General features: G+C 70.9%; 51 protein-coding genes (2 of these 51 running past the window's edge). 21 read left to right on the forward strand and 30 right to left on the reverse strand.

All coding sequences use genetic code 11. From position 1 onward, the window contains the following. The 3 genes in view from O7629_RS14820 to O7629_RS14830 are tightly spaced (each overlapping or abutting the next) and all read right to left on the reverse strand, a layout consistent with a single transcriptional unit that may run on beyond the window. Positions 1 to 608, reverse strand: the 5' portion of a protein-coding gene (locus O7629_RS14820) for a VWA domain-containing protein (RefSeq protein ID WP_278169849.1). Its footprint begins 343 nt before the window's first position; only the first 608 of its 951 coding nucleotides appear in the window; it begins with the start codon at positions 606 to 608; the stop codon falls past the left edge of the window. After that, positions 605 to 1,588 (reverse strand): DUF58 domain-containing protein, encoded by a 984-nt coding sequence (locus tag O7629_RS14825; RefSeq protein ID WP_278174533.1) that lies wholly within the window; start codon positions 1,586 to 1,588, stop codon positions 605 to 607. Before O7629_RS14825 ends, O7629_RS14820 begins: the two co-directional genes overlap by 4 nt. After that, the gene (locus O7629_RS14830) at positions 1,567 to 2,706 is read right to left on the reverse strand and encodes a MoxR family ATPase (protein ID WP_278169850.1); all 1,140 of its coding nucleotides are present in this window, start codon (positions 2,704 to 2,706) and stop codon (positions 1,567 to 1,569) included. The genes O7629_RS14825 and O7629_RS14830 overlap by 22 nt, the downstream gene beginning before the upstream one ends. A 256-nt stretch (positions 2,707 to 2,962) precedes the next feature. Between O7629_RS14830 and O7629_RS14835 the strand changes: the two genes are divergently transcribed. The 3 genes from O7629_RS14835 (at position 2,963) to O7629_RS14845 (ending at position 5,268) form a co-directional block, all read left to right on the forward strand. After that, entirely contained in the window at positions 2,963 to 3,187 is a 225-nt protein-coding gene (locus tag O7629_RS14835) for a hypothetical protein (protein ID WP_278169851.1), read from the forward strand. A gap of 18 nt (positions 3,188 to 3,205) precedes the next feature. After that, positions 3,206 to 3,727 (forward strand): PH domain-containing protein, encoded by a 522-nt coding sequence (locus tag O7629_RS14840; RefSeq protein ID WP_278169852.1) that lies wholly within the window; start codon positions 3,206 to 3,208, stop codon positions 3,725 to 3,727. An 86-nt stretch (positions 3,728 to 3,813) separates the two neighbouring features. Continuing rightward, positions 3,814 to 5,268 (forward strand): PH domain-containing protein, encoded by a 1,455-nt coding sequence (locus O7629_RS14845; protein WP_278174534.1) that lies wholly within the window; start codon positions 3,814 to 3,816, stop codon positions 5,266 to 5,268. A 33-nt stretch (positions 5,269 to 5,301) separates the two neighbouring features. Here the strand turns inward: O7629_RS14845 and O7629_RS14850 are convergent, their stop codons facing one another. Then, the gene (locus tag O7629_RS14850) at positions 5,302 to 6,075 is read right to left on the reverse strand and encodes a Sir2 family NAD-dependent protein deacetylase (protein WP_278169853.1); all 774 of its coding nucleotides are present in this window, start codon (positions 6,073 to 6,075) and stop codon (positions 5,302 to 5,304) included. A 223-nt stretch (positions 6,076 to 6,298) separates the two neighbouring features. Then, on the reverse strand, positions 6,299 to 6,808 hold the full coding sequence (locus O7629_RS14855) for a hypothetical protein (protein ID WP_278169854.1): 510 nt from the start codon (positions 6,806 to 6,808) through the stop codon (positions 6,299 to 6,301). 790 nt (positions 6,809 to 7,598) lie between these two features. Between O7629_RS14855 and O7629_RS14860 the strand changes: the two genes are divergently transcribed. After that, positions 7,599 to 7,787 carry a DUF397 domain-containing protein gene (locus O7629_RS14860; protein ID WP_278169855.1) on the forward strand — a complete coding sequence of 63 codons (189 nt, stop codon included), beginning with the start codon at positions 7,599 to 7,601 and terminating at the stop codon, positions 7,785 to 7,787. Between the two features lie 237 nt (positions 7,788 to 8,024). Then, positions 8,025 to 8,522: an SDR family oxidoreductase gene (locus O7629_RS14865; protein ID WP_278169856.1), complete on the forward strand. Its 498-nt coding sequence runs from the start codon at positions 8,025 to 8,027 to the stop codon at positions 8,520 to 8,522. Here the strand turns inward: O7629_RS14865 and O7629_RS14870 are convergent, their stop codons facing one another. After that, positions 8,523 to 9,146, reverse strand: a complete 624-nt coding sequence (locus O7629_RS14870) for a TetR/AcrR family transcriptional regulator (RefSeq protein ID WP_278169857.1) — start codon at positions 9,144 to 9,146, stop codon at positions 8,523 to 8,525. 149 nt (positions 9,147 to 9,295) lie between these two features. On the opposite strand from O7629_RS14870, the gene O7629_RS14875 reads away from it, so the two are divergent. After that, entirely contained in the window at positions 9,296 to 10,339 is a 1,044-nt protein-coding gene (locus tag O7629_RS14875; RefSeq protein ID WP_278169858.1) for a hypothetical protein, read from the forward strand. Here O7629_RS14875 and O7629_RS14880 read toward each other — a convergent pair. After that, the gene (locus O7629_RS14880; protein ID WP_278169859.1) at positions 10,317 to 12,665 is read right to left on the reverse strand and encodes an AbfB domain-containing protein; all 2,349 of its coding nucleotides are present in this window, start codon (positions 12,663 to 12,665) and stop codon (positions 10,317 to 10,319) included. The two genes, O7629_RS14875 and O7629_RS14880, sit on opposite strands and share 23 nt — an antisense overlap. Before the next feature lie 140 nt (positions 12,666 to 12,805). Here O7629_RS14880 and O7629_RS14885 point away from each other — a divergent pair, with 140 nt between their 5' ends. The 3 genes from O7629_RS14885 to O7629_RS14895 are packed head-to-tail and all read left to right on the forward strand — an operon-like array spanning position 12,806 to position 15,147. Further along, entirely contained in the window at positions 12,806 to 13,858 is a 1,053-nt protein-coding gene (locus O7629_RS14885; RefSeq protein ID WP_278169860.1) for a LacI family DNA-binding transcriptional regulator, read from the forward strand. A 6-nt stretch (positions 13,859 to 13,864) separates the two neighbouring features. Beyond that, complete coding sequence (locus O7629_RS14890; RefSeq protein WP_278169861.1) at positions 13,865 to 14,320, forward strand: hotdog domain-containing protein; 456 nt, start codon at positions 13,865 to 13,867, stop codon at positions 14,318 to 14,320. Then, entirely contained in the window at positions 14,317 to 15,147 is an 831-nt protein-coding gene (locus O7629_RS14895) for an MBL fold metallo-hydrolase (RefSeq protein WP_278169862.1), read from the forward strand. The genes O7629_RS14890 and O7629_RS14895 overlap by 4 nt, the downstream gene beginning before the upstream one ends. Here the strand turns inward: O7629_RS14895 and O7629_RS14900 are convergent. Next, on the reverse strand, positions 15,120 to 15,614 hold the full coding sequence (locus tag O7629_RS14900; protein WP_278169863.1) for an Rrf2 family transcriptional regulator: 495 nt from the start codon (positions 15,612 to 15,614) through the stop codon (positions 15,120 to 15,122). The genes O7629_RS14895 and O7629_RS14900 overlap by 28 nt on opposite strands. A gap of 142 nt (positions 15,615 to 15,756) precedes the next feature. On the opposite strand from O7629_RS14900, the gene O7629_RS14905 reads away from it, so the two are divergent. After that, positions 15,757 to 17,007: a globin domain-containing protein gene (locus O7629_RS14905; protein WP_278169864.1), complete on the forward strand. Its 1,251-nt coding sequence runs from the start codon at positions 15,757 to 15,759 to the stop codon at positions 17,005 to 17,007. A gap of 16 nt (positions 17,008 to 17,023) precedes the next feature. On the opposite strand, the gene O7629_RS14910 is transcribed toward O7629_RS14905, so the two are convergent. From O7629_RS14910 to O7629_RS14930, 5 genes are all read right to left on the reverse strand, one after another. Continuing rightward, entirely contained in the window at positions 17,024 to 17,350 is a 327-nt protein-coding gene (locus O7629_RS14910) for a cupin domain-containing protein (protein ID WP_278169865.1), read from the reverse strand. 237 nt (positions 17,351 to 17,587) lie between these two features. Next, positions 17,588 to 17,737, reverse strand: a complete 150-nt coding sequence (locus O7629_RS14915) for a hypothetical protein (protein WP_278169866.1) — start codon at positions 17,735 to 17,737, stop codon at positions 17,588 to 17,590. A 143-nt stretch (positions 17,738 to 17,880) separates the two neighbouring features. Further along, positions 17,881 to 20,289: a family 43 glycosylhydrolase gene (locus O7629_RS14920; RefSeq protein WP_278169867.1), complete on the reverse strand. Its 2,409-nt coding sequence runs from the start codon at positions 20,287 to 20,289 to the stop codon at positions 17,881 to 17,883. Positions 20,290 to 20,333: 44 nt separating this feature from the next. Continuing rightward, positions 20,334 to 23,252 (reverse strand): family 43 glycosylhydrolase, encoded by a 2,919-nt coding sequence (locus tag O7629_RS14925; RefSeq protein ID WP_278169868.1) that lies wholly within the window; start codon positions 23,250 to 23,252, stop codon positions 20,334 to 20,336. Positions 23,253 to 23,619: 367 nt separating this feature from the next. Next, positions 23,620 to 24,549, reverse strand: a complete 930-nt coding sequence (locus O7629_RS14930) for a carbohydrate kinase (RefSeq protein ID WP_278169869.1) — start codon at positions 24,547 to 24,549, stop codon at positions 23,620 to 23,622. Between the two features lie 422 nt (positions 24,550 to 24,971). Here O7629_RS14930 and O7629_RS14935 point away from each other — a divergent pair, with 422 nt between their 5' ends. After that, positions 24,972 to 26,021 (forward strand): lytic polysaccharide monooxygenase, encoded by a 1,050-nt coding sequence (locus O7629_RS14935; protein WP_278174535.1) that lies wholly within the window; start codon positions 24,972 to 24,974, stop codon positions 26,019 to 26,021. A 138-nt stretch (positions 26,022 to 26,159) separates the two neighbouring features. On the opposite strand, the gene asnB is transcribed toward O7629_RS14935, so the two are convergent. Then, complete coding sequence (gene asnB / locus O7629_RS14940) at positions 26,160 to 28,163, reverse strand: asparagine synthase (glutamine-hydrolyzing) (RefSeq protein WP_123602388.1); 2,004 nt, start codon at positions 28,161 to 28,163, stop codon at positions 26,160 to 26,162. 128 nt (positions 28,164 to 28,291) lie between these two features. Between asnB and O7629_RS14945 the strand changes: the two genes are divergently transcribed. After that, the gene (locus O7629_RS14945; protein ID WP_278174536.1) at positions 28,292 to 29,779 is read left to right on the forward strand and encodes an aminopeptidase P family protein; all 1,488 of its coding nucleotides are present in this window, start codon (positions 28,292 to 28,294) and stop codon (positions 29,777 to 29,779) included. A gap of 53 nt (positions 29,780 to 29,832) precedes the next feature. On the opposite strand, the gene pulA is transcribed toward O7629_RS14945, so the two are convergent. The 3 genes from pulA to O7629_RS14960 form a co-directional block, all read right to left on the reverse strand. Next, positions 29,833 to 35,280, reverse strand: a complete 5,448-nt coding sequence (gene pulA / locus O7629_RS14950) for a pullulanase-type alpha-1,6-glucosidase (protein ID WP_278169870.1) — start codon at positions 35,278 to 35,280, stop codon at positions 29,833 to 29,835. Between the two features lie 72 nt (positions 35,281 to 35,352). Beyond that, a complete protein-coding gene (locus O7629_RS14955; RefSeq protein WP_278169871.1) occupies positions 35,353 to 36,015 on the reverse strand; it encodes a cellulose binding domain-containing protein in 663 nt (220 codons plus the stop codon). 175 nt (positions 36,016 to 36,190) lie between these two features. Next, positions 36,191 to 36,580, reverse strand: a complete 390-nt coding sequence (locus tag O7629_RS14960; RefSeq protein ID WP_278169872.1) for a hypothetical protein — start codon at positions 36,578 to 36,580, stop codon at positions 36,191 to 36,193. Between the two features lie 194 nt (positions 36,581 to 36,774). Between O7629_RS14960 and O7629_RS14965 the strand changes: the two genes are divergently transcribed. Further along, a complete protein-coding gene (locus O7629_RS14965; RefSeq protein WP_278169873.1) occupies positions 36,775 to 39,570 on the forward strand; it encodes an aconitate hydratase in 2,796 nt (931 codons plus the stop codon). 80 nt (positions 39,571 to 39,650) lie between these two features. Then, the gene (locus O7629_RS14970; protein ID WP_278169874.1) at positions 39,651 to 39,896 is read left to right on the forward strand and encodes a DUF2630 family protein; all 246 of its coding nucleotides are present in this window, start codon (positions 39,651 to 39,653) and stop codon (positions 39,894 to 39,896) included. 26 nt (positions 39,897 to 39,922) lie between these two features. On the opposite strand, the gene O7629_RS14975 is transcribed toward O7629_RS14970, so the two are convergent. After that, positions 39,923 to 40,567: an HAD family hydrolase gene (locus O7629_RS14975; protein WP_123602392.1), complete on the reverse strand. Its 645-nt coding sequence runs from the start codon at positions 40,565 to 40,567 to the stop codon at positions 39,923 to 39,925. A gap of 116 nt (positions 40,568 to 40,683) precedes the next feature. On the opposite strand from O7629_RS14975, the gene O7629_RS14980 reads away from it, so the two are divergent. The 6 genes from O7629_RS14980 to mug all read left to right on the forward strand — a co-directional run bounded on the left by O7629_RS14980 (position 40,684) and on the right by mug (position 44,976). Then, on the forward strand, positions 40,684 to 41,265 hold the full coding sequence (locus O7629_RS14980; RefSeq protein WP_278169875.1) for a TetR/AcrR family transcriptional regulator: 582 nt from the start codon (positions 40,684 to 40,686) through the stop codon (positions 41,263 to 41,265). 86 nt (positions 41,266 to 41,351) lie between these two features. Further along, positions 41,352 to 42,230, forward strand: coding sequence for a TIGR04222 domain-containing membrane protein (locus O7629_RS14985; RefSeq protein WP_278169876.1), 879 nt, complete (start codon positions 41,352 to 41,354; stop codon positions 42,228 to 42,230). 5 nt (positions 42,231 to 42,235) lie between these two features. Next, complete coding sequence (locus O7629_RS14990; RefSeq protein ID WP_278169877.1) at positions 42,236 to 43,084, forward strand: DUF692 domain-containing protein; 849 nt, start codon at positions 42,236 to 42,238, stop codon at positions 43,082 to 43,084. 8 nt (positions 43,085 to 43,092) lie between these two features. Then, positions 43,093 to 43,584: a hypothetical protein gene (locus tag O7629_RS14995; RefSeq protein ID WP_278174537.1), complete on the forward strand. Its 492-nt coding sequence runs from the start codon at positions 43,093 to 43,095 to the stop codon at positions 43,582 to 43,584. 50 nt (positions 43,585 to 43,634) lie between these two features. Then, positions 43,635 to 44,396 carry an SDR family oxidoreductase gene (locus O7629_RS15000; protein ID WP_278169878.1) on the forward strand — a complete coding sequence of 254 codons (762 nt, stop codon included), beginning with the start codon at positions 43,635 to 43,637 and terminating at the stop codon, positions 44,394 to 44,396. Between the two features lie 13 nt (positions 44,397 to 44,409). Further along, positions 44,410 to 44,976, forward strand: a complete 567-nt coding sequence (mug, locus tag O7629_RS15005; RefSeq protein ID WP_278169879.1) for a G/U mismatch-specific DNA glycosylase — start codon at positions 44,410 to 44,412, stop codon at positions 44,974 to 44,976. A gap of 4 nt (positions 44,977 to 44,980) precedes the next feature. On the opposite strand, the gene O7629_RS15010 is transcribed toward mug, so the two are convergent. From O7629_RS15010 to O7629_RS15030, 5 genes are all read right to left on the reverse strand, one after another. Continuing rightward, a complete protein-coding gene (locus tag O7629_RS15010) occupies positions 44,981 to 45,298 on the reverse strand; it encodes a hypothetical protein (protein ID WP_278169880.1) in 318 nt (105 codons plus the stop codon). A 27-nt stretch (positions 45,299 to 45,325) separates the two neighbouring features. Next, positions 45,326 to 47,329 (reverse strand): ABC transporter ATP-binding protein, encoded by a 2,004-nt coding sequence (locus O7629_RS15015; protein WP_278169881.1) that lies wholly within the window; start codon positions 47,327 to 47,329, stop codon positions 45,326 to 45,328. A 116-nt stretch (positions 47,330 to 47,445) separates the two neighbouring features. Next, positions 47,446 to 48,300 (reverse strand): enoyl-CoA hydratase/isomerase family protein, encoded by an 855-nt coding sequence (locus O7629_RS15020; protein WP_278169883.1) that lies wholly within the window; start codon positions 48,298 to 48,300, stop codon positions 47,446 to 47,448. Positions 48,301 to 48,346: 46 nt separating this feature from the next. Continuing rightward, positions 48,347 to 48,574, reverse strand: coding sequence for a helix-turn-helix domain-containing protein (locus O7629_RS15025; protein WP_123602399.1), 228 nt, complete (start codon positions 48,572 to 48,574; stop codon positions 48,347 to 48,349). Between the two features lie 275 nt (positions 48,575 to 48,849). Beyond that, positions 48,850 to 50,457 (reverse strand): ABC-F family ATP-binding cassette domain-containing protein, encoded by a 1,608-nt coding sequence (locus tag O7629_RS15030; protein WP_278169885.1) that lies wholly within the window; start codon positions 50,455 to 50,457, stop codon positions 48,850 to 48,852. A 404-nt stretch (positions 50,458 to 50,861) separates the two neighbouring features. On the opposite strand from O7629_RS15030, the gene O7629_RS15035 reads away from it, so the two are divergent. Continuing rightward, positions 50,862 to 51,605: a hypothetical protein gene (locus O7629_RS15035; protein WP_278169886.1), complete on the forward strand. Its 744-nt coding sequence runs from the start codon at positions 50,862 to 50,864 to the stop codon at positions 51,603 to 51,605. A 52-nt stretch (positions 51,606 to 51,657) separates the two neighbouring features. Here the strand turns inward: O7629_RS15035 and O7629_RS15040 are convergent, their stop codons facing one another. The 7 genes in view from O7629_RS15040 to sufB are tightly spaced (at most 46 nt apart) and all read right to left on the reverse strand, a layout consistent with a single transcriptional unit that may run on beyond the window. Further along, positions 51,658 to 52,047 (reverse strand): metal-sulfur cluster assembly factor, encoded by a 390-nt coding sequence (locus O7629_RS15040; RefSeq protein WP_278174538.1) that lies wholly within the window; start codon positions 52,045 to 52,047, stop codon positions 51,658 to 51,660. Positions 52,048 to 52,061: 14 nt separating this feature from the next. Next, positions 52,062 to 52,520 carry a Fe-S cluster assembly sulfur transfer protein SufU gene (gene sufU, locus O7629_RS15045; protein ID WP_278169887.1) on the reverse strand — a complete coding sequence of 153 codons (459 nt, stop codon included), beginning with the start codon at positions 52,518 to 52,520 and terminating at the stop codon, positions 52,062 to 52,064. Further along, on the reverse strand, positions 52,520 to 53,830 hold the full coding sequence (locus tag O7629_RS15050; protein WP_278169888.1) for a cysteine desulfurase: 1,311 nt from the start codon (positions 53,828 to 53,830) through the stop codon (positions 52,520 to 52,522). The genes sufU and O7629_RS15050 overlap by 1 nt, the downstream gene beginning before the upstream one ends. Positions 53,831 to 53,872: 42 nt before the next feature. Continuing rightward, positions 53,873 to 54,646, reverse strand: coding sequence for a Fe-S cluster assembly ATPase SufC (sufC, locus tag O7629_RS15055; protein ID WP_278169889.1), 774 nt, complete (start codon positions 54,644 to 54,646; stop codon positions 53,873 to 53,875). Next, on the reverse strand, positions 54,643 to 54,972 hold the full coding sequence (locus tag O7629_RS15060) for a non-heme iron oxygenase ferredoxin subunit (protein WP_123604783.1): 330 nt from the start codon (positions 54,970 to 54,972) through the stop codon (positions 54,643 to 54,645). The genes sufC and O7629_RS15060 overlap by 4 nt, the downstream gene beginning before the upstream one ends. Before the next feature lie 11 nt (positions 54,973 to 54,983). Then, a complete protein-coding gene (sufD, locus tag O7629_RS15065; protein ID WP_278169890.1) occupies positions 54,984 to 56,219 on the reverse strand; it encodes a Fe-S cluster assembly protein SufD in 1,236 nt (411 codons plus the stop codon). A gap of 46 nt (positions 56,220 to 56,265) precedes the next feature. Beyond that, on the reverse strand, positions 56,266 to 57,671 hold the 3' portion of the coding sequence (gene sufB, locus O7629_RS15070; RefSeq protein ID WP_278169891.1) for a Fe-S cluster assembly protein SufB. The gene runs 25 nt beyond the window's last position; 1,406 of the gene's 1,431 nt are visible here — the last part of the coding sequence; the start codon falls outside the window, past its right edge; its stop codon occupies positions 56,266 to 56,268.

Genomic DNA, 57,671 nt, shown 5'->3' on the forward strand with positions numbered 1-57,671 from the left:
GAGGTGCGGTAGCCGTCCGACAGCAGCACGATCCGGGCCGGCGGCGGGCCCTGCGCGCCGTCGGTCGGCACCAGCCGGATCGCCTCCAACGAGGTGAACACCGCCTCGCCGGTGGCGGTGGCCTCGGCCAGCACCAGACCGTCGATCGCCTGGGACACCGCAGCCCGGTCCTTGGTCGGCGAGACCAGCACGTTCGCCGACTTGGCAAACGCGACCAGCCCGATGTTGTAGCCCTCCGGCAGCTCCGCGACGAACTCCTTCGCCGCCTGCTGGGCCGCCTCGATCCGGCTGGGAGTGACGTCGTCGGCCTCCATCGACAGCGACACGTCGATGGCGAGCATGACGGTGGCCCGCTCCAGCGACTCCTCGGTGTCGATCGACGGCCGGGCCAGCGCCGACGCCAGCACCAGCAGGCTGAGCAGGAACGCCCCGGCGGCCAGGTGACGGCGCCAGCCGAGACCACGCGGAGCCAGCGTACGCAGCAGGTCCACGTTGGTGAACCGGACCGCGTACGCCTTGCGGCGGAACTGACGCCACACGTACATCCCGGCGATCGCCAGAACCGGCAGCAGGGCGAGCAGCCACCAGGGCTGCAGGAAACGGATCATCGAGCTTCGCTTTCCGGGCGCGGGGTGGGGGCCGGGCGGGCGATGCCACGGGTGCGGGCGTGCCGCTGCCCGGCGACGAACCGGACGATGTCCAGCAGCCAGTCCGAGTCGGTCCGCAGCCGCAGGTGGGCCGCGCCGGCACCGCGCAGAGTCTGCGCGATCGCCGTCCGCTGGGCCCCGGCCGCCTCGGCGTACCGCCGGCGCAGCCGTGGATCTGCGGTCTGCACCTCGTGCAGCGTGCCGGTCTCCGGGTCGGCCAGGGTCAGCACGCCGGCGTCGGGCAGCTCCAGCTCACGCGGATCGACCACCTCGACGGCGAGGACGTCGTGCCGGACGGCGAGTTTGCGGACCGGCCGGCCCCACTGCTGCGGCGGGGCCAGGAAATCGGAGATCACCACGGCGACACCACGGCGACGCGGCGGCCGGTTCAGCATGTCGATCAGGGCGCCGAGGTCACTGCGGCCGGGCCGGGACGGGGTGCCGGCGATCGCCCGCAGCAGCCCGTGCGCCTCCTTGCGGCCGGTCCGCGCCGGCAGCCGGGTGAGGACGCCGCCGAGCGCCGGATCACCGGTGCCGATCACCGCGCCGACCCGGTTGCCGCCCCGCGCGGTCAGGTGCACCATCGCCGCCGCCGCCGAGACGGCCAGGTCCCGTTTGAGGCACCGGGCGGTGCCGAAGTCCAGGCTGGCCGACAGGTCCACCGCCACCCAGGCTTCCAGCTCCCGGTCGGCGACCGTACGCCGTACGTGTGGCACGGTGGTCCGGGCCGTCACCGGCCAGTCCATCCGGCGTACGTCGTCACCGGGCCGGTACTCGGTCGACTCACCGGCCTCGCTGCCCGGACCGGGCAGCAGCCCCACGTAGTCGCCCTGCAGGAGGCCGTCGAGCTTGCGGGTGACGGTCAGATAGAGCCGGGACAGCACCGCCTCCGCGCGGCCCGAACTCGGCACCGCAGCGGTCACTGCGACTGCCCGGGCCAGGCAGCGCCACCGGGCGGGCCGGGCACCGCGGCGGCTGGCGCGGCATGTCCCATCGGTCCCACCGGCTGCGGCGTCGCGTTCTGCCGGGGGGCGACCGACGGCAGCGGCACCATCTGCATGATCCGCCCGACGACGTGGTCGGCGGGCACGTCGTCGGCGAGCGCGTCGTAGCTGAGCACCAGCCGGTGGCGCAGGATGTCCGGGGCGATGTCCTGCACGTCCTGCGGCAACGCGTAGTCGCGGCCGCGCAGCAGCGCCAACGCCCGGGTGGCCCGCACGATGCCCAGCGAGGCACGCGGGCTGGCCCCGTACTGGATCAGCTGCGCGACGTCCGGCATGCCGTGCTCGGCCGGCGCCCGGGTGGCCAGCACCAGGCGTACGGTGTAGTCGACCAGCGCGTTGTGCACGAACACCTTGTCCGCCTTGCGCTGCAGGTCGACCAGGTCGGTGGGGTTGAATACGACGCTCGGCTGCGGCGCCTCCACCCCCATCCGGTAGACGATCTCCCGCTCCTCCGCGTCGGTCGGATAGCCCACCACGATCTTCATCAGGAACCGGTCGCGCTGCGCCTCCGGCAGCGGGTAGACGCCCTCCTGCTCGATCGGGTTCTGGGTGGCCATCACCAGGAACGGATCCGGTACGGGGTGCGTCTGCCCGCCCAGCGACACCTGCCGCTCGCTCATCACCTCGAGCAGCGCCGACTGCACCTTGGCCGGCGCGCGGTTGATCTCGTCGGCGAGTAGAAAGTTGACGAACACCGGCCCGAGCTCGATGTCGAACTTCTCGCTGGACTGCCGGTAGATCCGGGTGCCGACCAGGTCGGCGGGGACCAGATCGGGGGTGAACTGGATCCGGGCGAACGAACCACCGACGACGGTGGCCAGGGTCTCCACGGCGAGGGTCTTCGCCACCCCCGGGACGCCTTCGAGTAGGCAGTGTCCTCGGGCGAGCAGCGCGACGAACATCCGCTCGACCATCCGGTCCTGGCCGACGATGACCCGTTTGACCTCGAACATCGCCCGCTCGAGCAGGGTCGCGTCGATGGCCGGTGTCGCCTCGGGGGGCGATGGCGGCGCAGCGGTCGGTGTCGAAGATTCGGGCGTGGTCGGCTGGGCCACCGGTCCTCCACAGCGTGTTCTGGCGTCGTCAGGGTTCTGGCGTCGTCGGTCGAAAAGGTCGTGCCGCACTAAGCGTCGCACGCCGGTCCGAACCGGCGGGCAGGGGCTGAGAAAGCACCGCCCGGTGGGTAGACACGAGGGGGATCGGCGTGTGTACGATTCAGCCGTCGCCGGGCGGCTTCCCCCGTGGCCGCCCGGCGCTCACTCCTTCCAGGCGCGTACCGCCTCTGGCCTGGTCCCGACCTAGACTCGTGCCGTGGCCGCCTCCCCCGATCCTGCCGACCCCGCACCGGGCGAGCAGTTGACTTGCTCCGCCAAGGGCTGCCGTGCCCCGGCGATCTGGGCGCTCAACTGGAACAATCCCCGGCTGCACCAGCCCGAACGCCGCAAAACCTGGCTGGCCTGCGCCGACCACCGGGACCGGCTCGGCGACTTCCTGCACGTACGCGGATTTCTCCGCGACGTGGCACCGCTTGGCTGATCGCCTACGCTCGTAAGGGTGACCGAACAGTCCGCCGCACCGGCAGCCCCGCTCAGCCCGTTGGAGCCCTGGCCGGAGACGGTGCAGTGGCAGCCCGTCTCCCGCGACCTGGTCTGGGTGGAGCTGATCCGGCTCGCCATCGGGATGAGTTTCCTGCTCGTCGGGCTCGGCGTCGGTTGGGCGATCACCGGTTTCTGGTTCGTCGGCGTCGGCTTCGCCGCCGCCGTGCTGCTCACCGTGCTGCGGGTGGTGGCGACGGTGCGGGCCGTCTACGCCTGGGGGTACGCCGAGCGCGACGACGACCTGCTGGTGCGGCATGGGCTGCTGGTACGCCGGCTGTCGATCGTCCCGTACGCCCGGATGCAGTTCGTCGACGTCTCCGCCGGCCCGCTGGAGCGGGCCTTCGACCTGGCGACCGTGCAGTTGCACACGGCTGCGGCGGCCAGCGACGCTCGAGTGCCCGGGCTGCGGCCCGCCGAGGCGTCCCGGCTACGGGACCGGCTCACCGCGCTCGGCGAGATCCGGGCGGAGGGCCTGTGAGCCAGCCGCACGAACCGGTCCCACCGCCGCAGCCGCTGCCCGGTGAGCCGCACCCGCTGCCTGGCCAGCCGCCGCCCGGGGCCCCGGTGCCGTACCCGCCGCCCGGCCAGGCCTACCCACTGCCCGGCCAGCCGTACCCGCCGTACCCGCCGCACGGCCCAGTCGAGGAGCCCCGCCAGCGGCTGCATCCGCTGAGCCCGATCCTCAAGGGCAGCAGGGCCCTCGTGGTGATCATCGCCGGCCTGTCCTGGCAGACGCTCGGCCGGGTCGGTTTCGGCCGCTTCGCGCTGCTGGTCGTGCTGTGCCTGCTCGGCTACCTGGCGGTGGCGGTGATCAGCTGGTACAACACCGGCTACCACGTCGTCGGCCGTGAGCTGCGAATTCACGAAGGTCTGCTGTGGCGGCGGACCCGTGCCATCCCGCTGGAGCGGTTGCAGGCCGTCGAAGTGGTCCGGCCACTGCTCGCCCAACTGACCGGCCTGGCCGAGCTGCGGCTCGAAGTGGTCGGCGGTGGCCAGACCGAGGCACCACTGGCGTTCCTGACCGTCGCCGACGCCGCCACGCTGCGGGCCCGGCTGCTGGCGCTCGCCGGCCGCGCCGGCCGCACCGCGCCGGCACCGGACGCGGCAGCCCTCGACGGGACGGCACCGCCGCCGGACGGTACCCCGGCCGGTCTGCCCGACCCGTCCGCGCCGCCACCCGGCCGGCTGCTGCACACCGTGGTCAACCGGGACCTGCTGATCAGCCAGCTACTCACCCCGCAGACCATGTTCCTGCCGTTCGGTGTCGCGTTCGTGATCGCCCAGTTCGCGATGGACGCCACCTGGTCGTTCGTGGCGGTCGCCAGCACCCTGACCGCCACCGCCGGTGTGATCCTGCAGCCGATCCGGCGGGTGCTCAGCGACTGGAACTTCCGGCTGGCCCGCGACGAGGTGGGTCTGCGGGTCCGGCACGGGCTGACCGAGACCCGGTCGCAGACCGTACCGCTGCACCGGATTCAGGCGATCGGGGCGACCTGGCCGCTGCTGTGGCGGGGGAAGAAGTGGCTGCGGATGCGGTTGCACGTCGCCGGCTACGCCGCACCGGACGGGCAGGGTGGCAGCACCCAGTCCGACCAGTTGCTGCCGGTCGGCGTACTGCCCACCGCCAACCACATCCTCGCCGACGTGCTGCCCGGCATCGCGCTCGACGCGCTGCCGATGACGCCGCCGCCGCGCCGTGCCCGCTGGCTCAACCCGCTGGTGCAGCCGAAGCTCGGTGCCGGGCTCGCCGACGACGTGTTCAGCGTCCGTAGCGGGTTGCTGACCCGGCAGATGCTGGTCGTACCCTACGCGCGGATGCAGAGCGTACGGGTGGTGCGCGGGCCGCTACAGCGGCTGCTCGGGTTGGCTACTGTGTACGCCGACACCGCCGGCGGGCCGAGCGCCGCCGCCAAGGACCGCGACGTCGCCGAGGCGTGGTGGCTGGCGGCGGAGCTCAGCGACCGGGCCCGCGCCGCCCGCAGCACAGCCGATCCGCCCTCGCCGCGACCGTCGATCTAGAAGGATTATGGTCGATATACCGGCCAGATCCTTCTAGATCAACTGATGGACGAGGGCGGGCAGCACCGTACCGATGGGTTCGCGCAGCACCGCGTCGGCGATCGGGTCGTACGGCGTCGCCGCCGCGTTGACGATCACCACCCGGGCACCGGCTTCGGCAGCGACCTCCACCAGGCCGGCGGCGGGCTGCACGGTCAGCGACGTCCCGACGGCGAGCAGCAGGTCGCAGCGTTCGGCGGCACGCACCGCCCGGCGCAGCGTGGGTCCGTGCAACGACTGGCCGAACGAGATCGTCGCCGCCTTCAGGATGCCGCCGCACAGGCGGCAGTCCGGATCGTCCTCACCGGCGGCGACCCGGGCCAGCGCCTCGTCCATGCCGGTCCGGTCGTCGCAGCTCAGGCACTCGACCTCGGACATGGTGCCGTGGATCTCGATCACCTTGTCCGGGCTGTTGCCGGCGCGTTGGTGCAGGCCGTCGATGTTCTGGGTGACGATCGCGGCGAGCCGGCCGGACCGCTCCAACTCCACCAGACTCGCGTGGCCGCCGTTCGGCTGCGCGGACCAGGCCGGATGGTCCCGGCGGCCGATCCAGGACCGACGCCGCACCGCCGGGTCGGCGACGTACGCGTCGAGGGTGAACAGCTTGGCCGCCTCCGGGTCCCGGGTCCAGACGCCGTTGGGGCCCCGGAAGTCGGGAATCCCGGAGTCGGTGGAGATGCCGGCTCCGGTCAACGCCAGGACCCCTCGGGCGGCGGCGACCCAACCGGTGACCTGTCGGATGTCGACGTCGTCGCGTACACCACTCATCACGCGACGGTAGCCCGCGGCACCGCCGGACGACGACTCCCGTCGGGGCGGCCGGACCTTCGACGACCGAGTACGCGCCCGTGCGGGTGTGGGCCCCTGCCCCGGCGTACTCCGGACGGGGCGTGCTCTACAGGTCCTGGCCCAGGATACTAAGGGCTCCCGGTCACCTGATCGGTGACCGGGAGCTCGTCCTGTTTCGCCTGGTCTCATCAGGGGAACAGCGTCACACACCCGGGGGCCGCACCGGTGAGGGATGCCACCCCACCTTCGGAATCAGCAGATACTGTACAGCCACCACACGGTCGCCAGTTTCCCCGAAGGACCCTTTTCCATCCTGCGACGGTCGCACTCGCGCCGCATCATCGGCGTCTGGCCAGCCAATGATCAAATCCCCACCTTGTCCACCGGAAACGTTCCGGCGTGATGGATCAGGTTTACCATGGGCACCGCGCGGCAACTCGGGATCACCATCGTCACCGCGCGACAAGTCATCATTGGAGTATTCGATATAGAGAAGCTTCTTGCGATATTTGATCGACGGCCGGCCGCCTGGCCGGCGACGCTCGATGGCATCCGCCGCGACCGCGAAGGCGCTCACGAGCCAATCGACCGCAGCACCCTCCCTCTCGGCCTCAATGAAGGCCTCAACTTCGATGACACCCTCGATGGCGTCACTGGAGGTTGAAACATCTGCGACACTGGCCGAGTTCTCAACCGCGAGGATCTCTTCCAAGAGGCGTTCCGCATCGGCATGCAACTCGGCTGCGACTGGCCGTGGCCCTGCACCCCATCCTCGGGGCACGGCTCGTAAGACGATCCTCGCCTCCATCCGTTCAGCTCCTTATACGATTCTAGCCTCCGATCCCCCTTCCGCCGGCCCCCGGTTGGACGCCGTCGACACCTGAGCGAGTTTGCCCATGCCCTGAGGCGATCCGCATACCTCATGGCATCTTCCGGACTCCACTTCAAACTCTTTGAGTGATTGCCACAACTGCAGAAGATTCGACCTTCCGGTCGGCTCACCCGACCCGTAAATCCACGGCAGTACAGTTCCTCCAGGACCCTCCGGATCTCCATCTCAGGATGCCACGGAAAGCCGTAAATCGGTCCCAAGTCGTCTCCCATCATCAGGCTACCGACCGTACGTAAACGACGGCGAGCCGGGTGGGTGACGCATAGACACAAGACAGACTTCAAGATGGTGAAGTTTTTCAATGTCAAGCTATTTTGAGACATCAAGTCGATCACCATGTGCACTCATGAGGGATTGTCACCTTCATAGTGTGCCTCAATTTGATGAACTACCCAACCCCACAGCGGCGCACGTCGCACTAACTGTGCGACTTCCCGTGATGTGGACTAGACACCAAAGATCTTCCCTCTCCGGAGTCGGCCCTATCCCGGTGGCAGCCCAGTCGCCCGACCGCACCGGCATCGAGCCTGGAGAGCGGCTGGGAGTCGATCCGGCAGTACGCTCTACCCTGCGCGCACTCGCTCGAACTGATCACGAAGGCGGGAGAGACATGGACCTGACCAAGCCTCGTTGGCGCAAGAGCACCAAGTCCGACACCGGGGCCTGCGTCGAGGTGGCCGACAACATCACCGGGCGCGTCCTCGTCCGGGACACCAAGGACCGTGACGGTGGCACCCTGGCCTTCGGGCCGGCCGCGTGGCAGTCCTTCGTGTCGACCGCCGCCGACCTGAAGCCCTGAGCTGGCCGTAGGTCGGATCACCCTGCCTCGGCTCCACCTGTGCGGTTGGAGCCGAGGCAGCGCCACAACCTCCCCGGAGCCTCATCGACACCTGAGGACCGAGCACACGGAGGAGGCATCCGAGCATGGTGACGCGGCCGTCGTATGTGGTCACTGGAGGTGCCCGGGGCATCGGTCGCGCGATCGCAGAACGCCTCGCCGACGAGGGTCAGCACCGCGGTCTTCGGTGATGCGGGTATGGATGACGTGTCTGCGGCTCAGATCCTGGACCTGATCTCCACCAACCTGGCTTTAGCGGTCACCGGCTGCCATGTCGCGGTCAACCACTTCCTGGCACACCGGCGAGGCGGGGCCATCGTCAACGTCTCGTCCCACCAAGCGCAGCGCCCGGTCCGTGGAGCGCTGCCCTATGCGACCGCGAAGGCTGCTGTCGAGGGTCTGACCCGGGCAATGGCGGTGGATCACGGGCCAGCCGGCATCCGTACCAATGCTGTCGCGCTCGGCTCGATCGCCACCGACCGGTTCGAGCGGTACCGTGCCCGGCACCCCGAAGTGGACACCGAGATGGCCGCACTGCATCCACTCGGCCGGGTCGGTACCGCGCAGGAGGTGGCCGACGCTGTCGCCTTCCTGTTGTCTCCCGCCGCCGGATTCGTCAACGGCGTCGTCCTCGCCGTCGACGGCGGACGGGCAGTCAACGGGCCCGACCCCGAAGCCACCCGACTCGAGCCCTGATCATTGCGACGGCGACGGCGGCGCAACGGCGTCGAAGGCCGGTCGCAGCGGCGTCAACGCGGCCCGGACCAGGTCCGGCAGCGACCCGGACGGCACCACGAATCCGGGCATCGACGGCGGCACCGCGCTTGACTGCAGCCACTGCTGAACCGCGACCTTGGCTGCTGCGCTGGCGCTTGCGGCCAGTACCTGGCCGGTCAGACCGTCCACGTCCGGGCACCGGCTGGTGATGGCCTGGGCGAGCGGGCCTTCGATCGCGGTGACGGCGTCGACGTAGCAGGCACGTAGTGCGGCGCTGCTCGTGATCATCAGAAGGGTGCCCTGGGCGTGGTCGTCGGGGTCGGCGTACTGCCCGACGACAGCCTCGGTGACAGCGTCGGCCAGACCGACGTCCGCAGGGCGGTCGGCGATGGCTGCCGCCAGCCGGGACCCGCGCTCAGCCGTGACCGCCGCCACGATCGCCTGCTCCCGGCTAGAGAAGTAGTTGTTGTAGGTCCTCGGTGACACGCCTGCGGCCTCGGCGATGTCGTCGACGCGCACGTTGTCCGGCCCATGCTCCAGCGCCAGTCGCAGCGCCGCCGCCCGAAGCGCCTCCCGGGTGGCCTGCTTCTTCCGCTCACGCAAGGGTGGCCGACCTGCTGTCACTCCCCCACTATCGCACGACAACTGCGCGCACGCTTAATTGCGCATGCGCAAACTTGCGTGCCCGCACTTTTATGCTAGCGTCGACCCGTCCGACCCCCCGACAGCTGCCCAGGAAGGACCATGAGGACATGCGAGCCAGAGGCATCGCCTACGACACCGGCTTCGTCCGGGACGGCCGGAACTCACTGGAACACTTCGATCCGGAGCGGGTCCGGCGGGAGCTGACCGTCATCCGCGACGACCTGCACTGCAACGCCGTCCACGTCATCGGCGGCGACCCGCAGCGCTTGGAGCTCACCGCCCGCGCCGCCGCCGACTTTGGACTGGAGGTCTGGTTCTCGCCGTACCCGCTGGACCTGGCGACCGACGGGATCCTCGCGCTGCTGCTCGACTGCGCCGAGCGGGCCGAACGCCTGCGCGCCACCGGCGCCGAGGTGGTGTTCGTCGCCGGGGTCGAGCTGAGCGTCATGAACCGAGGGTTCATCGACGGCGACCGCATCGAGCAACGGCTCAACCAGCTGATGGCGGACCCGGCTCGCCGGATGGCCGATGCACGCTCCCGGCTCGGGCGCTTCCTGCCCACCGCCGTGGCGGCGATCCGCGAGCGATTCCACGGGAAGGTCACCTACGCCGCGATACCGTTCGAGGGCGTCGAGTGGGACCTGTTCGACTTCGTCACCCTCGAACTGATCAGATCCGCCGAGGTCGCCGACCAGTTCCGGGACGGCGTACGCGGTCTCGTCGCTGCGTCGAAACCGGTCGCCGTCACCGGCTTCGGCACCGCCACCTGGCGGGGCGCGGGCGACGTCGCGCCCCGCAGCATGGAGATCATCGAGTACGACGAGGCCACCGGGGAGCCGCTGCGGCTCAACGGGCGGTACCAACGCGACGAGGCCGGCCAGGCGGCGTACCTCAGCGACCTGCTCGAAATCTTCGACTCCGCCGGGGTCGACAGCACATTCGTACACCTCTTCGCGCTTGACAACCTGCCGCACCGCCCCGACGGTGACCCCCGCGACGACCTCGATCTCGCCAGCCCCGGGATCGTCAAGGTCCTCGACGGCCGTAGCGGCGGTGCCTACGCCGGCCTTCCGTGGGAGCCCAAAGCAGCCTTCGCGGCGGTCGCCGACCGTTACCGCGTCGGCGCGGTCACGGAACCCAGGCAGGGCTGAGCTCCCAGGTCGCGTCAGCCGCCCAGCTGGTCGGCGAGTTCCAGCTGTGGCCGCCCGCGCCGTCGCTGAGCCAGATCTCGGCGGCGTAGTGCCGCAGGAACGAGCCCGGGTAGTTGTACGACTCCAGCGACACCCCGGCACCGGTCAGCCCGCGCCGGGCGCACCAGGTGGCGTCGGCGCGCAGCAGCGCGGTGCCGTCGTCGGGCGAGTTGCGGACCCGGGAGTTGGCGTGCCGCAGGTACTGGCCGGGGAAGTTCACCGACTCGAACGAGAAGCAGTTTGGGTCGGCCAGACCGGGCCGGATCACGTACGTCGCATCGTCCTTTAGCAGTTGCGGGCTGTCGGCGGTGACCACGTCGGTGTAGGCCAGGCTGTCGCGGTGCCGCAGGTAGCGGTCGGTGAAGCCGGGTGTGGTGACCCGCAGCGACCGGCGGGCGTCCAGCGGCAGGGCGACCGGGGTACGCGACGGCAGCGCCCGGGAGGTGGCGATCAGCGCCAGGTTGGCCGCCCGGACCCGGGCCTCGTCCATCTTGACCACCTGCCGGTCGTAGGTGAGGAAGCCGTTCAGCTCGCCTTCGACGTCGGTGATCTCGGTGTAGACGGCGGCGCTGAGGCCCCGGCCGATCATCAGGTTGGTGGTGCCCTGGATCAGGCCCACGTAGCGGTCGGTCAACGCGGCCGGGGTCGGCTGCCACTCGTACGCCTGGAAGTTGCCGTTCGGACTGTATTCGTGGCCCGGCACCCGCAGGCCGGGGCCGCCGAACTCGCCGAGCACGGAGATCCGCCCGCCGGTCGGCGCGGGCGCGCCGGGTCCGACGTAGACGTGCCAGTCGTCCATGTCGCCGTTGCCGGGGTTGCCCAGCGACTGGCAGCAGTTGTACCCGCTGTGGGTGTTGACCAGCCGGGTCGGGTCGAGGTCCTTGACGGCCTGGCCGACCCGGATCGTGTCGGCCAGGGCCCGCTCGCCCCAGCCTTCGTTGTAGACGACGTAGCTGACCACCGACGGTGAATTGCGGTGTTCGGTGACGATCTGGCGCGCCTCCGCCTCGAACTGGGCCTGCTGGGCGTCGGTCGGGTCGATGTCCTGGGCGGTCATCGACGGGATGTCCTGCCACACCAGCAGACCGAGCCGGTCGGCGTGGTAGAACCAGCGCTGCGGTTCGACCTTGATGTGCTTGCGCACCGTGTTGAACCCGAGGTCCTTGTGTTTGCGCAGGTCGAAGGCGAGCGCCTCGTCGGTCGGCGCGGTGTAGCCGCCGTCGGGCCAGTAGCCCTGGTCGAGGGTGCCGAGCTGGAAGACGAACTCGCCGTTGAGGGTCGGTCGCGGCACCCCGTCGATGATCCGTACGCCGATCTCCCGCATGCCGAAGTAGTGGGTGGTCCGGTCGACGACCCGGCCGTGCCGGTCACGCAGGGTGACACGCAGGTCGTAGAGGTACGGGTCGTCCGGGGACCAGCGGCGGGCGTTGGGCACCGGCACGGCGAACTCGGTGAAGCCGCCGGTGGCGGTGCCGACGACGGTGGCTCCGGCGAGGGCTTCGGCGCGGACGGTGTGGCCGGTGGTGTCGCCTCGGGTGGCCACCCGTACCCGGATGGTGTCGCTGGCCAGGTCGGGGCGCAGGTCGACGTCGCTGATCGAGGTGGTCGGGGTGGGTTCCAGCCAGACGGTCTGCCAGATGCCCGACGCCGGGGTGTAGAAGATGCCGCCGGGGGTGCGGGTCTGTTTGCCGATCGGTGGCAGGCTGCCGTGCTGCCGGCTGTCGGTCGGGTCCCAGACCGTGACGATCAGTTCGTTCGGGCCGCCGCGCAGCGCGCTGGTGATGTCGAAGCTGAAGGCGTCGTAGCCGCCGGTGTGGCCGCCGACCCGCCGGCCGTTGACCCAGACGGTGGTCTGCCAGTCGACGGCACCGAAGTGCAGCTGCACCCGCCGCCCGGTCCAGCTACGCGGAACGGTGAAGGTGCGCCGGTAGGTCAGGTGGTGCCGGTCGTCGTCTGCGGCCCGGCCGATGCCGGACAGCGCCGACTCGACCGGGAACGGCACGTTGACCCGTTCGGGCAGGTCGACGCCGAACTGTGGGGCGTCGTCGGTGGTGGACTGCCGCAGTTGCCATTCGCCGTTGAGGTTGCGCCAGTCGGGTCGGGTCATCTGCGGCCTGGGGTACTCGGGCAGCGGGGTGCCGGTGAGCGCCTGGGCGGTCCACGGGGTGGTCAGCGGTGCAGGGCGGGCGGGCACCGCGACGGCGGCCGGGGGCGCGACGAGCAGGCCGGCGGCCGCGGTCACGGTCGCTGCCGCGACAGCGGTCCAACGGGTACGGGGTGATCGCATGTCGTCTCCATCGGTGGACGGGCCGGGGACGGGATCGGATCAGAAAGTGCATCGAGGTGCGTCGAGGTTGTCTATAACGTTATAGACGCCCAGTCGACCGCCGTCAATCTCCGCCCGTCGATGTATGCCAGGATCGACGGATGGGTGCCAGTCTGCGGAGCATCGCCGAGCGCGCGGGCGTCTCACTGGCCACGGTCTCCAACGTGGTCAACGGCTACCGGCCGGTGGCCGAACCCACCCGACGCCGGGTGCAGCAGGCCATCGACGAACTCGGCTACACCCCGAACCTCAGCGCCCGGCACCTGCGGCGCGGCCGAACCGGACTGATCGCGCTGGCCATCCCCGAGCTGACCAACCCGTACTTCGCCGAGCTGGCCGAGATGGCGATCCGGGAGGCTGCAGGGCTCGGCTACACCTTGGTGATGGAGAGCACCGACGCCGACCCCGACACGGAGCTGGCGCTACTCGGCGGCTCCCGCCGGCACGTCGTCGACGGGCTGATCCTCAGCCCGGTGCGGATCGGCCGCGCCGAGGTGCTCGCCCGCCGCGACGCACTGCCACTGGTCCTCATCGGCGAGGGCGTCTCCGACGTACCGCACGACCACATCGCCATCGACAACGTCGCGGCCAGCCGCGCGGCGGTGGCGCACCTGGTCGCGCTCGGCCGCCGCCGAATCGCCTTCATCGGGGCCCGTGGCCACGACGACCGGCAGTCGGCGCAGCTGCGGCTGCGCGGTTTCCGGGCGGGCATCGCCGCCGCCGGGCTGCCCGACCGACCGGAACTGACCGTGGTCACCGACCGGTTCGGCCGGGCCGACGGCTCGGCCGCGATGCGACGACTGCTCGCCCTCGCCGAGCCACCGGACGCGGTCTTCGCGTACAACGACCTGATCGCGCTCGGCGCGATGCGCGCCGCCGTCGACGCCGGCCGGCGGATCCCGCAGGACGTCGCGGTCGTCGGGATCGACGACATCGAGGAGGGACGGTACGCCAACCCGAGCCTGACCAGCATCTCCCCGGACAAGGCGGCGATCGCCCGGCTGGCGGTCCGACGGCTGGTCGACCGGATCGAAGGACGCCCGCCCCGGCCGCCGTACGACGTGCAGACCCCGTTCACCATGGCGGTCCGGCAGAGCACCGCCGGCGCGCGGTCGGGCTTTCGTGGTCCGACGCAGGTCGAGCACCTAGGCTGAACGGTCATGGGACAGACGCCGGAGAACAGTTTCCGCCCGGGTGCCACCGCCCGGGTCGAGCTGACCGTGACCGATTCCGACACCGCCCAGGCGGTCGGCTCGGGCGATGTACCGGTCCTCGGTACCCCGCGGCTGCTCGCGCTGGCCGAGGCGGCGACGGTCGCCGCCACCGCCACCGGGCTGCCACCCGGCATGACCACCGTCGGCACCCGGGTCGAGCTGGACCACCGGGCTGCGACCCCGGTCGGCCGCACGGTGGCCGCGCTGGCCCGGCTGAGCGAGGTCGACGGGCGGCGGCTGGTCTTCGAGGTGGTGGTGTTCGAGGCGGGCACGACCGTCGCGCAGGGCCGTATCGAGCGGGCCCTGGTCGACCGGCACCGGTTCGTCGAGCGGGCCTTCGACCGCACGCCGGCGCCGCGCGTCGGCGACGACCCCACCGGTGAGCGGACAGTCTCCGGATGAGCGCCCGGTTCGTCGAGGTCGGCGACCGGGTGTACGTACTGCGCCGGCCCCGGCTCGACGTCAACTCGACGCTGGTCGTCGGCGCGGCCGCCGCCGTGCTCGTCGACACCGGCAGTACGCCGGCCGAGGCCGCCGAGCTGGTCGAGGCGGCCCGACGGATCACCCACCTGCCGTGGTCGGTGGTGAACACCCACCACCACTTCGACCACTGCTTCGGCAACCAGGTGGCCGCCGGGGACCCGCCCGCGCCGGTGTGGGCCCATCAGGAGGCGGCCCGCCTGCTGGCCCGCCCGGTCGAGGTGGTCCGCGACGAGGCGTACCGCGAGATGATCGGCCACGATCCGCAGCTGGCCGAGCAGCTCAGCCACGCGGTGGTTCACCCACCGGACCGTACGGTGACCCGCGCCGCGACGCTCGACCTGGGCGGCCGGGCGGTCGAGCTGTGGCATCCCGGGCGCGGGCACACCATCGGCGACCTGGTGGTGCACGTTCCGGACGCGGACCTGCTGGTCGCCGGTGACCTGGTCGAGCAGGGCGCCCCACCGTCGTTCGACGACGCCTACCCGCTGGAGTGGCCGGACACCCTCGCGGCGGTGCTGCGGCGGCTAGGGCCGGCCAGTGTCGTGGTGCCCGGCCACGGCGCGTGCGTCGGCGTCGACTTCGTCCGGGCCCAGCACGCCGACCTGGTGGCGTTGGAGTGGCTGATCCGAGACGGGCACGCCGACGGCGCACCGCCGGAACGGGTAGCCGCGCGGGCGCCGTTCGGGCCGCAGGCGGCGGGCGTCGCGGTCGTCCGAGGCTACGCCGAACTGTCCAACCGGGCCTGACTGACCTCGGCGCGCCTGTCGAGGGCCGGCGACGGTTCTCCGAGGTCAATGGTGAGCAGTGCAGGCAGTGGACCGGTGTCGGCGTCGACGAGGTCCCCAAGACAGACCTTGTCGAGCGCGGTAAGGAAGGCCGCCTGGGCCCGGCGCAGCTCGACCCGCAACCGGCAGCCGGCGCGCAGCGGGCAGGCCGGCTGTTCGCAGGAGACCACCTCACCGTCGCCTTCGAAGGCCCGTACCACCTGGGCCACGGTCATCTCGGCGGCGTCCGGGGCGAACGCGGTGCCGCCTGCCCGGCCCCGGACCGTGACCAGGACGCCGAGCCGCTGCAGCCGTTGCACGACCTTGGCGACGTGGCTGCGTGGCAGGGCGAGCCGGTCGGCCAGGTCGTCCACCGTGGTACGGGTGCGAGACGCGGCGGCGAGCATGGCGATCCGTAACGCCATGTCCGTGGACCGGTTGAGCTTCACGTCCCGACCTTAATCAGCCACGGCAGGCAGGTACGGCTTGGTACGGCCCGGCGCGGCGTGAACGAGCTCGGGACCAATGGCCCTAAAAGAAGATTCATAGATTCCTGTTTAGTGGCGTCGTACCCGTCCGATCCCCAAAGGAGTGACCGTGCTCTCGAAGTCCTCAGCAGCGGTGGTGACCGCGACCCTGCCCGCCGTACAGGCCCACGGCGAGGCCATCACCAGCCGGTTCTACCAGCGCATGTTCGCCGCCCATCCGGAGCTGCTGGAGCTGTTCAACCGGGGTAACCAGGCGACCGGCCGCCAGCAGGCGGCGCTGGCCGCCGCGGTGGTCGCCTACGCCGAGCACCTGACCGGGCGCAGCACAGTGTCCTGGGCGCCGATCCTGGACCGGATCGCGCACAAGCACGCCTCGCTCGGCATCGCCGCCACCCAGTATCCGATCGTCGGACGGCATCTGCTCGCCGCCGTCGGCGAGGTGCTCGGCGACGCGGTGACGCCCGAGGTCGCGGCGGCGTGGGACGAGGTCTACTGGCTGCTGGCCTGCGAGCTGGTCGCCCGGGAGGCCCGGCTGTACACCGTCGCCGGCCTCCCCCTGCAGGCCGATGCCGGTTGGCGGCCGTGGCGGATCGTCGAGAAGATTCCGGAGACCGCCGACGTCGTGTCGCTGATCCTGGCCCCGGCCGACGGCGACCCGGCACCCACCTTCGCCCCCGGCCAGTACGTCTCGGTCGCGGTTGATCTGGGAGGCGGCCAGGGCCGGCAGATCCGCCAGTACAGTCTGTCCGGTCGGCCCGGCGCCGCCACCTGGCGGATCACCGTCAAACGGCTCCGGGGCGGGGCCGGCGCGGCGGGCGGGTCAGCCGGATCGCCGGTGCCGGACGGGGCGGTCTCCAGCCAACTGCACGGCCGGACCGCCGTCGGTGACGTCCTGCGGCTGAGCCCGGCGTTCGGCGAGGTCAGCTCCATCGGCGAGCTCGGCGTGCCGCTGCTGCTGGTCAGTGCCGGGATCGGCGTCACCCCGGCGATGGCCGCCCTCGCCCAGCTGAGCACGGTCGCGCCGGCCCGCGAGGTGGTGCTGGTGCACGCCGACCGGTCGGCGGCCGCGCACCCGTTGCGCCACGAGTTGCCGGAGCTTCAGCAGCGGATGCCCAACCTGTCGGTACACCTGTGGTACGAAGACGCCACCGACGGCGAACTCCCCGATCTGAAGGCGACGATCCACTCCGGATGGATTGATCCGGCACGGATCCCGTTCGCGCCGGACACGTACGCGCACCTGTGCGGGCCGGTGCCGTTCATGGCCCAGGTCCGTGGCGAGCTGCTGCTCCGAGGCCTGCCGGCCGAGCGGATCGTCTACGAGGTGTTCGGGCCAGGGATGCTGGCAGGCTGAGCCGCCGACACCGCCGTCAGCGGGCGACGGTCAACAGCACCGCCGAGTCCTCGTCGGCGTACAGCGCGTGCCGGGCGTCCGGGATGACCAGCAGGTCGCCCGTCTCGCCCGGCCAGGATCGGTCTCCGGCGACGAGCCGGATCCGGCCGCGCAGCACCAGCAGGGTCGCCTCACCCGGGCTGGCGTGTTCGGCGAGCGCGTGTCCGCCGGTCAGCGCGAGCAGCGTGTGTCGCAGGGCCGTGTCAGGCCCACCGTGTACGGTCTTGGCGCTGCGCCCGTTGTCGGCGGCCTGGGCCACGGTGAGTTGCTCGTCGGCCAGCGCACGCAGCGAGGACACCGACATGAGACACCTCCGGGACGGTCGGATGAGGCGGTCGATGCGGATACCTGTCCCGCCTCTCACTCAGCGTCGCCGCTTCGCGACCCGGTCACCAGGGACGTTGGTCCCGACCCGACCGGGTCACGCCGCTCACCCCGAGAGCCATTCACTTCGAGGCGAGTGCCGGCAGGACCGTACCGATCGGTTCACGCACCACCGCGTCGGCGATCGCGTCGTACGGTGTCGGCGCGGCGTTGATGATCACGACGCGGGCGCCGGACTCGGCGGCGACCTCGACGTCCAGGCGGCGTGGTCGCGGCGTCCCTGCCAGGCCCTGCGGCGGATGGCCGGATCGGCGACGTACGCGTCGAGGGTGAACAGTTTGGCTGCCTCGGGGTCGCGGGCGCACACACCAAGCGCCCCACGACCACCGCCGACTGGGTAAGACCGATGGGCGGTACTCCGCAGGGGGAGATGCCAATCAGACATGTCACGGGCGACGGTAAAGGGCGGCCCGGAAGACTGGGCCGCCCCGTACCGCAGAGAAACAGACGTCAGGTCAAACCGCAGGAATGTGCCTCGTACGGCACGTCAAGGGTCACCGACACCAGGGCACCGTCGACCTTCGCCGAGGCGGTCACCGTCGCCACACCAGCCGGTACGGTCGCCGTCCCGGTCGGGAACGTCCGCGCCTTGCTCGTCCCCGGCTGGACGCCGTACTCCTTGGTCCCGTAGTCCGTCGCCACCGACCCGGTGATCCGGGCCGAGGCGTCGTTGGTGACGTCGACGACCAGCTGGGCGTTACGCCCGAAGCACCGGACGCTGCCGGTCGCCGAGACCGCCAGGTCCCGCGCGAACGCCCAGGTGTCCAGCTCGAACAGGTCCTCCCCGGCCGGGCCGGCGTAGGTGAAGTACACGTCGTGCACCCCGGTGACGCCGTCGAGGGACGCGGTCAGCTCGGTCCACTCGCCCAGCGGCGCGTCGACCGGGATCGTCGCCACCACCGGCGCGGTCACGTCGCCGAGCCGCACCTCGATCGTCCCGCCGGCCACCAGCGGACGGACCTTCGCCGTCAGGCTCGCCGCCCCGGCACCGAAGTCCACCGACGACAGCGCCGTCCAGTCGCCGTTGTCGACGTCGCGCACCACCAGGTTGGGTGCCGCGTCGCCGAACTGCGGGGATCCGCCGTCGACCTTCGCGGTCGCGACCCCCTTGCTCCAGCCGAACGTCTCGGCCTCGAAGACGCGGTACGGGTCGAAGTCGCGGACCTGCTCCACGCCGGCGTAGGTGCCGACGACCTGCTGGATGGTGCCGTCGGAGTTGAAGGTGAGTTCCTGGATGTGCGGGCTACGGTAGCCCTGGGTGGTGTTGCCGTTGATCCGCTTGTTCAGCGTCGGGGCGTGGTGGGTGAAGTAGTACTTGCCCTCGTACTCGAACACGGACTGGTGGTTGTTGCCGCCGGTGCCGGCCCCGAAGAACTGCGACTGATTCGGGAACAGCACACCCGCATACGTCTCCTTCGGCCACGACATCGGGTCGTCGGAGATCAGGTAGCCGATCTGGCCGCCGCCGGGGTAACCGGGCAGCGGCGTCTGGTTGCCGCCGAAGTCCGGCCCGCCGAAGTGCGACGAGTACGACAGGTAGTACTTGCCGTCACGCTTGAACACCTGGGCCGCTTCGAAGGCCACCGGCGCGTCCACCACCGCGGCCGTACCCTCGGTCGACACCATGTCCGCGCCGAGTTCGATCGCCCGCAGGTTCTTGGGGTTGTTGAACCGCTCTTCCGGCGGCATGCTGGTCGACGCGGGACCGCCACCGAAGTAGAGGTACTCCTCGCCGTCGTCGTCGACGAACGGCGCCGGGTCGAACTTCCAGGCGACGTCCTCGGCGCCGGGCGTACGGCCGTCGATCAGCGTGCTCGTCCGCTCGCTGACCCACGGCCCGAGCGGCGACGCGCCGGTGATCACGTTGCTCGATCCCCCGCCGTTGGCGTAGTAGAGGAAGAACTTTTCCTCGCCGTCGACCACCTTGCGGGCCATGCCGGGTGCCCACGAGTTGTTGGTGAACGGCGCGACACCGTTCGGACCGGCGACCTGGATCTCGCCGTGGTCGGTCCAGTTGACCATGTCGGTCGTCGAGATCACCGTGATCTGGTTGATGTCGCCGTAGTTGATGCCGGGCGAGACGCCGGTGTTCGGGTCGGGGGCGTACCCCTGAGTGTCGTTGGTCATGTACAGGTAGACCCGGCCGTCGTGGACGAAGCCGTACCCGTCGGCGCCGAACTTGTGCCCGATCAACGGGTTGTGCTCGCCGGGCAGCTTGCCGACGACCTCGATGGTCTTCGACGGTGCCGGCGGCGGCGCAGCGCCGACCACCGACACGTCGTCCAGGGTGAAGTCCATCAGGTGCAGGTCCGGGTCCGCCGACGGGTTCGACGTCCACGGCGTCTCGAAGAACAGCCGTGCCGTCGCGACGTTCTGGCTGGCCGGGATGGTGAACTGCCCGGAGAACTGCGCCCACTGGCCCTTGGTCGCGGTCACGCTGACCAGGTTGGTGTACGTCGCCCCGCCGTAGTGCATCGTGGCGAAGAACTGCTTGGTCGCCGGCGAGGCCGCGTTGTCGTACTTGATCCGGGCGGTCAGGGCGTAGGTCTGCCCGGCCTGTACCTTGCCGGACAGGTTCTGCATCGGACCGGATCCGGTGGTCGTCCGATCGGTGACGAGGACCGCGCTCGCCCCCGAGTAGGCGTCGTCGGTCGGCGTCAGCGTCGCGCTGTCGGTGGCGTTGCCGTTGTTGGCGAACCAGCCGTCGAGTCCAGCTTCGAACCCGCCGTTGACGATGAGGTCGGCGTCGGCGGCGTACACCGGCGACGTCGGGGCGACGAGCCCGGCGGCCACCAGGGCGCCGACCGCCGCGAGCGCGCCGACCCGTCGTCGGGCCGCCGTTGTCACGTGTCGTCTCACGAGCATCCTCTCTGAGTGGTTCCGGTTGGTGGGTGGACGTTCGGTCACTGGCAGACGTGGGCGTCGTACGGGACCGTCACCGTCGTGCTGACCGGGGTGCCGTCGACACGTGCCGTGGCGGTCACCGTCACCTCGCCGGCCGGCATCGACGCCGCGCCGGTCGGGAAGGTGCGCACCTTGCCGGCGTCCGGCTGTATTCCGTACTCCTTGGTCCCGTACGGCGAGGTCACGGTGCCGGTCACCCGCGACGACGCCGCACCGGTCAGGTGCACGACCAGCTGGACCTTCTTGGCCAGGCAGCGGCTCGACGTGTCGACCGACACCAGCGCCGGCGTGTCGAGCTTGAGCACGCCGAGCCGGGCCAACTGGTAGCTGAGCGCCCGTTCCGGGGCGTCGATCTGGTTCTGGGTGCCGAACTGGCCGGCTCGCGCGGCCACCGCGTCGTCGAGGGCGGCCCGCATCGCGGCCCAGGCGTCCGCCGGGTAGTCGGCTTCGCGCAGCGTCGCCGCGTGCGCGATGGCGGCGTCGAGGTCGGCGGTACGCAGCGGCTGGGCCTGCGCGGTCAGGGTGTCGCTGAGCAGGTAGTGGTCGAAGTCGACGTACCCGCCGGTGGTCTCAGTGGCGTAGGTGAACAGGCCGACCCGGTGACCCATGAAGTGGGCCAGGGAACCGTCGAGGGTCTGCGGGCCGACCCGGTCCCCGAGTGGGGTCCAGCTGAGCCCGTCGAGGCTGTAGTGGAAGGTGGTCCAGAGCTGCCCGGTCGGCGAGGCGAAGTCGAGGTCGGCTTTGAGGTGCACCTCGGTGGCGTCGCCGAGGGCCACGGTCGTACCCGGCAGGAAGGTCTCCAGCGTGGTCTGGTCGAGGTCGCCGGCGAACGGTTGTCCCCGGTTGACCACGCCGAGGGTGTTGACCCCGTCGACGCGCTTGACCGCCGCGTACGAGAAGCCCCGGTTGTAGGCGGCGAGACCGGCGACGTCGCCGTCGCGCATCGCCGAGATGTCCATCTTGGTCTCGGCCGACTGTCGCGGGCCGAACGTGCGCTGCGACAGGGTGTTGCGGGCCTCCTCGAACCAGGCGAGCTCGGCCCGGTTGGACAACTTCGTGTAGACGTACCCGCCGGTGACGACCTTGCCGTTGGTCAGGCGCAGCCAGCCGTCGCGGTCGGTGAGCGACCAGTAGCGGTTGTCCGGGGCGTGGTTCCACTCCCAGGCCATGTCGAGCCGGGAGCCGTTGGGGGCGATCTCGGCCTCGGTCGGGTGTTCGATGGTCGACGGCTGCCCGACGATCGACACGTCGTCGAGCAGGTACTCGACGCTCGACGACGGTGGCTGCGGGTTGGCCCAGGGCGTCTCGACGGCGAACTTGAAGTTGCCCAGGTTGGCCGAGGCCGGCACGGTGTAGCGGCCGGTGACGGTGGTCCACTGGCCGGCCGGCACGTCACCGGCGGCCATCACCTGCACACCGCCGCCCCAGTCGGCGACCAGGTGGAACCGCACGCTGGCCGGACCCGACAGGTATTTGACTTTCGCGGACACGGTGTAGGTGACCCCGTGCTGCATCTTGCCGTTGACGAACTGGTGCGGGCCGGAGCCGTTGAGGGTCCGGTTGCTCACCCGCAGCGCCGCCGACCCGCTGGCCGGGTCGGTGGAGTCCAGGCTGAGCGTGGCGCCGTACTGCGCGCCCCACGGGGTGAGCGCGCCGGATTCGAAGCCGGCGTTGTCGAGCAGTTCGATGCCGATCAGCGAGTCGTCGATGGCGGGCGGCGTCGGGATCGTCCACTGTTCGTCCTGGTACGCCTTGTGCGGGGCGTCGTTGGCGAAGTCGTCGGAGACGACGATGCTTTTCTGCCGTTGGAACAGCTCATCGGCCGCGCTGAGCCGGATCGGCTTGTCGAACACGCCACCGACCGGCACGACGCCGTCGGTGCCGAAGACCGGCCAGCCGTCCGACCAGGTGGCCGGGATCAGCGCCGGGATGCGGCCGATCGGGAACGTGTCGCGGAAGAACATGCCGTGCCAGTCGGTGCCGCCGTCAGCGGCGGCGATCGGCACCAGGCTGCCCTGGGCGAAGCCGTTGGAGTTGAGCACTCCACGGGCAACGTAGGTGTTGACGCCGCCGGCCGAGGTGTAGCGGCCGAGCAGTTCGGTCGAGCGGAACATGACGACCTGCCGGCCCTGCCCGGACGGCCAGGTGATGATCACGGCGTAGTAGTAGCCGTCGATGTAGTAGAACTGGGCGCCTTCGAACAGTCCGCCGATGAACGGCTGGCCGGCGTAGTCGGCGGCGGTGAAGATGTTCGGGTAGTCCTGTTCGATCGTGGTCAGGTCGGCGTTGAGCCGTACCGCGCTGGTGCCGCCGGACCCGTAGAAGATGTACGGGGTGCCGTCGACGTCGAAGAACAGCGACGGGTCGTGCAGGCCCCGGCCGAGCGGGGTCCGCTGCCAGGCACCGTTTTCGACGTCATCGGTACGGTAGATGTACGCGCCGCCGAGGTTGTTGGTGTTGAACGCGACGTAGAACATGCCGTCGTGGTAGCGCAGCGACGACGCCCACTGGCCCTGGCCGTACGAGTTCCCTCCGTTGCGCAGCGAGAACGAGTCGCCGATGCTCGCCCGGTCGAACACGTAGTTGACGATCTCCCAGTTGACCAGGTCGTAGGACTTCATGATCGGCGCACCAGGGCTGAGGTGCATCGTGGTGCTGATCATGTAGTAGGTGTCCCGGCCTTCGTCGTTCTCGGCGGCCGGGACCCGCTCGACGCTGATGTCCGGCACGTCGGAGCGCAGCAGCGGTACGGAGTATGTGCCGTCGCCGTTGTCGGTCGACGTGTACGACGAGCGCGGGGACCAGGTCTCGGCGGCGTGCGCCGTCCCGCCGACCGGTGACAGTACGCCACAGAGGAGAACGCCGGCCGAGATGTACGCGAGGCGGCGTCGAAGGCTGGCCCAGTGAGCGCTAACCATCGCAGGGATCCGGGCGATCGCCGCAACGCACCGTCTGACAATTCTGGCGAGGCGGACCGGTACGAGCTCGGTCCGGACAGGATTGGGCCTGCGTGTCGATGAGCTACGGGGAACGTGGCGGCCGATGGACGCTTGCATGGAGCTCCAGACGCGAACGTGACGGGAGCCTCATCCTGTTAGCGCTCACATCCACCGGTCAAGGTTTCCAGCGATACTCGTCTGAAATGTCCGCGAAACCTGGGTCCCACGTGGATTCCCACCTGGATGGAGCCGACCGTCACCGAGGTCGCCGACCGGGTGCACGTGCTGCGCCAACCCGGTCTCGACGCCAACGTCAGCGACGACCAGGTCAGCCGGGCGCAAAAGGTCAGCCGAAACGTTCGGCGACGGCCGCCCGGGTGGGCATCGACACCGCGCCGCCCGGTGACTCGCACACCAGCCCCGCCACCTGTAGGGCGAACCCGACCCGGGCGGCCCAGCCGGCGGCGTCGGCCGGCAGCCCGGTGCCGAGCAGTTCGGCGATCAGTGCGGCCATCACCGAGTCGCCGGCGCCGGTGGCGTCGACCGCAGCCACCGTCGGGGCGGCCACGGTCAGCACCTCGCGGCCGGCGCTGACCAGGGCGCCGTCCGCACCCCGGGTGACCACCACCGCACCGGCGCCGAGATCGTGCAGCAGCGCGGCGGCGGTCACCGGGTCGGCGCCGTCGTAGAGCGCCTCGGCGTCGGCGGCGCTGAGCTTGACCAGGTCGGCGGTTGCCGCGAAGCCGGCGACGACCTGCCGGTACGCGGCCAGCGAAGCGGCGTCGGGCAGCAGCCGGGGCCGGACGTTGGGGTCGAAGACCCGCAGCCCGCCGGTGTCCGCCCAGGCCTGCCGGGCAGCGGTCAGGGTCGGCTCGCACAGCAGCGCGATGGAGCCGCAGTAAAGCACAGCGGCGCCGCCGACGAGTTTCCCGTCGAGGCTGGCCGGTTCGAGCAGTCCATACGAGGGCGGGTCGCCGTAGAAGCGGAAGTCCGGCTCGGCGCCGGTGAAGGTGGCCACCGCCAGGGTGGTGGGCGCGGGCACGGTGGCCAGGGCCCGGTCGCCGACCCCGGCGGTACGCAGGAAGTCGCGGATCCGGTCGGCGAGCGGATCGTCGCCGAGGGTCCCGGCGAACTCGACCGCGCCGCCGAGCCGGGCGACGCCGACCGCGACGTTCAGCGGTGCCCCGCCGATCACCTGGCGGTAGACCGGTTGGCCGGCACATTCGCCGTCGAGCAGGTCGATCAGTGCCTCGCCGAGCACCACCGCGTACCGCATGGATCTCCTCCCACCTGCAGTTTCGCCGCTCCGAAGTCTGCCAGGTCGGCGCCCGGGCACCGGTCGCCACCCCGCACCTCGCGCCGCACATCGAGCAGCGACTATTGCACTTCCGATCGATGTATGGTGGGATATCGATTACCAGGACAGCGTGGGGGCAACTCGCTGTCTTTCGGACTCGCCGGGAGCTGCGCGAGCGCGCTAGACGTCCATCGGACGGCACGTCGGTCAACCGCGTCCGCGGCACGGCCGGCCCTCGCCGTTCCTCCTCATGTTTCCTGACGTTCCGTTATGTCGGAACCCATCGCCCTGTCCGCCGGCCCGGGTCTGTCCCGCGCCGTGGACTGGTTCACGAAGGAGTCTCGGTGAAAGCTCTACGCAGAGTGGCGGTAGTTGCCGCCGCTTCCGCGCTCACCGCCGGCCTGCTCACGGTGGTGACCCCCAACGCGGCTTCCGCGCACGGTGCCGCCATGACGCCGGGCAGCCGCACCTACCTCTGCTGGGTCGACGGTCTGACGCAGACCGGCCAGATCATCCCGCAGAACCCGGCCTGCTCGGCCGCCGTCGCCCAGAGCGGCGCCAACTCGCTGTACAACTGGTTCAGCGTGCTGCGCTCCGACGCGGGTGGCCGCACCACCGGTTTCATCCCCGACGGACAGCTGTGCAGCGGTGGTAACTCCGGCTTCTCCGGCTACAACCTGGCCCGCAACGACTGGCCACTGACCCACCTGACCGCCGGTGCCCGGATGGAGTTCAAGTACAGCAACTGGGCCCACCACCCTGGCACGTTCTACTTCTACGTGACCAAGGACAGCTGGAGCCCGAACCGCGCGCTGGCCTGGAGCGACCTGGAGGCGACGCCGTTCCTGACGGTGACCAACCCGCCGCAGCGCGGCGCGGTCGGCACCAACGACGGCCACTACTACTTCAGCGGCAACCTGCCCAGCAACAAGAGCGGCCGGCACATCATCTACTCGCGGTGGGTCCGCTCGGACAGCCAGGAGAACTTCTTCGGTTGCTCGGACGTCACGTTCGACGGTGGCAACGGTGAGGTCACCGGGATCGGGGGCAACCCGAACCCGACCCCGCCGCCGACCACCGCTCCGCCGCCCACCACGGCCCCGCCGACCACCGCGCCCCCGACCACCGCGCCGCCGACCAGCAACCCGCCCACCGGCGGCTGCTCGGCGACCTACCGGACCACCAGCTCCTGGTCCGGTGGATTCCAGGGTGAGGTGACGGTCACCAACAACAGTTCCGCGAGCATCGGCGGATGGACCACGACCCTGAACTTCGGCAGCGGGGTCACCATCAACAGCCTGTGGAGCGGCACCCACACGGTGAGCGGATCGAGTGTCACCGTCCGCAACGCGGCCTGGAACGGGTCACTGTCGCCGAGCGGGTCGACCACGTTCGGCTTCGTCGCCAACGGCAGCCCCGGCACACCGTCGACGGCCTGCTCCGCGAGCTGATCCACCGCCGCACACGACAGATTCCCACCTGACCGGGCCCGGCAGCGCGAAACGCTGCCGGGCCCGCTCGGCGCGTGGCCTCGCAGACCCAGTCGACGCGTGACCTCGGTAGTCCCGGCGGTGCGTGACCGCGATGGGTCAGGCCACCATCGACCCGACCACCGGCTTGGTGAGCAGCGCCGACTGGTTGCGCCGGATGCCGGGGTCGAGCGAACGCTCCACGAAGATCGCGTGCCAGATGCAGAACACCAGCACCGTCCACACCTTGCGGGAGTGGTCGGCCTCCTCACGCTTGTGCTCGTCGAGCAGCCGCATCGCGTACGACAGGTCGAGCAGGTCACCGGCGCCCGAGGTGGCGAAGATGTGCCGGGCCCACTCGTACATCTCGCCGCGCAACCACACCCGGGTCGGGGTCGGGAAGCCGAGCTTGCGGCGGTTCACGATGGCCGGCGGTACCACGCCCTGCAAGGCCTGACGCATCGCGTACTTGGTGGCGTCGGAGCGGGGCGGCAGCCGTAGCTCCACCGGGATCTTCGCGGCTACGTCGAAGACCTCCTTGTCCAGGAACGGCACCCGCACCTCCAGCGAATGCGCCATCGAGATCCGGTCCGCCTTGACCAGGATGTCGCCGCGCAGCCAGGTGTACAGGTCGACGTACTGCATCTTGGTGACGTCGTCGAGCTCGGCGCACTCGGCGTAAATCGGCGCGGTCACGTCGGTGTAGCGCACCGACGGGTCGTAGCGACGCAGCAGGTGCCGCTTCTCCTCCTCGGTGAACATCCGCGCGTTGCCGTAGTAGCGCTCCTCGATCGGGGTGGTGCCCCGCTCCAGGAAACTCTTGCCCTTGACCCCCTGTGGGATCACCTTCGAGACGGCTCGCAGCCCTTTCTGCATCGGATCCGGCAGTCCGTGCACCGCGCCCAGCGACAGCGGCTCGCGGTAGATGGTGTAGCCGCCGAAGAACTCGTCCGCGCCTTCGCCGGAGAGCACCACAGTCACGTGTTCGGCGGCCTTCTGCGCCACGAAGTACAGCGGCACCAGCGCCGGGTCGGCCACCGGGTCGTCCAGGTGCCAGACGATGCGCGGCAGCGCCTCCATCATGTCCTGCGGCCCGATCTTCGTCGGGATGGTGGTCACGTTCAGGTGCCGGGCCGAGTCCTGGGCGACCTCGATCTCCGAGTAGCCCGACACGTCGTACCCGACGGTGAAGGTCAGGATGTTCGGGTTGAACTCGCGGGCCAGCGCCACCACCGCGGTCGAGTCGATGCCGCTGGACAGGAACGCTCCGACCGGCACGTCGGCCCGCATGTGCATGCGTACGCTCTCCCGCAGCGTCTCGCGGATCTCGTCGTACAGCCGCTGCGGGTCCGGCGTCGGCGTCGGCCGGAAGATCGGCTGGTACCAGCGGCGGACCTGCACCCCGCCGGCCGGGTCCGGCGCCGGCCCACCGGTCGTCGGGTCCAGCGCCGGCGGCGACCAGGTCAGGCACTCCCCGGAGCCGATCCGGCTGATTCCGGAGTGCAGGGTGCGCGGCTCGGGCACGTACTGCAGGGTCAGATAGTGCGACAGATTCGCGGTGTCCACCCCGGCGTCCCCGGCACCCGCGGCGGCGGAGAACGGCAGTAGCGCCTTCTTCTCCGAGGCCAGGTAGATGCCGTCCGGGGTCTGCAGGTAGTGCAGCGGCTTGATGCCGAAGTAGTCCCGGGCGCCGAAGGCGCGACGCCGCTGCCGGTCCCAGATCACGAAGGCGAACATGCCGCGCAGCTTGTGCAGCACCTTCTCGCCCCAGTAGTGGTACCCGGCGACGATCACCTCACCGTCGCCGGCGGTGGCGAACTGCGCGCCGAACTCCCGGACCAGCTGGTCCCGCAGCTCGATGTAGTTGTAGATCTCGCCGTTGAAGGTGAGCAGGTAGCGGCCGTCGGCGTAGGCGAGCGGCTCCTGGCTGGACGCCACGTCGATGATGGCCAGCCGCTTGTGCGCGAACACCGCGTCCGCCCACCGGCCGGTCGGGTCGCCGATCACCTCCACGCCGGTCTCGTCCGGGCCACGGTGGTGCAGGCATTCCAACGCGTGGGCGATCGCGTCGCGGTGTGCGCCGGCGTCGCCGCGGGCGCTGAAAAAGGCCAGGAGTCCGCACATGGCAGACATCTTTTCACGTGCCGGTCACGCGGTACCGTCGAGTACGCCCAACCGTGGGGAGGACGCAAATGACACAAGATCAGACCGAGGGCACGGCACCGGACCGGGCCGGAGCCACCGGCACCGAGATGACCGCCGAAGGCACCGAGACGACCGCCGAGGTCGTCGCCGAGCAGCCGCGCACCGAGTCGCACGACCCGGACTTCCCGGAGAAGCTCCTGGAGTTCATGCGCACCGGCTGGCGCGACGACACGTTGCCGCTCGCCCCGCGCGCCGAGGCGCCGAACCACGCCCGCCGTCGCGCCGCCCTCGCCGACGCCTTCCCCGGCGAGACCCTGGTGGTGCCCACCGGCACCGAGAAGACCCGGGCCAACGACACCGATTACCCGTTCCGGCCGGGCAGCGACTTCGTCTACCTGACCGGTGACCACGATCCGGACAGCGTGCTGGTGCTGTACCCGACCGGGGACGGACACGACGCGGTGCTCTACACCCGGCAGCGGTCGTCGCGGGACAACGACGAGTTCTTCCGCAGCCGCGACGGCGAGCTGTGGGTGGGCCGGCGGCGCACCCTGGCGGAGAAGTCGACCGAGCTGGGTCTGCGTACAGCGCCGCTCAGTGAGCTGCCGCAGGCGCTGGCCGGGTGCGCGCCGGCCCGGACCCGGGTGCTGCGCGGCTTCGACCCGCGGGTGGACGCGGCGGTGCTGCCGTACGACAGCGGCGACGACGCCGGGGCCCGCGACCGCGAGCTGGCCACGGCGATCGCCGAGGCGAAGCTGGTCAAGGACGAGTGGGAGGTCGCCCAGCTGCAGGCGGCGATCGACGCGACGGTCCGCGGCTTCGAGGACGTGGCCCGGGTGCTGCCGGCCGACCGGCCGGTCGCCGAGCGGCTGCTGGAAGGGGTCTTCGCGCTGCGGGCCCGGCACGACGGCAACGACGTCGGTTACGGTTCGATCGTCGGCGCGGGCGCGCACGCGACGATCCTGCACTGGGTACGCAACGACGGCGTCACCCGTCCGGGTGAACTGCTGCTGATGGACATGGGTGTGGAGGGGCACCATCTCTACACCGCCGACGTGACCCGGACCCTGCCGGTGTCCGGCCGGTTCACCGCCCTGCAGCGCCAGGTCTACGACATCGTGTACGCCGCGCAGCAGGCCGGCATGGACTACATCAAGCCGGGGGTGAAGTTCAGCGACGTGCACCAGACCTGCATGCGGGTGCTCGCCGAAGGCCTGGCCGAGCTGGGCGTGCTGCCGGTCAGCGTGGACGAGGCAATGGACAAGGAGTCGACCGTCTACCGCCGGTGGACGCTGCACGGCTTCGGCCACATGCTCGGCATCGACGTGCACGACTGCTCGTACGCCCGTAAGGAACGTTACCGTGACGGCGAGCTCGGCGAGGGGTACGTGCTGACCGTCGAGCCCGGCCTGTACTTTCAGCCGGAGGACGAGCTGGTGCCCGAGGAGCTGCGCGGCGTCGGCATCCGGATCGAGGACGACGTGCTGGTCACCGCCGCCGGTGCGGTGAACCTGTCGGCCGGGCTGCCTCGGCAGGCCGACGAGGTCGAGGCCTGGTTGGCGGCGCAGCGCGACGCCGGCCCCCGACTGCCCTGACCCCGACGGCCCGGCGCGGGTTCACCTGACCCCGGTGCCGATCCGGTGGGCCGTCAGGTCGGCTGGACGAAGACCGCCACGGTACGCGGCGGCACGGTGAACGTGCCGGTGGCGGTGTCGAAGCCAGCCTGCCGGCTCACCGGGTCGGCCGAGTCGCGCAGCACCGGGTGCAGCTCGACGGTGGCCCGGCGCAGCTCGGGCAGCCGCTGCCGGGCGGTCTGCGGAGTCGCGTTGAAGATCACCGTCACCGACCGCCACCGCCGGTCCAGGCCGGCGGAGCGCAGCCGCATGGTGATCACGCCGGGAGTCTCGGCCGGCCCGGCCAGCGGAAAGCTGACCCGCTGCTGCACCTCGCGGGCGGTGGACAGGGCGAACACCGGTGACGAGGCACGGATCCGCAGCAGTTCGGCGTACCGGGCGGCGGTCGCCTCGATCGTGGCGCAGTCCGGCACCAGGGCCGGGTCGGCGAGCAGCGGCCCGGCGTACGGCCACTTGTCGGCGTTGTCGGCGGCCGGCGGCAGCCCGGCACCGAATCCGTTGCCGGCTTCGCAGTCCCAGCGGATCTGGTTGAACCAGTCCCCCGAGTTGTACGAGTTGCGGTCCAACGACTTGGAGCGCAGCCGTTCACTGCCGGCGGTGACGAACCCGGTGCCCTGGGCGAAGATCACCGTCGACAGGGCGAGCAGCTGGGCGCGGGACCGGTCGGCGGCCGACGTGCCGGCCGGCAGCTTGTACGCCAGCGCGTCGTAGAGGATCTCGTTGTCGTGGGCGTCGACGTAGCTGACCGCCTCCCCGGGTGCGGCCGTGTAGCCGGCCGGTGAGCCGTTGTAGTCGATGTCGGCGCCGGTCACCCGGTCGCCGCTGGCGGCGGTGAACGTGTAGCCGGCCAGGTTGCCGGTCAGCCCGACCTTGATCAGGTCCTGCTGGTGGCGCAGCCGGGTCTGCTGCTCGGCGCGGCTGCCGTTGACCGGGTCACCGTTCGGATCGGTGAACAGGCCGGTGGCGAAGCCCTGCACCCGGGGGTTGACGTCGAACGGGCCACCGCCGCGCACCGCGTCACGCAGCCGGTCGGTGAACGTGCCGACGCCGGTGCCGGCCATGTTGGCCTGGGTGGCCTGGACGAACCGGGCGTCGCCGGCGACCTCGCCGAAGTCCCAGCCCTCGCCGTAGAGCAGGATCGACCGGCCGTCCACCCCGTCCCGGGCCACGGTCAGCCGGTCCAGCGCCTGACGTACCGCCAGGATGTTGGCCTTCGGGTGGTGGCCCATCAGGTCGAACCGGAAACCGTCCACCTTGTACGCCTTGGCCCAGGTGACCACCGAGTCGACGACCAGCCGGCCCATCATGGCGTGTTCCGGGGCGGTGTTGGCGCAGCAGGTGGAGGTGGCGACGGTGCCGTCGTCGAGCAGCCGGTGGTAGTAGCCGGGCACGATCTGGTCCAGCACCGAGTGCCGGTCCACGCCGGCCGCCGACGTGTGGTTGTAGACCACGTCGAGCACCACCCGCAGCCCGGCGGCGTTGAGCCCGGCGACCATCTGGCGGAACTCGCCGGTCCGGGCGGCACCGTCCGGGTCGGTGGCGTAGCCGCCCTCCGGCACCGTGTAGTGCAGCGGGTCGTAGCCCCAGTTGTAGCCGTCACGGTCGGCCACAGCGGCGACGCACTCCTGCTGGCGGGGTGAGTCGGCCGGCAGCGCGGCCAGGTCGCAGTCCGGCTCGGCCTGCGCGGCACGGCGTTCCGGGATGGTGGCGAAGTCGAAGGTCGGCAACAGGTGCAGGTGGGTGACGCCGGCGTCGGCCAGCGAGGTCAGATGCCGCATCCCGGTGCTGTCCGGCTCGGTGAACGCCAGGTAGGTGCCGCGCCGCTCGGCGGGGACGCTGTGGTCCGCGATGGAGAAGTCGCGGACCGACACCTCCTGGATCTGGGTCCGCCCGGCCGGCACCGCCGCCGGTTTACGCAGCCGCGTCCAGCCGTCCGGGCTCAGCGCCGGGTCGTCGAGGTCGACGATCAGGCTGTGCGTGGAGTCGGCGGCCAGCGCCACCGCGTACGGGTCGGTGACCGAGGCGGTCACCATCCGCCCGGCGGCCGGCTGCCAGGCGTCGACCCGGTAGCGGTAGTAGCGGCCGGACCAGGACGGTTCACCGCGTACCGACCAGACGCCGGTGCGGTCGTCGCGGCGCATCGCCACGGTCTGCGGCTCGGCGGTCGGCGTGTCGAACAACTCCAGCGCCACGGTGCGGGCGGTCGGCGCCCAGACCGACAGGGTGGGCCGCCGGCCGGTGAAGGTGACCCCGAGCGGGGCTTTCGTCGCGGCGGCGTACAGGTCGTCGAGCACGCCCGGCGTCTGCACGCCGGTGACGGCCAGCAGGTTGCCCTCGTGGTCGCGTTCGGTGACCGCGACCTGGCCGCGCAGCGCGGCGGCGACCGTCGCCCGGTCCCGGACTTCGACGGTGAACGCGTGGTGCGCCCACAGGTGCGGGAACGCGGCCCGCTGGTCCTCGGTGAGCCCGTTGCGCCGCGCGGTCAGCGGGATCGACCGGTGGTCGCCGACGAGGTCGTCGCCGTCGACCCGCAGCCCGCCGTCGGGCGCCCAGACCAGGTCGTAGCGTCTGCCGTCGGTCGGTCCGGTGGCCCAGGCCACGGTGGACCGGTCGATCCAGTGGGCCCGCCGCGCGGTCAGGTCGAGGTCGCGGCCGGCGCCGCCGGGCGCCGGTGGCAGCAGCCGCTGCGGATCACCGGCGAGCAGCCACACCTCGCGGCCGGCGGCGGCGAAGTCGAGCCGCTGGTCGGTCGGCAGATCCTTGTCGTCACCCCGGTGGACGATGTAGCTCAGCCCGGTGGCGCCGTCGGCCAGCGGCACCCGGAAGGTGACGCCGTAGTCGTCGCGGTCGGCGGGCGGCAGCGGGTCGGCCCAGTCGGTGGGGGTGGCGGCGCCGTCCCAGACGTGCAGCCCCCAGCCGGTGTAGTCGCCGTCGGCGCGACGGTAGTGCAGCACCGCCACGCCGTCGTCGACCGGTGGATCGTCCTCGCCGGTGGCGTCGCGGCGGGTCGGGTAGAGCGCCGGGTCGCCCTGCTTGACCCACACCTCGCCGGTGGCGCTCACGTCGACGGTCCGGTCGACGTCGATGTCCTTCGTGCCGTCGGCGTCGACGACGAGGAATCCTACCGACTTCGCGCCGGGGGCGAGCTTCACCCAGGCGAACCGGCCGTAGCTGTCCTCACCGACGAACGGCTGGCCGACCGGCCAGGGGGTCTGCCAGTCGGGGTCGATGTCGCCCCAGGTGTACAGGCCCCAGTCGGCGTAGTCGCCGTCGGGTCGCTGGTAGTGCACGACCAGCCAGTCGCGGGCGTCACCGGACGGCGGGGTGCCGACCACGGCGGTGGTCCTGGTGGTGGCGGTCCGGTGTCTGCTGTCGCGCACCACCGCCTTGTACTCGATCCGGGTGCCGCCGGCCAACCCGGCGAGGTCGTGGTGCACCTGGTACGGCGCGTGCCGGGCCCGGCCGAGCACGGTCCACGTGCCGTCGCCGACCCGGGCGGCGACGGTGACCTCGGCCAGCGGGTCACCGGTCACCTCGGCGGTGACGGCGGCCCGGGTGGCGACGGCGGCACCGTCGGCCGGGGCGGTGATCGAGATCGACGGTACGCCGGTCGGCGTCGGGATCGGGGTGCCGGCCCGGTGCACCAGCGAGGACAGCGCCGGCACGGTGACCGTGATCCGCCCGGCGGCGTCGGCGTGGACCGGCCGGTGCCCGCCGTACACGTTGGTGAATGTGGCACCGGGTGACCAGGTGTCGACGGTGACCTGCTGGGCGGTGGTGGCGTTGTTGACCGCGACGACGTACTCGACGCGCTCGGCCGGGTCGACGCGGGAGAAGGCGAAAACCCCGGGGCCGTCGGCGGCGTACCGGGTGACCTGGATGCCGTCGCGCAACGCCGGGTGGCCGGCGCGCAGCGCGCCGAGCTCGGCGATGCCGCGGTAGAGCGGGTGCTCGCGGTCGAACTGGTCGTCGGCGTGGGTGCGGTCGGTGCCGAGCAGGTCGTCGTCGAGGTAGTCGGCGACCCGGGAGCCGAACATGGTCTGCCGCGCGTCCTTGTCACCGCCGGCGCCGGTGAAGCCCTGTTCGTCGCCGGAGTAGATCACCGGCTGGCCCCGGGTGAGGAACATCAGTTCGTGGGCGAGCAGGTCGCGACGCAGGTGGCTGGCCGGGTCGGTGCCACCGTCGACGACGAAGGTGCCGATCCGGCCCATGTCGTGGTTGCCGAGGAAGGTCGGCAGCCGGCCGGCGTCGGTGTCCCGGGCGGTGTAGAGCGGGTCGGCGGCGTACAGCTCGGCCAGGACGGTCGCGGGCCCGCCGTCCGCGACGTACGACCGGGCGGCCTCCTGGAAGCCGAAGTCGAGGGTGGCCGGTAGTCCACCCCGGCGGACGTAGGTCGAGGTGACCTCGGGGTCGGCGGAGTAGACCTCGCCGAACGTGAAGAAGTCGGGGCGCCCGGCGCGCCGGGCGGCGTCGTCGATGCCCCGGCTGAACTGCGGCCAGAAGTCGAGGTTGACGTGTTTGACGGTGTCCAGCCGGTAGCCGTCCACTCCGGTGTCGCGAATCCAGTCGGCGAAGATCTTCGTCATGCCGCGGACCACCTCCGGACGTTCGGTCCACAGGTCGTCGAGGCCGAAGAAGTCACCGTACTCGCTGTTCTCGCCGACGAAGGTGCTGTCGCCCCGGTTGTGGTACATGGTCGGGTCGTTCAGCCAGGCCGGGACCTTGACCCGCGCGTCGGCCGGGTCGACAACCGGGGTGTACGGGAAGGAGTCGGTGTCGACGTCCGGGAACGCGCGGCTGCCGTCGGCGTGGTTGCGGTCCTCGAACGGGCGGCCGGCGGCGTCGCGGTACGGCTCGGTGGCCTTGTCGACGTAGCTGTAGCTGTCCTCGGCGTAGGAGATGACGTCGGCGGTGTGGTTGACGATGACGTCCAGATAGATCTTGATGCCGCGTCGGTGGGCGAGGTCGACGAGCCGTTTGAGGTCAGCGGTGCTGCCGAAGTGCGGATCGACCTGGGTGAAGTCGGTGATCCAGTATCCATGGTAGCCGGCCGACACGTCGTCGCCGCTGCCCTGCACCGGTCGGTTGACGAAGACCGGGGCGAGCCAGATGGCGGTGGTGCCCAGGCCCTGGATGTAGTCCAGGTTGTCGATCACACCCTGTAGGTCGCCGCCCTGGTAGAAGCCCTTGTCGGTGGGGTCGTGACCGGTGACGAGCCGGTCGCCGGTCAGCCCGCCCCAGTCGTTGCCCGGCTCGCCGTTGGCGAACCGGTCCGGCAGCAGGAAGTAGAACTGTTCGGTGCGGCTGACGGTCCCGGTGGGTACGGTCCCCGTGGGTACGGTCCCGGTGGGCGCGGCACCGGCGACCGGCGCCGGGACGCCGGCCAAGGTGGCGGCGAGGACGGCGGCGAGAGCGTACGGCGCCAGGCGGGACGCACGGGTGCGGACGGGTGCGGCTTCCATCGACAGCCTTCCGTTGACGATGAGCGCACGCTAACCTTTGCTGCAAGATTCTGCAATATCTTGCAGTCGTGGTCAGTCCAGATCGCAGGGCGCGCCGTTGGCCAGGCAGCGCTGCGGGGTGGTGCCGCGACCGTGGCGTTCGAAGTGGAACCGCAACGGCACGGACGAACGGGCCCCGACCGGCACCGAACCGGTGAAGACATACTCCCGGCCGGACCGGCGCACAGTCGCCTGCGGCGCGCCTTCCACCCAGGCCGCGTACAGCCGGCCGACGTTGTCCGGGAACCGCACGGTGACGGTCCAGTCACGATCGCGCCGTGAGGTGTTCACCACCAGCACCTCGGCGATAAACCCGTCGCCGAACTGCTGGAGCACCCGGTAGCGGCCGACCACGTCGGGATCGGCCGGCGGCGCCGGGGTGCGGGGCGGGGCAGGCTTCGTGGCGCGCGGCGGCTCGACCGGCCGGCGGGTCGGACCGGCCGGCGACGGCGGCATGGCAGCCGAAGTGGATGGTGCCGGCGAGGAGGGTGCGGGTCGCAGGACCGCCTCACCGGACGGCGGCGGGGCGGCGGCGACAAGCTGGCCGCCGGTGTTCACCGCCGGCGGGCTCGCGGCGACCCGCGGTTCAGGCTCGGGCTCGGGCTCGGACTCGGGGACCACGGTCGGCGGTGGCTCACCGATCGCCCGGGTCTGCATGGGTACGCAACCGGCAGCCACCAGAAAGATGACCACCATGACAGCAAGTCCACTAAGGACGACTACCCACGGTGCCAGGACGATCACGGTGGAGGGGGTCCAGGCGGTGCGCGCGGCGTGTCTGCCGTCCACGTTGGCCCCCTTTTTCGCACCGGCGTCCCGCGGAAGAGTAGCGATTCCGACCCGCAGTGCAAAAGGCCCAGTTACTGACTAGTTAGTCGAGTGGGGTAACAGTACAGATACGCACCGCGTCGCGACCAAGCCGCAACAGATAGTGGAATCGCTGGCCAGGCACCGACCGCCCGTCGGCGTCGAGGTACTCCCACTCCACCTCGACCGCCACCAACGTCATGCTCACCTGCTGGACCTGGTGGAAGCGGGCGTGCGACGCGACGATCCGCCGTTGGGCGTAGTCGGGCGCGGCGCCGACGAAGGACAGTGCCACCGCCGCCGGCGAGGAGAACGCGAAGCTGTAGGCATCGGCGACGACCATCGCCGGCGACGCGAAGCAGTCCGCGATACCGGGCACATCGCCGGCGGTGATCGCCGCGCCGTACCGGTCGAAGAAGCCGGCGAGCGTGTCGAGGTCGGTCGAGGTGTCCACGAGACCGCAGTGCCCGGTGGGACCGGTCGACAAACCCGTCCCGGAAGCCGACACCGGGTTGCGACAATAGCAAGACGGACGTACGGTTTTGTTGCGAGCCGCGCTCCGGGTAAGTGTTACCTCACCCCAACGCTGCGGTAATCCGTACGAAAGACTGCCAGGACGACCAGGGACACAGCGGTAAGGAGTCCGACGTGGCGAGCCTCGACACCTTCGGTGCGAAGAGCCAGCTGCGCGTCGCCGACGCGAGCTACGAGATTTTCAAGATCAACACAGTGGCGGGTCACGAACACCTGCCGTACAGCCTGAAGATCCTGCTGGAGAACCTGCTCCGCACCGAGGACGGGGCCAACGTCACCGCCGAGCAGATCCGGGCACTCGGCTCCTGGGACCCGACCGCCGAGCCGAGCGTCGAGATCCAGTTCACCCCGGCCCGGGTCCTCATGCAGGACTTCACCGGCGTACCGTGCGTGGTCGACCTGGCCACCATGCGGGAGGCCGTCCGCGAGCTCGGCGGCGACCCGACCAAGGTCAACCCGCTCGCGCCGGCCGAACTGGTCATCGACCACTCGGTCATCGCCGACCTGTTCGGCCGCGAGGACGCCTTCGCCCGCAACGTCGAGCTGGAGTACGGCCGCAACAAGGAGCGCTACCAGTTCCTGCGCTGGGGGCAGACCGCGTTCAACGAGTTCAAGGTCGTCCCGCCCGGCACCGGCATCGTCCACCAGGTCAACATCGAGTATCTGGCCCGAACGATCATGGAACGCAACGGGCAGGCCTACCCGGACACCGTCGTCGGCACTGACTCGCACACCACGATGGTCAACGGGCTGGGCGTCGTGGGCTGGGGCGTCGGCGGCATCGAGGCGGAAGCCGCCATGCTCGGCCAGCCGGTCAGCATGCTGATCCCCCGGGTCGTCGGGTTCAAGCTGTCCGGCGAGGCACCCGCCGGCACCACCGCCACCGACCTGGTGCTCACCATCACCGAGATGCTGCGCCAGCACGGCGTGGTCGGTAAGTTCGTCGAGTTCTACGGACCTGGCGTCAGCGCCGTACCGTTGGCCAACCGGGCCACCATCGGCAACATGTCGCCCGAGTACGGCTCCACCGTCGCGATCTTCCCGATCGACGCGGAGACCATCAACTACCTGCGGCTCACCGGTCGCGACGACGCCCAGGTCGCGCTGGTCGAGGCGTACGCCAAGGAACAGGGCCTGTGGCACGACCCGGCCGCCGAACCGCACTACTCGGAGCGGCTCGAACTCGACCTGTCGACCATCGAGCCGTCGCTGGCCGGGCCGAAGCGCCCGCAGGACCGGGTGCCGCTGGGCAGCGCCAAGACCATGTTCCGCTCGGCGCTGACCGACTACGTCGCCGACGACCACACCCCGTCCGTGGCCGGCCCGGCCGACGAGGCCAGCGTCGAGTCCTTCCCGGCCAGCGACCCGCCGGCCAGCGACGGCGCCGACGACCCGGCCGACAAGCCGCACGAGCTGATCAGCGCCTCGGTCGGTGCCGGCGGGCGGGCCAGCAAGCCGGTTCAGGTGACCGGCGCCGACGGCGCCCGGTTCGAACTGGACCACGGGGCCGTGGTGATCGCGGCGATCACCTCCTGCACCAACACCTCCAACCCGCAGGTGATGCTCGGTGCCGCGTTGCTGGCCCGCAACGCCGTCGACCGGGGGTTGACCCGCAAGCCGTGGGTGAAGACCACCCTGGCACCGGGTTCCAAGGTCGTCATGGACTACTACGAGCGGGCCGGCCTCACCCCGTACCTGGAGAAGCTCGGCTTCCACCTGGTCGGCTACGGCTGCACCACCTGCATCGGCAACTCCGGCCCGCTGCCCGAGGAGATCTCCGCCGCAGTCAACGAACACGACCTGACCGTGGTGTCGGTGCTGTCCGGCAACCGCAACTTCGAGGGCCGGATCAACCCGGACGTCAAGATGAACTACCTGGCCTCACCGCCGCTGGTGGTCGCGTACGCCCTCGCCGGCACGATGGACATCGACCTGGCCAACGAGCCGCTGGGCACCGGGTCCGACGGCCAGCCGGTGTTCCTGCGCGACATCTGGCCCAGCAACGCCGAGATCGAACAGGTGCGGGCCAGTGCGATCGGTGCCGCCGGGTTCGGTGCGGCGTACGCCGACGTGTTCGCCGGCGACGACCGCTGGCAGTCGCTGCCCACCCCGACCGGCGACACGTTCACCTGGGCCGACGAGTCGACCTACGTGCGCAAGCCCCCGTACTTCGAGGGCATGGCACCGACGCCGCGGCCGGTGACCGACATCGCCGGCGCCCGGGTGCTGGCCAAGCTCGGCGACTCGGTGACCACCGACCACATCTCGCCGGCCGGGGCGATCAAGCCGGACTCCCCCGCCGGGCGCTACCTCAGCGAGCACGGCGTCCCCCGGCATGAGTTCAACTCGTACGGGTCGCGGCGCGGCAACCACGAGGTGATGATCCGTGGCACCTTCGCCAACATCCGGCTGCGCAACCAGCTGGTGCCGGGCGTCGAGGGCGGCTTCACGGTCAACCATCTGACCGGTGAGCAGACCAGCATCTACGACGCGTCGGTGGGGTACGCGCAGGCCGGCGTCCCGTTGGTGGTGCTGGCCGGCAAGGAGTACGGCTCCGGTTCGTCGCGGGACTGGGCGGCCAAGGGCACCATGCTGCTCGGCGTACGGGCCGTCATCGCCGAATCGTACGAGCGGATCCACCGCTCCAACCTGATCGGCATGGGGGTGCTGCCGCTGCAGTACCCGGCCGGGCAGGACGCCGCCTCCCTCGGGCTCACCGGCACCGAGACGATCGACATCGTCGGGGTGACCGCGCTCAACGACGGCACCACTCCGCGTACGGTGACCGTGCGCACCGACACCGGTGTCGAGTTCGAGGCTGTGGTCCGGATCGACACGCCGGGCGAGGCCGACTACTACCGGCACGGCGGCATCCTGCAGTTCGTGCTGCGCAAGATGCTGGCCGGCTGACCCGGTCACGGATGAACGGCGGCGGTGGGTGGTGACCGGTCCGGTCACCACCCACCGCCGTGTTGTGCCAAGCTCGGACCATGGACGACAGGACCTTGCTGGCCCGGATCCAGGAACTGGTCGACGAGGAGCACCAGCTGCGTGGCAGGTTCGCCGCCGGGCAGCTCTCCGCGGACGAGGAGCACGCCCGACTGGGCGCGCTAGAAGAGGCGCTCGACCAGTGCTGGGACCTGCTGCGTCGCCGCCGGGCCGCCCGGAACGTCGGCGGCGACCCGGACGCCGTCCAGCCACGGCCCACCGGTGAGGTGGAGGGTTACCTGCAGTAGTACCCGAGGCCGCAGGTAGCCGCAGATCAGCCGGCCAGCACCGCAGCCACGGCCGGGATCACGCCGGACGCTTCCCGGGTCGGCGCGTACCGCTCGTCCAGCCAGTTGCGGCCCCGGTGCAGCCAGACGCTGGGCAGTCCGGTCGCGGCGGCCCCGCCGATGTCGGCCTCCGGGCTGTCACCCACCATCCAGGCGCCGCGTAGCCGCATCCGGACGCTCTGCGCGGCCAGTGCGAAGATCCTCGGGTTGGGTTTGCTGACCCCGGCGGCCTCCGAGATCACCCAGTCGGCCACGTACCGGTCCAGGCCGGTCCGGCGAATCTTCGCCTCCTGCTGGCGGGCCGTCCCGTTGGTGACTATCACCGGCACCCAGCCGGCGTCCCGGGCGATCGCCAACGAACAGGCGACCAGCGGATCCAGCCGAGTGTGCCGCACGACGCCGTCGTGCAGCTCCTCGACCAGGTCGACCGACGACGACCGGAGTCGATACCGCTCCCGGAGCGCGTCGGCCAGATCCCACCGGTCGGTCAGCCCGTCGGCATCGACGGAGACCAGCCAGTCGATGTCGTCTCGTGGGGCACCGACCGAGTCCAGGAATTCCTGACCCCACACACGGAACGCCCCGGCCCGGTCGAGCAGGGTGTTGTCCAAATCCAGGAGCAGGAGTGGCACGGGCGCACCTTACGCGACACCGTATGGCGGGGAACAGTCCCAGAATGTAAACGAGTGCCGGTAGCAAGCCGTACGTACGGCTTGCTACCGCTCTGCCCACCTGACACGATCACATCATGCCCCGGGTGAGCCAGATCCAGCTCGACGCACGCCGCCAGGAGATCCTCGCCGCCGCCCGGGTCTGCTTCGCCCGGCACGGGTACGAAGGTGCCACCGTCCGCCGGCTGGAGGAGGCCACCGGGCTGTCCCGAGGAGCGATCTTCCACCACTTCCGGGACAAGGACTCACTGTTCCTGGCGGTCGCCGAGGACGACGCGGCCGCGATGGTCGAGACGGTGGCCCGCAACGGCCTGGTCCAGGTGATGCGCGATCTGCTCACCCGGGCCGACTCCCCGGACACCGCCGGCTGGCTGGGCAGCCAGCTCGAAGTGTCCCGGCGGCTACGTACCGACCCGGACTTCGCCCGGCGCTGGGCCGCCCGGTCGGCGGCGATCGCCGAGGCGACCCGGGAGCGGCTCGGCCGCCAACGCGACGCCGGCGTGCTGCGCGACGACGTACCGATCGACGTCCTGGCGCGGTTCCTGGAGCTGGCCTACGACGGGCTGGTGCTGCAGCTCGCGATGGGACGGCCGGGCAGCGACCTCGGCGCCGTGCTCGACATCGTCGAGGAGGCGGTACGACGCCCGACGCCGCGCTGACGGGTGGCACGCCCGTCCCACAATAGGGACCACCGTCAGCGCGGAAGCGTCGGCGACCCGACGCCCGCCCGGCAATAGGAGACCCCATGACGCCCGGTGAAACCTGGGGCATCCCCGGACCCACCTTCCTCGCCGTCTTCGGACTGACCGCACTGGTGCTCCTCCTCGCCAACCTCGGCTACCGGCGGATCGCGCTCGCCGGGCACGACGGCCGCACCGGATCGCTCGGCGGCGCCGAGGTCGCGTACCTCAACGGCGGGGGCCGGTTGGCTGTGTACGCCAGCCTGGCGGCGTTGCGCTCGGCGGGCAGCGTCGACGTCGGCACCCGCGGCGCGTTGCGGGCCGCCGGCCCGCTGCCGGCCGGGGCAGGGCAACTCGACCAGGCGGTGCACCACGCCGCGCAGCGTCAGGTGCGCGTCCGCGACCTGCAGACCGACCAGTGGGTCACCGACGCGCTGCACCGGATGCGCGACGGCCTGGTCTCTGCCGGGCTGGCCATCGGCGACGGCCAACGCCGTACCGCCCGGCTGCTCGCCGGCACGGTCGGGATCCTCGCCGCCGTCGGTGTGCTGCGGGTGTTCGCCGGCGCCGCGAACAACCGGCCGGTCGGCTACCTGGTGCTGATGCTCGCGGTCACCGTGCCGGTGGCGCTGGTGCTGTTCTTCTCGGTGCCGCGCCGCACCCGGGCCGCGAATCGCCTCCTCACCAAACTGCGCAGCCAGTACCGTCACCTGTCGCCGACCCTGCGGCCGGCCCCCGCGACGTACGGTGTCGCCGGCGCGGCGATGGGGGTCGGCGTTTTCGGGGCGGCGTCGTTGTGGGCCATGGACCCGGCGTTTGCGGGGACCGCGGAGATCCAGCGGGTGAGCGCCGGCACCGGGTCCTCCGGTTGGGGCGGTGACAGCGGCGGTGACGGAGGCGGCGGCTGCGGTGGTGGCGGCTGCGGTGGCGGCTGCGGCGGATGAGCCCGATGTCCGCCACCGCCTGGCCGGTCAACCCCGACAGCGGGCTCGGGGTCGGCCTCGGCTGGCGGCCGGAGATCTCGGGATTCGTCGATGAATTGCCCGGATTGCGCTTCTGCGAGGTGATCGCCGAGTCCGTCAACCCCGGCCGGCCACTGGACGACGGGCTGCGCCGGCTACGTGAGCGGGGGGTGACCGTCGTGGCGCACGGCGTACGGCTGTCCCTCGGCGGCGCCGAACCGGTCGAGCAGCACCGAGTCGACCGGCTCGCGGGCGTCGCCGAGCTGCTCGGCGCGCCACTGGTCAGCGAACACATCGCCTTCGTCCGGGCCGGCGGGGTCGAGGCCGGGCATCTGCTGCCGCTGCCCCGCACCTGGGCGGCGGTCGACACGGTCGTCGGCAACGTCCGGCGGGTGGCCGCCGAGCTGCCGGTGCCGGTCGCGCTCGAACCGATCGCCGCGGTGTTCGACTGGCCCGACGACGAACTCGACGAAGCCGACTTCGTCAGCGAGATCCTCGAACGCTCCGGTGCGCTGCTGCTGTTGGACGTCGCGAACGTCTACGCCAACGCCCGCAACCGGGGCGACGACCCGGTCGCCCTGCTCGACCGGCTGCCGCTGGAACGCATCGCGTACGTGCACGTCGCCGGCGGTGCCGCCGACCGGGACGGGATCTACCACGACACGCACACCGACCCGGTCCCGGCCGAGGTGCTGCAGCTGCTCGCCGAGCTGTGCGCCCGGCGGCGGCCACCAGCGGTGCTGCTGGAGCGGGACGGGCACTATCCGCCGGGCGAGGTGCTGCGCGCCGAGCTGGACGCGATCGCGGCGGCCGCCGGGCTGGGCCGGATCACGTGACCGGGCGGGTGTCGTCCGGCGTCGGCTCCGACCCCCGAGCCGAGCGCGCCGCCGCCCGACGGGCGGAGCTCGCCGCTGCCCAGCGTGCGCTGATCGCATCCCTCGTCGACGGCACCGATCCGCCGCCCGGCTTCGACCCGCACCGGTTGTCGGTCGCCCGTGCCGCGTTGGCCCGCAAGCGGGCCGGTGAGGTGGCCCGGCACTGGCCGGTACTGGCCGCCTCACTCGGTGCTGCCTGGCCGGCCGCGTTCGTCCGCTGGGCAACGGGCCGACGGCCGGCGGGTGGGCTGCGCGACGGCTGGGACTTCGCCCGTGCGCTGGCCGCCGATGACCGTCTGCCGGATCTGGCCGTGGCGGAGCTGGCCGGCTGGGAGGTCGGCTGGCGCTACGACGGGTCGTCGGTTCCCCGCCGACGCCGTTCCCCGGCGGTCCGCCGGCTGCCCGGCGGGTGGACGGTCCAGGTCGCCGGTCGGGTACGGACGTTCGGCCGCCGCTGGTAGCCGGCGGGGGTCACCACCGGCGGACCCACGGCATGCGGCAGGATCGGGCCATGGATCTAGGCCTCGAAAACCGGGTGTACGTGCTCACCGGCGCGTCCCGTGGACTCGGCTACGCCACCGCCGCCTGTCTGGTCGCCGACGGGGCGCGGGTGGTACTCGCCGCCCGGGACACCGCCAGAGTGACGGCGGCGGCGCAACGTCTCGGCGGCCCACAGCACGCGATCGCGGTCAGCGCCGACCTGGGCGAGCCGGACTGCGCGGCACACCTGGTCGCGACGGCCCATGAGCACTTCGGCCGGCTCGACGGAGCGTTGATCTCGGTCGGCGGGCCGAAACCCGGTCCCAGCCACGCGGTCAGCGACGAACAGTGGCGGGCGGCGTTCGACACGGTATTCGTCGGCACGGTACGGGCGGTGCGGACCGTCGCCGACGCGCTACCCGCCGGCGGGGCGGTCGCCGTGGTGCTGTCGACGTCGGCCCGGATGCCGCTGCCCGGACTGGGCATCTCCAACGGCCTGCGGCCCGGGCTCGCAGCGGTCGCCAAGGAGCTCGCCGACGGCTACGCCGGCCGGGGCGTGCGAGTGGTCAGTCTGCTGCCCGGCCGGATCATGACCGACCGCAACGTGGAACTCTTCGCCGCGACCGACGATCCGCAGCAGGCCCGGGCCGAGGCCGAGGCCGACATCCCGCTCGGCCGGCTGGGCGAGCCGGCGGAGTTCGGCCGAGTGGCGGCGTTCGTCCTGTCCCCGGCGGCGAGCTACCTGACCGGCATCACGCTGCCCGTCGACGGCGGCGCGCTGCCCTGTCCCTGAACGGCTTCCCGGCGTGTCCACCGACCGGGTCACGATCGCGCAGCTCCTGGCCGACGCTGTCGGCCGTACCCTGCCCGACGTCGTCGGACCCGACCTCGACGTGTTGTTCTGTGGGATCAACCCGAGCCTGTACTCCGCTGCCGTCGGCCACCACTTCGCCCGCCCGGGCAACCGGTTCTGGCCGACACTGCACCGGTCCGGCTTCACGCCCCGACGGCTCGACCCCAGCGAGGACCATCTGCTGCCGGGGTTCGGGCTGGGCGTGACGAACCTGGTCGCCAGGGCGACGGCGCGGGCCGACGAACTCTCGGCGCCGGAGCTGGTCGCCGGAGGCGCCCGGCTCGTCAGGTTGGCCGCCGCGTGCCGACCCCGGTGGATCGCCGTGGTCGGGGTGACCGCGTACCGGCTGGCGTTCGACAAGCGACGGGCACTCGTCGGACCCCGACCCGAGGACCTCGGCGGCGCGAGGCTCTGGGTGCTGCCCAACCCGAGCGGGCTCAATGCCCACTACCAGCTCGACCGGCTCGTCGCCGAGTTCGACCGGCTGCGGCAGGCGGTGGCGGCCGAACCGCCACGGTAGGCGACTACTGGTGGCGGGCCATCCGCTCGCGGATCAGCTGACCGAACAGGCCGGCCGGTTGTCCGCAGTCGAGACACTGAAGACCTTCGTCGAGACGTGGCCCCCCGCACTGGGCGCACCGGCCCCGGTCGCGGGGATCGTGGTACGACCGCAGGGCGGCGCAGAGCGCCGCAGCCACCGACTCGGTCAGTACGACAGGGTCGGCGTCGCCGACGCGAACCGCCACGCCAGCCGACCGCGCCGGTGCCGGTGCCGGATCGAGCGGGGCCAGCCGCTGCGTGAACTCGCGCAGTGCCGCCGCGACCTCAGCCTCCAACTCCACCGGCCCAGCCTAGTCCACGGCGGGCCGCTATCCGGCGGCACCGCCGGGCGGCGGGGGCAGGTCCTGTTCGGTCGGGAAGGCGCGACCCGACCCGGCCGTCACTGGATCCAGCCCGGTGTCGTCGAGGTACGGGGTCGGCGAGTCGGCCACCGCGAACTGGGTGCGGTACAGCTCGGCGTACAGCCCGCCGGCGGCGATCAGCTCGGCGTGTCGGCCGCGCTCGACGATCCGGCCCTCGTCGAGGACGAGGATCTGGTCCGCGTCGCGCACCGTCGACAGCCGGTGCGCGATGACCAGGGCGGTACGGCCGGTCAGCGCGACCGACAGAGCGCGCTGCACCGCCGCCTCGGACTCCGAGTCGAGGTGGGCGGTGGCCTCGTCGAGGATGACGATCGACGGCGCCTTGAGCAGCAGCCGGGCGATCGCGATCCGCTGTTTCTCGCCGCCGGAGAAGCGGTAGCCGCGCTCCCCGACCACTGTGTCCAGCCCGTCCGGCAGGGCCCGGACCAGCTCCTCGACCTGCGCGCCGCGCAGCGCCGCCCACAGCTCGTCGTCGGTGGCGTCCGGCCGGGCATACCGCAGGTTCTCCGCGATGGTCTCGTGGAACAGGTGGGAGTCCTGGGTGACCACCCCGATGGTGTCGCGCAGCGAGTCGAATGTCGCGTCGCGCACGTCCACCCCGCCAACCCGGATCTCGCCGTCGGTCACGTCGTACACCCGGGAGACCAGCATCGCGGTGGTGCTCTTGCCCGCGCCGGACGGGCCGACCAGGGCGACCAGCTGCCCCGGCTCCACGGCGAACGACACCCCGCGCAGCACCGGCTCGGAGACGGTGCGGTCGAGCGTCGCGACGTCCTCCAGCGAGGCCAGGGAGATCTCGGCGGCGCTGGGGTACCGGAACCGGACGTCGCGGAACTCCAGCCGGCTGGAGCCCGGCGGCACGACAACGGCGTCCGGGCGCTCGGCGATCGACGGGGCGAGATCGAGCACCTCGAACACCCGGTCGAAGGAGACCAACGCGCTCATGACGTCGACCCGCACGTTGCTCAACGCGGTCAGCGGCCCGTAGAGGCGGGTCAGCAGCAGGGCCAGGGTCACCACGGTGCCGGCGCTGACCGCGCCGGTGACCGCCAGCCAGCCGCCGAGTCCGTAGGTGAGCGCCTGGGCGAGCGAGGCGACGAGCAGCATCGCCACGAAGAAGGTGCGCGAGTACATCGCCGACTGGATGCCGATCTCCCGGACCCGGTCGGCCCGCTCGGCGAACCGGCGTGCCTCGACCTCGGGCTGGCCGAAGAGCTTGACCAGCAGCGCGCCGGCTACCCCGAACCGCTCGGTCATCGTGGCGTTCATCTTGGCGTCAAGGTCGTACGACTCCCGGGTGATCTCCGCGAGCCGCTTGCCGACCCGGCGGGCCGGCACGATGAAGATCGGCAGCAGCACCAGGGACAGTGCGGTGATCTGCCAGGACAAGGTGAACATCACCGCGGCGGTGAGCACCAGCTGGATGACGTTGCTGACCACACCGGACAACGTCGAGGTGAAGGCCCGCTGGGCACCGATCACGTCGTTGTTGAGCCGGCTGACCAGCGCGCCGGTCTGGGTCCGAGTGAAGAACTGCAACGGCATCCGTTGCACATGGTCGAAGACCCGGGTCCGCAGGTCCAGGATGATGCCCTCACCGATCCGGGCGGCGTACCAGCGTTGGGCCAGGGAGAGCAGCGCGTCCACCACGGCGAGCACGGCGATCAGCAGGGCCAGCCGGACCACGGTCGCGCCGGCGTCGGCGCGACCGGCGGTGATCGCGTTCACCACGTCGCCGGCGAGGACTGGGGTGGCGACACCGATACCGGCCGCCAGTACGACGGTGATCAGGAAGACGGTGATGTCCCGCCGGTACGGGCGGGCGAAGGCGACGATCCGCCGGGTGGTTCCCCGGCTGACCCGGTGAGAACGCAGCTCGTCGCCGTCGCGCATCGAACGCAGCATGCCCCAGCCTGCCCCCATGCCACCCATCCCACCGGATCCAGCCATCGGCACCCGCCACCTTCGTCTCGCCACCGTCGCGGGTACCAGTGTCCCGGACACCTACGACAACAGTTCAGGTAACTGGCGTCTTCCCGTTGAGGCCTTACCGCCCGACCTGGCGACTACTCACCGACTCCGGTCAGGTCCCGGATCCGTCGGGTCTGCGCCTCCCGCTCGGCGCGCAGCTGGGCGGCGGGGGTGCGGTCGGTGGCTCCGGTGAGCAGGGCCTTGATCTCGACGACCGCGTCGCGGGGCCCGGCCAGCACGGCCGCGACCAGGTCGGCGACGGCCGGGGCCAGCTCCGCAGCGGGCACCACCAGGTTGGCCAGCCCGAGCCGATCGGCCTCGGCCGCGTCGAGCCAGCGACCGGTGACACAGATCTCCAGGGCCCTGGCGTAGCCGACCAGCTCGACGAGTCGCCGGGTGCCGCCGAGGTCCGGCACCAAACCGAGGGTCACCTCGGCCATCCGCAGCCGGGCATCGTCGGCCAGGACGCGCAGGTCGCAGCCGAGGGCAAGCTGGAATCCGGCGCCGACGGCCGGGCCGTGCACGGCGGCGACGCTGATCACGTCGGGGCGGGCCAGCCAGGTGAAGGCCTCCTGGTACTCGGCGATCCGGGCGGCGCACTCGTCCGGCGACAGGGCGGCCAACGGCGGCGGGGTCGGATCATCACCGGGCGGACCGTCACCAGGCGAGTCGGCTCGCGGATGGTCGGTCGCGGCGAGATCCGCGTCGGTGCCACCCGCAACGCTGGGATCGAGCAGTGCCTGGATCGCGCCCCGGTCGAGGCCTGCGGAGAAGGCCCGACCGGCGCCGCGGACCACCACGACGCGAACGTCGCCGCGCAGCTCCCGGCCGATGCCGCGCAGCGCCCGCCACATCTGCGGGGTTTGAGCGTTGAGCACGTCGGGCCGGTCCAACGTCACCGTCGCGACCGGCCCGTCGTAGTCGAGTCGTACGCCACCGGACACGGTCAACGAGGGCCCTGACCGTGGCAGCGGGGTACGGGGCGCGACCGGATGGTCACCCCTTCTTGCGACGCCGAGCGCCGCCACGCTGGCGTAGTTGCACGCCGGACTCGGTGAGCACCCGGTGGACGAACCCGTACGAGCGGCCGGTCGAGGCCGCAAGGGCGCGGATGCTCTCGCCGGATGTGTACCGCTTGACCAGGTCCTTGGCCAGGGTCTGACGCTCGGCTCCGACGATCCGGCGACCCTTCTCGGTGGTGGCGGCTGTGCCGGTGGCTGCCATGTTGATTCCTCACGTCCCAGACTGTGCGGTTCGATGCGGTCCCACCTATTAGACCGCCTCCAACGATCATGCGCCAGATATCAACTGTTCGCCAACCGACACGCACAGCCCTGTCAGTTACCCGATACGGCGCCGCCGAGGAATCCCAGCGGCATGCCGGCAGCCCTTCGTCGACCTCAACCCGGTACCCCTTGTTCATACAATTCACGCTATCCGATAATGACGTTCACCGATGCGGCATCGACCCGGGCTGGCATGTCGAGCGGGCCACGTCCTCATGCAAGTTCCACGAGTTCGAGCAGGTCGTCGCTCCACGCATCCTCGTCTCCGTCGGGCAGGAGAATCGCCCGGTCCGGTTTGAGAGCCAGCACTGCACCCGGATCATGGGTCACCAGGACGATGGCTCCGGGATACCGGGCGATGGCATCGAGAACCTGTTCACGGCTGACCGGATCCAGGTTGTTGGTCGGCTCGTCGAGCAGCAATACGTTCGCCCCCGAACAGACCAGCGTGGCCAACGCGAGCCGGGTCTTCTCCCCGCCCGAGAGCACCCCGGCCGGCTTGTTCACGTCCTCACCGCTGAACAGGAACGCACCGAGAATTTTTCGCAGGTCGGTGTCCGCCTGGTCGATCGCCGCACTGCGCATGTGGTCGAGCACCGAACGCTCCACGTCCAGGGTCTCGTGCTCCTGCGCGTAGTAGCCGATCCGCAGCCCGTGCCCGGGCCGCACCGCCCCGGAATCCGGCTCGACCAGGCCACCGAGAATCCGCAGCAACGTCGTCTTACCGGCACCGTTCAGCCCGAGGATCGCCACCCGGGAGCCACGGTCGACCGCCACGTCGACCCCGGAGAAGATCTCCAACGATCCGTACGACTTCGACAGCCCCGCCGCCGTCAACGGCGTCTTGCCGCACGGGGCCGGGCTGGGGAACCGGACCTTGGCCACCTTGTCGGCGACCCGCTCGTCCTCCAGACCGGCGAGCAGTTTCTCCGCCCGCCGGGCCATGTTCTGCGCGGCCACCGTCTTGGTGGCCTTGGCCCGCATCTTGTCGGCCTGGGCGAGTAGCGCCCCGGCCTTCTTCTCCGCGTTCGCCCGTTCCCGGCGGCGGCGCCGCTCGTCGGTCTCCCGCTGCTGCTGGTACGCCGCCCAGCCGACGTTGTAGACGTCCACCACCGAGCGGGTGGCGTCGAGGAACCAGACCTTGTTGACCACCGCGTCCAGCAGATCCACGTCGTGGCTGATCACCACCAGCCCGCCCTTGTGCCCGGCGAGGAAGCCACGCAGCCAGGTGATCGAGTCGGCGTCCAGGTGGTTGGTCGGCTCGTCGAGCAGCAGGATGCCGCCGCCGTTCTCGGCCGCGTCCCGGAACAGGATCCTGGCCAGCTCGATACGGCGGCGCTGACCGCCGGAGAGCGTCCCGATCGGCTGGCCCAGCACCCGGTCCGGCAGACCCAGGTTGGCGCAGATCCGGGCTGCCTCCGCCTCCGCGGCGTACCCGCCGAGGGAGGCGAACTGGTCCTCCAGCGTGCCGTAGCGGCGGACCAGGCGCTCATCGGTGCCGCCCTGCGCCAACTGCTGCTCGAGTTCGTTCATCTGGGACATCAGCCGGTCCAGGCCGCGGGCCGACAGCACCCGGTCGCGGGCGGTCACGTTCAAATCGCCGGTACGCGGATCCTGCGGAAGATAACCGACCGCGCTGCGCCGGTCGATCTGTCCGGTGTACGGCAGGCCCTCGCCGGCCAGCACCTTCAGGGTGGTGGTCTTGCCGGCACCGTTGCGGCCGACCAGACCGATCCGGTCGCCGGGCTGCACCCGCAGGGTGGTGTCGGACAGCAGGATCCGCGAGCCCGCACGCAGTTCCAGGCCGGTAGCGGTGATCATTGGTAGCTCACTCCTGAGATCGGAAGCTGACTCGCGGACACGACAAAACGCCGACCGGACGTCCTGTCCGTCGGCGTGGGGCGGTTCAGCCTTCGCAGAGCAGCACGGACCCATACTACCGGCGGCCGGCACCGGCACCCAGCCGGTTACCGGGGCCAAGATCATCGACGGTGATGGGTGGATCCGACGGCATCCGGTGATCCATCCCCGACGGTGTCGCGGGACGCCGGCTGACCAAGCGGTACGCGGCGCACCGCCGGCCCGGTGGACCGGCCTGACCGAATCGGGGAACTTGTCCGCCGACGGGGTGATGCAACGCGCCGACCAGGGATGTTAGGCACATCAGGCGCGCGTAACGATCACTTGACTCCCTGGAGACGACACTCATGCTGCCCGGTGGGATGATGCCCATAACCCAGCTGATCGCGATGGTCCGCAGCACTCCGCCGCGACAGGCTGTCGGGCTGCTGGCAGCCATGCCGGCCGACCGTATCCCGGTGGCAGTCGCCGAGCTGACGACCTCCGACCTGGTCCGGCTGCTCCCGGCCGCCGGCGACGATCTGCGCTCCCGGTTGATGGGTCTGCTCAGCACCGATCAGCTGGCCGACCTGGCCCGAGCCATGCCGACCGCCGAGGCGGTGGCCATGCTCAATCGGCTTCCGGCCGAGCAGGTGCACGCGGTGGCCGACCGGCTGCCGCAACCCACCGTCGCTGCCCTGCTCACCGCGATGCCTGCGGACCGGCAGGCCGACCTGCTGTCGGTGATGCGTCCGCAACAGGCGCAGGCGGCCTGGGCCGGTACCTACCAACGGGAGGTGGCCGAGGCGCTCGCCCGGGCCAATGCCGAGGTGAGCATCCCGGCGAACGCCCCGCCCGGAATCGTGCTGGTCCAGATCTTCGGCTGGCAGATCACCGTGGCCGCCCGCCGCGACGACGACGGACGGGTGGCGGTACGCGACGCCGAGGACGCGGCGTACCGCATGCGCGCCAACGCGGCGCTCGCGGTGACCGACTACCAGCCGGCCACCGACGTGCTGGACTACTGCGACGAGGCCCGCCGGCAGGGGCGCCCGATCAGTGCGGTCAGCTGGGTCGACGACCGGCACGACGGTTTCCTCAAACGGGCCCTGGTCAGCCTGGTGCACTGACCCGCCGCGCGCCGCCGGCCGGACTGGACGGTCGGCGGCGGCGCGGGTGCCGTCAGACGTTGAAGCCGAGCGCCCGCAACTGGTCCCGGCCCTCGTCAGTGATCTTGTCGGGCCCCCACGGCGGCATCCACACCCAGTTGATCCGGATGTCGGACACCAGTCCGCCACCGGGTCCAGTGGTCAACGCGGTACGGGCCTGCTCCTCGATCACGTCGGTCAGCGGGCAGGCCGCGCTGGTCAACGTCATGTCCAGGGTGGCGATGTTGTCATCGTCGACGTGTACGCCGTACACCAGGCCGAGATCGACCACGTTGATGCCCAGCTCCGGGTCGACGACGTCCTTCATCGCCTCCTCGATGTCGGCGATCGCCGGCTGGCCAACGGTCGCCGCCGCGGCGGTACCGCCGTCGGTGGGCTCCGTCGCCTGTGTCGCCCCGGTCATGGTCTCTTCGGCACTCACTGCTTCACCTCCGGGCTCGCACCCACACCGGCGCGCGCCGCGGCGTCCTTGAAGGCCATCCACGGCAGCAACGCACACTTCACCCGGGCCGGATAGCGCGCCACACCGGCGAACGCCACCCCGTCACCCAGCACATCCTCGTCCGGCTCGACCTCGCCGCGGCCGGACACCAGCGCGACGAAGGCGCCGTGCACCGCGAACGCCTCGTCCACCGGCCGACCGTCGACCAGCTCGTACAGCACACTCGCCGAGGCCTGGCTGATCGAACAGCCCTGGCCGTCGTGCGACACCCCGAGCCGGGTGTCCGCACCCAGATTCACCCGTACGGTGATCTCGTCGCCGCAGGTCGGGTTGACGTGGTGCGCCTCCGCCGCGTACGGCTCGCGTAGACCACGCCCCTGCGGACGCTTGTAGTGGTCCAGGATGATCTCCTGGTACAGCTGGTCGAGCTCCATCAGCCGAAGACCTTCCGCGCCTTCTCCAGACCATGCACCAGCGCGTCGACCTCGCCGGTCGTGGTGTAGAGGTAGAACGAGGCCCGGGTGGTCGCCGGGACGCCGTAGCGCACGCAGACCGGCCGGGCGCAGTGGTGGCCGACCCGTACCTGCACCCCCTGGGCGTCGAGGATCTGACCCACGTCGTGCGGGTGGATCCCGTCCACCGCGAACGAGACCGTGCCACCTCGCCCGTGTGGGCCGGGCGGGCCGACGATCCGCAGCCCCGGCACGGTGGCCAGCGCCTCCAGGGCGTACCCGGTGATCCGCTGCTCGTGCGCGGCGACCGCCGGCATGCCCAGCCCGGCGAGGTAGTCGACGGCGGCACCGAGGCCGACCGCCTGGGCGATCGGCGGGGTGCCGGCCTCGAACCGGGCCGGCGGGGCGGCGAACGTGGACCCGCTCATCGCCACCGTCTCGATCATCGAGCCGCCACCGAGCACCGGTGGCATCGCGGCGAGCAGCGCGGCGCGGCCCCACAGCACCCCGATCCCGGTCGGTCCGCACATCTTGTGCCCGGTGAAGACGATGAAGTCGGCATCCAGCGCGGCGACGTCGACCGGGCGGTGCGGCACCGACTGCGAGCAGTCCAGCAGCAGCAGCGCACCGACTTCGCGGACCCGCCGGGTGATCGCGGTGAGGTCGTTGACCGTGCCGAGGATGTTCGACATGTGCACCAGCGAGACCAGTTTGGTCCGCTCGGTGACCAGTTCGTCCAGCTGCGACTCGTCCAGCCGACCGTCCTCGGTCAGCCCGAACCAGCGCAGCGTGGCACCGGTGCGTTCGCAGAGCAGCTGCCACGGCACGATGTTCGAGTGGTGCTCCATCTCGGAGATCACCACCTCGTCGCCGGGGCCGAGCCGGAACCGGGGGTCGGCCCCGATCGCGGCGCCCGTCGAGGCGTTGGAGAACGCGTACGCGACCAGGTTGATCGCCTCGGTGGAGTTCTTGGTGAAGACCACCTCGTCCGGGCTGCCCGCGTTGACGAACGCGGCCAGCTTGGCCCGGGCGCCCTCGTACGCCTCGGTGGACTCGGTGCCGAGCGTGTGCACCGAGCGGGCGACGTTGGCATTGTGCGACTGGTAGTAGTCGGTCAGCGCGTCGAGCACCTGGCGCGGCTTGTGCGAGGTGTTGGCGCTGTCCAGGTAGACCAGCGGATGCCCGTTGACCTCCCGACCGAGGATCGGGAAGTCGGCCCGGACGGCGTCGACGTCCAGAGCGGACGGACCGCCCGGCGCCGGCGTGTCCCGGGGGATGGCTATGGTGCTCATCGGCTCGACGCCGCCCTTCTGCACACAGGGTGATAGTGAGTCTCAGGCCGAGGCCGCGCCGGCACCCGCGACGTACCGCTCGTAGCCTTCGGCTTCCAGCTTCTCCGCCAGCTCCGGGCCGCCCTCCTCGACGATGCGTCCGCCGACGAAGACATGCACGAAGTCGGGCTTGATGTAGCGCAGGATCCGGGTGTAGTGGGTGATCAGCAGCAGGCCGGTCTCCCCGGTGGAGCGGACCCGGTTGACCCCTTCGCTGACCACTCGCAGGGCGTCGATGTCGAGCCCGGAGTCGGTCTCGTCGAGGATGGCCATCTTCGGCTTGAGCAGCTCCAGCTGCACGATCTCGTGCCGCTTCTTCTCCCCACCGGAGAAGCCCTCGTTGACGTTGCGCTGCGCGAACGCCGGGTCCATCTGCAGCCGCTCCATGGCCCCGCGCAGCTCACCGGCCCAGGTGCGCAGCTTCGGCGCGGCGCCGTCGACAGCGGTCTTGGCCGTACGCAGGAAGTTCGCCACCGAGACGCCGGGCACCTCCACCGGGTACTGCATGGCGAGGAACAGCCCGGCGCGGGCCCGCTCGTCGACCGACATGGCCAGCACGTCCGCACCGTCGAGCAGCACCTCCCCGCCGGTGATCTCGTACTTGGGGTGCCCGGCGATCGAGTACGCCAGCGTCGACTTGCCGGAGCCGTTCGGGCCCATGATGGCGTGTGTCTCCCCCGACCGGATGGTCAGCGTCACCCCGGCCAGGATCGGCTTGAGCTCGCCTTCCGGCAGCTTGACCGATACCTGCAGGTCACGGATCTCCAGAACGCTCATGGTGCGGTCACTCCATTGCTCGGCGTCAGACTGACGTAGATGTCGCCGTCGCGGATCTCGACGGGGAAGACGGGTACAGGTTCGGTGGCGGGCAGCCCGGTCGGCTCACCGGTGCGCAGATCGAAGCGCGAACCGTGCAGCCAGCACTCCAACGTGCAGCCGTCCACCTCGCCTTCGGAGAGGGCGACCGCGGCGTGCGAGCACTCGTCGTACACCGCGTGGAAGGAGTCCTCGTCGGTGTGCACCAGGGCGATCTGCGTACCGTCGATGTCGGCGCTGACCGCCGTCCCCTTCGGGATCTCGGCGGTGGCGCAGACCCGGATCAGGTCGGACATGCTCAGCGGGTCCCCTCGGTGACCGCACCGGGCTGGCCGGGCTGGCCGGGCACGGTCGGTGGTGCCGCCACGTCGGCGGTGCGCGGCGCGGCCGCGCCGGCCTCGACACGCCGCAGCCGCTGCTCGATCGCGTCGCCGAGCCGGTCGCGCAGCTCGGCCACCGGGATCTTGTCGACCAGCTCGGCGAAGAACCCGCGGACCACCAGCTTGCGCGCCTCGGCCTCCGGGATGCCCCGGGCCATCAGGTAGAACAGCTGCTCGTCGTCGAACCGGCCGGTGGCGCTGGCGTGCCCGGCCCCGGCCACCTCGCCGGTCTCGATCTCCAGGTTGGGCACCGAGTCGGCCCGGGCGCCGTCGGTCAGCACCAGGTTCCGGTTGATCTCGTACGTGTCGGTGCCGGTGGCCTCGGCGCGGATCAGTACGTCGCCGACCCAGACGGTGTGCGCGCCGTCGCCCTGCAGCGCCCCCCGGTAGCCGACGTTGCTGCGGCAGTCCGGCACGGTGTGGTCCACCAGTTGCCGGTGCTCCAGGTGCTGGTCGGCGTCGGCGAAGTAGAGCCCGAACAGCTCGGCGTCGCCGCCCCGGCCGGTGTACTCGACGCTGGTGAACTGGCGCACCAGGTCACCGCCGAGGGTGACCTGGATGTGCGTGACCCGGGCGTCGCGGCCGAGCCGGAACTTCAGATGCTGCGCCTGCACCGCGTCGGGTGCCCAGTCGGCGACGGTGACCAGGGTCAGCGTCGCACCGTCACCGACGAGCACCTCGACGTTGTCGGCCAAAGTGGTCGAACCGACCTGGTCGAACACCAGGGTCACCTCGGCGAACCGGCCGACGTCGACCAGGGTGTGCCCGTACGCGATCTGGTCCGCCCCGGTGCCGAGCACCCGGACCACCGCCGGCTCGGCCGGGGTGGCCTCCGGTGCGACCTCCACCAGCAGGACCTCGGAGCACCCGGTGTAGGCCAGGGCACTGATCCGGTCGAACGGGGTCAGCACACCGCCCATCCGTCGGTCGGTGCGGTCGACCTGGCCCGCCGTCACTCCGGCGGGCAGGTCGGCGTACTCGTACCGGACCGAGCCGCTGGCCGCCGGAGTCCCGGTGGCCAGTCCCCGCATCCGCTTGAGCGGGGTGAAGCGCCACTCCTCCTCCAGGCCGGTCAGGGCCGGGAAGTCGGCGACATCGTACGAGCGCAACGCCTGCGACTTGGTCTTGGGCGGCGCGGAGGCCTGAATAGTCATCTCTTCCTGTTCTCGGCGGTGTCGGTGGGGCGGTGTCTCGGGCGGGTCAGCCGACCGCGCCCTCCATCTGCAGCTCGATCAGCCGGTTCAGCTCGAGGGCGTACTCCATCGGGAGTTCCTTGGCGATCGGCTCGATGAAGCCCCGGACGATCATGGCCATCGCCTCGTCCTCGCTCAGACCCCGGCTCATCAGGTAGAACAGCTGGTCGTCGCTGACCTTGGAGACGGTCGCCTCGTGCCCCATGGCGACGTCGTCCTCGCGGATGTCGACGTAGGGGTAGGTGTCCGACCGGGAGACCGCGTCGACCAGCAGCGCGTCGCACTTCACCGTCGACCGGCTGTGCTGCGAGCCCTCCAGCACCTGGACCAGCCCGCGATAGGAGGTCCGGCCGCCGCCGCGGGCGATCGACTTGGAGACGATCGTCGAGGAGGTGTGCGGTGCCGCGTGCACCATCTTCGCGCCGGCGTCCTGGTGCTGCCCCTCGCCGGCCATCGCCACCGAGAGCACCTCGCCCTTGGCGTGCTCACCGGTCATGAACACGGCCGGGTACTTCATGGTGACCTTGGAACCGATGTTGCCGTCGATCCACTCCATGGTCGCGCCGGCGTGGCAGACGGCCCGCTTGGTGACCAGGTTGTAGACGTTGTTCGACCAGTTCTGGATGGTCGTGTAGCGGCAGCGGGCGTTCTTCTTCACCACGATCTCGACCACCGCGCTGTGCAGCGAGTCGGAGGAGTAGATCGGCGCGGTGCAGCCCTCGACGTAGTGCACGTAGGCGCCCTCGTCGACGATGATCAGGGTCCGCTCGAACTGGCCCATGTTTTCCGTGTTGATCCGGAAGTAGGCCTGCAGCGGGATCTCCACGTGCACACCCTTCGGCACGTAGATGAACGATCCACCGGACCAGACCGCGGTGTTCAGCGCGGCGAACTTGTTGTCGCCGACCGGGATCACGGTGCCGAAGTACTCCTTGAAGATGTCCTCGTGCTCGCGCAGCGCGGTGTCGGTGTCGAGGAACACCACGCCCTGCTCCTCCAGGTCCTCACGGATCTTGTGGTAGACCACCTCGGACTCGTACTGGGCGGCGACGCCGGCGATCAGCCGCTGCTTCTCCGCCTCCGGGATGCCCAGCTTGTCGTAGGTGTTCTTGATCTCCTCGGGCAGGTCCTCCCAGCTGGCGGCCTGCTTCTCGGTGGAGCGGACGAAGTACTTGATGTTGTCGAAGTCGATCCCGGTGAGGTCGGCACCCCAGGCCGGCATGGGCTTGCGGCCGAACAGCCGCAGCCCTTTGAGCCGCAGGTCGAGCATCCACTGCGGCTCGTTCTTCTTGGCGGAGATGTCACGCACCACCGCCTCGTTGAGCCCGCGCTGGGCGGCAGCGCCGGCCACGTCGCGGTCGGCCCAGCCGTACTCGTACCGGCCGAGGGCCGCGAGGTGCTCCTCCTGGGAGA

The sequence above is a fragment of the Solwaraspora sp. WMMD792 genome (assembly GCF_029626105.1).
Lineage (GTDB): Bacteria > Actinomycetota > Actinomycetes > Mycobacteriales > Micromonosporaceae > Micromonospora_E.

Coding starts and splice junctions, on each gene's coding strand:
- sufC (WP_278169889.1), bottom strand. CDS start 54,646: ATGAGCGTTCTGGAGATCCGTGACCTGCAGGTATCGGTCAAGCTGCCG.
- sufU (WP_278169887.1), bottom strand. CDS start 52,520: ATGGAGCTCGACCAGCTGTACCAGGAGATCATCCTGGACCACTACAAG.
- O7629_RS15015 (WP_278169881.1), bottom strand. CDS start 47,329: ATGGCTGGATCCGGTGGGATGGGTGGCATGGGGGCAGGCTGGGGCATG.
- O7629_RS14955 (WP_278169871.1), bottom strand. CDS start 36,015: ATGGTGGTCATCTTTCTGGTGGCTGCCGGTTGCGTACCCATGCAGACC.
- O7629_RS14945 (WP_278174536.1), top strand. CDS start 28,292: ATGACCGCCGAAGGCACCGAGACGACCGCCGAGGTCGTCGCCGAGCAG.
- O7629_RS14880 (WP_278169859.1), bottom strand. CDS start 12,665: ATGCGATCACCCCGTACCCGTTGGACCGCTGTCGCGGCAGCGACCGTG.
- asnB (WP_123602388.1), bottom strand. CDS start 28,163: ATGTGCGGACTCCTGGCCTTTTTCAGCGCCCGCGGCGACGCCGGCGCA.
- O7629_RS15050 (WP_278169888.1), bottom strand. CDS start 53,830: ATGAGCACCATAGCCATCCCCCGGGACACGCCGGCGCCGGGCGGTCCG.
- sufD (WP_278169890.1), bottom strand. CDS start 56,219: ATGACTATTCAGGCCTCCGCGCCGCCCAAGACCAAGTCGCAGGCGTTG.
- O7629_RS14850 (WP_278169853.1), bottom strand. CDS start 6,075: ATGAGTGGTGTACGCGACGACGTCGACATCCGACAGGTCACCGGTTGG.
- O7629_RS14985 (WP_278169876.1), top strand. CDS start 41,352: ATGACGCCCGGTGAAACCTGGGGCATCCCCGGACCCACCTTCCTCGCC.
- O7629_RS14925 (WP_278169868.1), bottom strand. CDS start 23,252: ATGGTTAGCGCTCACTGGGCCAGCCTTCGACGCCGCCTCGCGTACATC.
- O7629_RS15035 (WP_278169886.1), top strand. CDS start 50,862: ATGCCCATAACCCAGCTGATCGCGATGGTCCGCAGCACTCCGCCGCGA.
- O7629_RS14875 (WP_278169858.1), top strand. CDS start 9,296: ATGCGAGCCAGAGGCATCGCCTACGACACCGGCTTCGTCCGGGACGGC.
- O7629_RS14860 (WP_278169855.1), top strand. CDS start 7,599: ATGGACCTGACCAAGCCTCGTTGGCGCAAGAGCACCAAGTCCGACACC.
- pulA (WP_278169870.1), bottom strand. CDS start 35,280: ATGGAAGCCGCACCCGTCCGCACCCGTGCGTCCCGCCTGGCGCCGTAC.
- O7629_RS14885 (WP_278169860.1), top strand. CDS start 12,806: ATGGGTGCCAGTCTGCGGAGCATCGCCGAGCGCGCGGGCGTCTCACTG.
- O7629_RS14865 (WP_278169856.1), top strand. CDS start 8,025: ATGGATGACGTGTCTGCGGCTCAGATCCTGGACCTGATCTCCACCAAC.
- O7629_RS14990 (WP_278169877.1), top strand. CDS start 42,236: ATGTCCGCCACCGCCTGGCCGGTCAACCCCGACAGCGGGCTCGGGGTC.
- O7629_RS14890 (WP_278169861.1), top strand. CDS start 13,865: ATGGGACAGACGCCGGAGAACAGTTTCCGCCCGGGTGCCACCGCCCGG.
- O7629_RS15025 (WP_123602399.1), bottom strand. CDS start 48,574: ATGGCAGCCACCGGCACAGCCGCCACCACCGAGAAGGGTCGCCGGATC.
- O7629_RS14930 (WP_278169869.1), bottom strand. CDS start 24,549: ATGCGGTACGCGGTGGTGCTCGGCGAGGCACTGATCGACCTGCTCGAC.
- O7629_RS14910 (WP_278169865.1), bottom strand. CDS start 17,350: ATGTCGGTGTCCTCGCTGCGTGCGCTGGCCGACGAGCAACTCACCGTG.
- O7629_RS15040 (WP_278174538.1), bottom strand. CDS start 52,047: ATGACCGGGGCGACACAGGCGACGGAGCCCACCGACGGCGGTACCGCC.
- O7629_RS14970 (WP_278169874.1), top strand. CDS start 39,651: ATGGACGACAGGACCTTGCTGGCCCGGATCCAGGAACTGGTCGACGAG.
- O7629_RS14895 (WP_278169862.1), top strand. CDS start 14,317: ATGAGCGCCCGGTTCGTCGAGGTCGGCGACCGGGTGTACGTACTGCGC.
- O7629_RS15030 (WP_278169885.1), bottom strand. CDS start 50,457: ATGATCACCGCTACCGGCCTGGAACTGCGTGCGGGCTCGCGGATCCTG.
- O7629_RS15000 (WP_278169878.1), top strand. CDS start 43,635: ATGGATCTAGGCCTCGAAAACCGGGTGTACGTGCTCACCGGCGCGTCC.
- O7629_RS14980 (WP_278169875.1), top strand. CDS start 40,684: ATGCCCCGGGTGAGCCAGATCCAGCTCGACGCACGCCGCCAGGAGATC.